Origin of the sequence: Stenotrophomonas mori, assembly GCF_023556335.1 — a bacterium.
GTDB lineage: Bacteria > Pseudomonadota > Gammaproteobacteria > Xanthomonadales > Xanthomonadaceae > Stenotrophomonas > Stenotrophomonas mori.
In genome coordinates this window covers 173,898-231,568 of sequence record NZ_JAIKTS010000003.1, presented here as the reverse complement: position 1 = coordinate 231,568, position 57,671 = coordinate 173,898, and the positions used below count along the sequence as shown (strand labels likewise).

Sequence of the window (57,671 nt, the reverse complement as noted above, 5' to 3'; positions counted from 1 at the left end):
TACCGCGCCGCCGTGGCCAGCGGGTTCGCCTGGGCGATGGCAGTGTCTGCCCTGGCCATGCTGGCGGTGGCATGGGTACTGCAGCGCAGCCGGCCACCGGCGTCCCGCTGATCCCGCGCCCACCTTCCGCGACGCGGGATGGAACGCCGCGCCGCCCCCAAGGGCTCAAGACGCCGAGGCCGCCGCGGCATCGTCCAGCGCGCTGGCACGCTGCCAGGCCGGCCGCGCCCGCAGCCGTGCCGCGTACTCCACGAACACCGGCTGCTCCGGCAGCGTCCGGAACATGAGGCCCCACAGCACCTGGCTGCCCAGGTAGACGTCGGCGGCGCTGAACCTTGCCCCCAGCAGCCAGGGCGCGGCGCCGGCGACCGTCAGTTCCAGGGTGTCCACCACCCGGTCGAAACTGCCGTACCCGACCATCCCGGCCTTCTCCGCCGGCGCCAGCAGGCCCAGCGCCCGGGCGCTGACCGCGGCCTCCACCGGGCCCGCAGCAAAGAACAGCCAGCGGAAATAGGCGCCGCGCAGCGGGTCGTCCGGCGCCGGTGCCAGTCCCGCCGCCGGAAAGGCATCGGCCAGGTAGCTGCAGATGGCCGCGGTCTCGGTGACCACTACGCCGCGGTGGACCAGCGCCGGCACCTTGCCCATGGGGTTGATCGCCCGGTAGGCGGGCGCCTTCACCCCGGCCCGCAGGTCCAGCAGCTCGGCCCGGTAGGGCACGCCGAGCTCTTCCAGCATCCAGCGAACCATGCGGCCCCGCGACTGCGGGCTGGTATAGAAAACGATTCCGTCCGTCGTTCCGGCCATGCGTGCCACCTCCAGCGTAGGTCGCACGCAGTCTAGCAATGCCGTCCGCGGCCCCGCGGTCAGTAGGCGAACTCGCGGAACACCGGGTCGACGCGGCCGTTCCAGGCGCCGTGGAACAGCGCCAGCTTGCGCTCGGCGGCGGTCTTTCCGGAATCGACGATCTCCTGCAGCACGTCCAGGAAGCGGGTCTCGTCCTGGCCGTCGGCATTGAGCGCGGCGCGCCGCCGCAGGCCCTCGCGGGAGATCTCCAGCGCGCGCCGCGCCAGGTCGCGCACGCTGCCGCCGCGGAACGGCAGGTTCATCGCCTGCTCCGGTACACCGTCGCGCAGGGCATGGCGCTCGGCCAGGCTGAAATCCTTCACCAGGTCCCAGGCAGCGTCCAGCGCGGTCTGGTCGTACAGCAGTCCCACCCAGAACGCCGGCAACGCGCAGATCCGGCTCCACGGGCCGCTGTCGGCGCCGCGCATCTCCAGGTACTTCTTCAGGCGCACTTCCGGGAAGGCGGTGGTCATGTGGTCGGACCAGTCGCGCAGCGTCGGCAGCGCGCCCGGCAACGCCTCCAGCCCTCCCTCCAGGAAGCGCCGGAACGACTGTCCGCTGAGGTCGTGGTACACGCCGTCGCGATACGAGAAGTACATCGGCACGTCGAGCAGGTAGTCCACGTAGCGCTCATAGCCGAACCCGTCCTCGAACACGAAATCGAGCATGCCGGTGCGGTCCGGGTCGGTATCGGTCCAGATCTGCGAGCGGTAGCTCAGGTAGCCGTTGGGACGGCCCTCGGTGAACGGTGAATCGGCGAACAGCGCGGTGGCGATCGGCTGCAGCGCCAGCGACACGCGGAACTTCTTCACCATGTCCGCTTCGCTGGCGAAATCCAGGTTGACCTGCACCGTGCAGGTCCGGGTCATCATGTCCAGGCCGAGCGTGCCGACCCGGGGCATGTAGCGCTTCATGATCTGGTACCGCCCCTTGGGCATCCACGGCATGTCCGCGCGCGCCCAGCGGGGCTGGAAGCCCATCCCGAGGAAGCCGAGCTGCAGCTCGCCGGCCACCTGCGCCACCTCGTTGAGGTGGGTGCCGGTCTCCACGCAGGTCTGGTGGATGCTCTCCAGCGCGGCGCCGGACAGCTCCAGCTGCCCGGCCGGCTCCAGCGACACCGAGGCGCCGTCGCGCAGCAGGGCGATGGTGTTGCCGTCCTCCCGCACCGGCTCCCAGCCGAAACGGGTCAGCCCGGCAAGCAGCGCGGCGATGCCGCGCTCGCCCTCGTAGGCCGGCGGACGCAGGTCGTCGAGGCGGAAGCCGAACTTCTCGTGCTCCGTGCCGATGCGCCACTGCGTCTTCGGCTTCTCGCCCGTGGCGATGCTCTGCAGCAGCGTATCGCGGTCGGTGATGGGGGTGTCGGCGACGTGGCTGGGACTCGACAAGGTCTGGCTCGCACGGTTCGGTTCAGGGCGGGGACATGGGGGTCGGCCCCCGGCATCACAAGAACCGGCCCGGTGCCCGCGGCGTCGGCCCTGGGTCCTGTTACCGGCATGGCCAACGGCGGTGTGCACCCGCGCCATTCCATCCAGGACCGCAGGCCTGCGCTCACGACGCACTCGCGAACCGGTTCCTGGCGCGCACTATATCGTGGCCATCATTGCCGGCATGTGGATGTGGCGGATTTCAGCATCCCATCGGTGACCGCATGCCCGGCGGCCGTAAGCGCGGCACGCATGCGACAACCCACATCGCCGCCCCCTACACTGGCGCCATGGACCGCCCCGCACATACGGAAACCCACCGCTCCGACCGCGTCGGCTGGCTGCGCGCCGCCGTGCTCGGCGCCAACGACGGCATCGTCTCGGTCGCCGGCCTGGTGGTCGGCATCGCCGCCAGCGGCGCCCCGGCCTCCACGGTGCTGGCCACCGGCGTGGCCGGCACCGTGGCCGGCGCCATGTCGATGGCCGCCGGGGAATATGTCTCCGTGCAGTCGCAGGCCGACACCGAACGCGCCGACCTGGCGCTGGAACGGCACGAGCTGGACAGCGACCCGCACACCGAGCTGGAAGAGCTGGCCGGCATCTACCGCCGCCGCGGCCTGTCGCCGGAGCTGGCGCACGAGGTGGCCATACAACTCACCGCCCACGATGCGCTGGGCGCGCACGCGCGCGATGAACTCGGCATCACCGACGAACTCCGTGCGCGGCCGCTGCAGGCGGCCCTGGCCTCGGCCGCCGCGTTCGTGGCCGGTGCCGCCCTGCCGGTACTGACCGCCCTGCTGGCGCCGCATGCCCGGGTGGCGCCGATCACCACCCTGTCGACCCTTGCCGGCCTCGCCGCCACCGGCGCCATGGCGGCCCACGTCGGTGGCGCGCCGCGCCTGCGCGGGGCCCTGCGGGTGATGTTCTGGGGCGCCCTGGCGATGGCCGCGGCCGCCGCCATCGGCACCCTGTTCGACACCCGCAGCGGCGGCTGATGGAGACCGGCCCGCAGCCCGCCGCGGCGCTGCTCGCACAGTTGGCGACGCTGGCCGACTGCCCGCGCGCCGAAGGCTACGCCTGCGTCACCGCGCGCCGCGAGCATGGCGCCTCGTCGGTGGAGATCCCGCACCCGCAGTTCGCGATCCTGCTGCAGGGCCGCAAGCGCGCAAGCGTTGCCGGGAAACGCCTGGAGCTGGCCCCCGGCGACCTGTTCCTGGTCACCCGCCGCTGCCGGATCGACGTGGTCAACCTGCCCGATCCGCACACCGGCCTCTACCTCAGCGCCATCGTGCCGCTGTGCAGCGAGGTGCTGGCCGCGGCACGCGCGCTGTGGAGCGGCCCGTTGCCCGGGCCCGGCGATACGCTGACTCGCCTGCCGCTGGCCGCGCACGGCACGCCGCTGCTGCACTGGCGCCAGGCCCTGGAGCGCGGCGACTACACCGGCGCGCGGCTGGCCCTGGCCGCCCTCACCGTGGCGTTCTGCAACCAGGGCCAGGGCGGCCTGCTGGTTCCCCCGGCGCCCAGCCTCGGCGACCGCATCCGCGACCTGGTCGCCGCGCATCCGGACCGCGCCTGGCAATCGCGCGACTTCGAAGCGCACCTCGGCCTCAGCGGCGCCACCCTGCGCCGCCGCCTGGCCGCCGAAGGCGCTCCCCTGCGCACACTGGTCGGCGACGCCCGCCTGGCCCATGCCATGCAGCTGCTCTACACCTCGCGCCTGCCCCTGAAAACCGTCGCCGCGCGCGCCGGCTACCGCTCGCTGTCCAGCTTCAACCGGCGCTTCGCCGAACGCTACGGCATGGACCCCTCGGCCATCGGCAACAGCTGAACCGTCCTGAGCGGCGCGCGGCGCATTCTGAGCGGTACGCGCGCACGCCCCGGCGCAGCATGGAACGCCCGCGGCACCGCCGCCTGTCCTGGAACCTTCCGCCATGCCCCTGCCCCCGCTCCGCCACCTCGCCGCCGCGGCCCTGCTGCTGCTCGGCTGCCCCGTCCAGGCCGCCACCGCCCATCACCCCGGCACCCAGGTCCCCGGCGTGTACCACCAGCGGATCGGCGACCTGCAGGTCACCGCGCTGTTCGACGGCACCGTCGCCCTTGGCCGGCAGGAGCTGGTCGGCATCGATCCCGGCGCCGTCGTCCGCCTGCTCGACCAGCGCTACGTCCCGGAGGACGGCAAAGGCCTGCAGACCGCGGTCAACGCCTACCTCGTGCAGCGCGGCACGCACCTGATGCTGGTGGACGCCGGGACCGCGCAGTGCTTCGGTCCCGGGCTCGGCCAGGTGCTGGGCAACCTGCGCGCGGCCGGCTACGACCCGGCGGAGGTCGACGACGTACTGCTGACCCACGCCCATCCGGACCATCTGTGCGGGGTACTCGACGCCGACGGCCGGCCGGCCTTCGCCAAGGCCACCGTCTGGCTGTCGCAGGCCGACGCCGACTATTGGCTGGATCCGGACAATGAGGCCCGCGCACCGCGGGCGCTGCGTTTCGCGTTCCCGCTGGCCCGGGCCGCGGTGGCCCCCTACCAGGCGGCCGGGCGGCTGCGGCGCTTCGCTCCCGGCACCCCGCTGCCGGCCGGCGTCACCGCGGTGGATACCCACGGGCATACCCCGGGCCATGTCTCATGGCGCATCGACGGCGGCAGCGGACAGCTGCTGGTCTGGGGCGACATCGTGCACTTCCATGCGGTGCAGTTCGCCCGGCCGGAGGCCAGCTACGAGGCCGACAGCGACCGTCCCGCCGCCATCGCCAGCCGCCGCCGGATCATGGCCGAGGCCGCCGCGCGCGGCAGCTGGGTGGCCGGCGCGCACCTGCCGTTCCCCGGCCTGGGCCATGTGCGCAGCGAAGGCGACGGCTTCGCCTGGGTGCCGGGCGAGTTCTCGCCGCTGGTCCCTTAGCCCGCTGGCCGGTCGCCGCCGTCCGGCGCCGGCGGGTTCAGGCCCAGCCAGGCACCGATCACCGACCGCGCCTGGTCCACGCCCAGACGCGATTCGCCGGAAAAGGTCTGCACGCCGACGGTGTCCCCGTAGGCGGCCACCAGTTCCTTGCGGACCTTCTGCAGCGCCAGCCCCTGCTGCCCACGGCCGAGCTTGTCGGCCTTGGTCAGCAGGGCATGCGCGGGCAGGCCGCGCTGGACCGCGTAGGACAGCATCTGCCGGTCGTAGTCCTTCAGCGGATGGCGGATGTCCATCACCACCACCAGTCCGCGCAGCGCCTGGCGGGTGCGGAAATAGGTGTCGATGAAGGCCTGCCAGTGCGCCTGCAGATCCTGCGGCACCTTCGCGTACCCGTACCCGGGCAGGTCCACCAGGTGCGCTTCCGGGGTCACCTGGAAGTACACCAGCTGCTGGGTGCGCCCGGGCGTCTTGGAGACCCGGGCCAGCGCGTTCTGGCGCGTCAGCGCGTTGAGCGCGCTGGATTTCCCGGCATTCGAGCGGCCGGCGAACGCCACTTCGGCACCCGCATCGGGCGGCAATTGCCGGGCGTTGTGGGCGGAAAGCAGGTAATGGGCGCGTTCTAGGAGCTGTGACATGGGACATAGGATCGCATGCCGCGGCGCCGCATGCGGCATCGCGCGTTGACCCTGCGAGGAAACGGCGCCGATAATCCGACCGATGCCGGCCGGGAACCCGCCCGGCCTGTCCAACACGGAGCTTCCGCATGCGCCATGCTCGTGTCTCAGCCATCACCGCCTTCGCCGTTCCGCTCATCGCCGTCGTCGCCTTCGCACAGAGCTCGGTCATCCCGGTGCCCGACAACGCCCCGGTGCAGACCGCGCCGCTGGAGATCGATCTCGGCAAGACCGTGGCCGGCGACGCCGCCGCCGGCGAGGAGAAGGCGCAGGTCTGCGCCGCCTGCCATGGCGCCGACGGCAACTCCCCGGTGGAGATGTACCCACGGCTGGCCGGACAGAGCGAAACCTATACCGCCCGGCAGCTGGCGCTGATCGCCGGCGGCCAGCGCACCGAGGGCGCGGTGGCCGCCATGCTGCCCTTCGTGCAGGACCTCACCGCGCAGGACATGCGCGACATCGGCGCGTTCTACGCCGGGCAGCGCAGCGGCGCCGGCGTGGCCGACGACATGGTGATCGAGGACGGCCCGTATGCCGGCACGAAGTTCTACGAGATCGGCCAGAAGCTGTACCTGGGCGGTGACGCCGGCCGCGACATCCCGGCCTGCTTCGCCTGCCACGGCCCCACCGGCGCCGGCAACCCGGGCCCGGCCTACCCGCACATCGGCGGGCAGTACGCCGGCTATGTCGCCCAGCGCCTGCAGCACTACCAGGCCGGGCAGACCCAGGAGACCGACCCGTCGCAGTTCCGCATAATGGCCGAGGTCGCCGCCCGCCTGACCGAGCAGGAGATCCAGGCCCTGTCCAGCTACGTCCAGGGCCTGCACGCGCGGGCCGACGACGGCGACCTGGCCAGCGCTTCCCCCCGGCCCTGATCCGCTGCGGCCGCCGCCGCGGCCCGGGCCTTGTTCGCGGCTACGCCGACCTCCGCGGTCGGCGTATCCATTTCAGCTTGGAGAATCCCCATGAAACGTTTCCCGCGACTGTTCCTCCTGCTGCTGGCGCTGTCGCCGCTGGCCGCCTGCGCCGCCGATACGAAAGCACCGGTGGAAGGGCAGGACTACGAACTGATCGCCGAGCCCGGCCCGTTCGCACCGCTGGCCGGCAAGATCGAGGTGGTGGAGGTCTTCGGCTATCCCTGCATCCACTGCGCCAACTTCGAACCGCAGCTCTCCGCCTGGGCGGCGAAGCTGCCGGCCGACGTGCGCCTCACCCTGGTGCCAGCGGCCTTCGGCGGCCACTGGGACGCCTATGCGCGCGCCTTCTACGCCGCCGAACAGGTCGGCGTGCTGGAACGCAGCCATGGCGACCTGTTCAAGGCCCTGCACCAGCGGCAGAGCCTGCCGATGCAGAACGTGTCGCCGCAGGAACTGGCCGGGTTCTATGCCGGCTACGGGGTGCAGCCGGAGCGCTACATCGAGGCGCTGCGCAGCGCCCAGGTCGATGAGAAGCTGCAGGCGGCACGCGACTTCGCCATGCGCGTGCGGGTTCCCGGCACCCCGGCGCTGGTCGTCAATGGCAAGTACCTGGTGAAGGGCAGGAACTTCGACGAGCAGCTGCGCGTCGCCGACGCACTGGTCGCGCGCGAACGCGCCGCCGGGGCGGCCCGCTGAGCGTCCGCCGGCCGCCCCGGCGGCCGGTTCAGACAACCCCGCACATAATGGCATCATGCGTCCCGCGGCCGCCCACGACGGCCTGACGACCCGACGAATTTCCGCTGGAGATCCACCGATGAAGATCCGCTTCGTACTGGCCCTGACGGCCCTGCTTCCGCTGATGGTCGCCTGCAAGGCCCAGGACGGCTCCGCCGACGCCGTCGCCCCGGCGACCGACGCGCAGCCGGCGGCCGCCGCCGAAGCCGCGCCCGCCCCCACGGCCACACCCGCCGCCGAGGGCGAGGGCGAGGGCGAGACCACCGCCCCGGCCCAGGCCGCCAGCGGCGAGGACGCCCCCTCCGCGCCGGCCCCGGTTCCGGCACAGGCGCGCCTGGTCGGCCCGGAGCCGGTCGCCGGCACCGACTACGTGGTCATCGAAGGCGGCCAGCCGATCCAGCCGGCCGTCGGCAAGATCGAAGTCGCCGAGTTCTTCGGCTACGTCTGCCCCGCCTGCGCCCGCTTCCAGCCGCTCATCGGTCCCTGGAAGGCCGGCCTGCCGTCGGACGTCAGCTTCGTCTACGTGCCGGCCATGTTCGGCAGCATGTGGGACGACTACGGCCGCGCGTTCTACGCCGCCGAGGCGCTGGGCGTGCAGGAGCAGACCCATGAAGCGCTGTATTCGGCCATCCATGTCGAGCAGTCGCTCAAGGGCGAGCGCGGCCGCGATTCGGTCGAGGACATCGCCGCGTTCTACGGCAAGTACGGGGTTGATCCGAAGGCCTTCGCCGACACCATGGGCAGCTTCTCGGTGGTGGCCAAGACCAACCGCGCCAAGCAGTTCGCCCAGCGCAGCAAGATCGGCGGCACCCCGTCGCTGGTGGTCGCCGGCAAGTACCTGGTCAAGGGCAAGGGCTTCGACGACATGCTGCGCATCGCCGACCACCTGATCGCTCGCGAACGCGCCGCCAACGCCAAATGACGCCTCCGCGGCCACGCCCGCCGGGCGTGGCCGCCGCGTCCTGACCGCCGTGAAATCCCCCCCCCACACCCTGCGGTTGCTGACGGCCAACATCCAGGCCGGCTCCAGCACGCGCCGCTACAGCGACTACCTCACCCGCAGCTGGTCGCACGCGCTGCCGGCCGGCAGCAAGCGCTCGAGCCTGGACGCCATCGCGCGGCTGGCCAGCGGCCGCGACATCGTCGGCCTCCAGGAGGCCGATCCCGGCAGCCTGCGCTCGGGCTTCACCAACCAGACCCACTACCTGGCCCAGCGCGCCGGCTTCAACTACTGGAGCCACCAGCCCAACCGGCGCATGGGCGGCGTCGCCTCCAGCGCCAACGGACTGCTCAGCAAGCTGGAACCAGTGGAGGTGCAGGACCACGCCCTGCCCGGCCGCATCGGCGGCCGTGGCGTGCTGCTGGCACGTTTCGGCGATGGCCGCGAGGGCCTGGCGGTGGCCGTGGCCCACCTGTCGCTGGGCGTCGGCTCGCGCCTGTCGCAGCTGGACTTCATCGCCGACCTGCTGTCCAGCTATCCCAACGCGGTACTGATGGGCGACTTCAACTGCATGGCCGAACGCCCGGAGATGCAGGTGCTCTACCGCAAGACCCGGCTGCAGCCCCCCGGGTGCCTGGTACCGACGTTCCCGAGCTGGCGGCCGGAGCGGGCGATCGACCACATCCTGATCAGCGACACCCTGCGGACCGTCGATACCGCGGCCGTCGCCGCCGCCCATTCCGACCACCTGGCACTGGCGATGCAGGTCGAAGTACCGCGCAACAGCCTTCGCTGAACCCGGCACGGCGTCCCGGGCCTGCCGGCGCGGCCCCGGTCTCCGCCGGCAGGCCGGACGGCGTCGCCCGCCGCTTCCAGCTCGAAATCCGGCAACCGCCGGTGGCTGCCGCCGCGGAGCGTGGCCCCGCCAGAGGCCTCACGCGGCGGCGGCGGGCGCCGGCGGAGGACGCCGCCGCGCGGTCGCCGCGCTGCCCACCGAGGCCAGCACGGTCAATGCGATCGCCAGCCACTGCAGGCCACTGAGGTATTCGCCAAGCAGCAGCAGCGCCCACAGCGCGGCCACCGCCGGCTCCATGCTGATCAGGATGCCGAAGGTCTCCTTCGGCAGGCGCTTCAACGCCATCATCTCCAGCGACATCGGGATCGCGCTGGAGACCACCGCCACCAGCAGCCCCGCCAGCAGGACCTGTGGCTGCAACAGCAGCGCGCCGGCGTGGACCACCCCGACCGGCACCACCACCAGCGCCGCCGCGGTCAGCCCCAGCGACACCGAGTGGCCGGCATGCAGGTGCCCGGCGCGCTTGCCGAACACGATGTACAGGCCCCAGCAGGCCGCCGCCCCCAGCGCGTACAGCACCCCGGCCGGGTCCAGCGCCGGCGCCCCGCCCAGCGGCAGCAGCAACAGCAGCCCGGCCACCGCACAGCCCACCCAGAGGAAATCGACCGGCCGCCGCGAGGACAGCATCGCCACCGTCAACGGCCCGGTGAATTCGATGGCCACCGCGATGCCGAACGGAATGGTCCGCAGCGCCATGTAGAACAGCAGGTTCATCAGGCCCAGGGTCAGCCCGTAGCGCAGGATCGACACGGCATCGGCGCGGCGGGTGTGCCAGCGCCAGGGGCGCCACAGCAGCAGCAGGAACAGCGCCGAAAAGCCCACCCGCAGCGCACTGGTGCCCTGGGCGCCGATCAACGGGAAAAGATGTTTGGCATAGGATGTGCCGATGGCCAGCGAAGTCACCGAGCCGAGCACCGCCAGCACCGGCACCAGCGGCGCGAATCGGGAAGTCTGCATGCGCCCAGTGTAGGGTGGCGACGGCGAGCGATGGACTCGATTGGCCTTCTTCCAGCGCAACTTTTCCTCATCATGAGCACGCCTTCCGACATCGACGCTTTCGACCGCGCCATCCTCGCCCTGCTGCAGCGGGACAACAGCCTCGCGCAGCGCGAGATCGCCGAGGCCGTGCACCTGTCCGCGCCGGCCGTGCAGCGGCGCATCCGCCGCCTCCAGGACAGCGGCGTGATCGCCCGCAACGTGGCCCTGCTCGACGCCGCGCGGGTCGGCCGTCCGCTGACCGTGATCGTCGAGGTCCGCATGGTCAGCGAACAGCGCGCGCAGGTGGCGCCGTTCAAGCGCCGCATACAGGAGGAGGCCGCGGTACAGCAGTGCTACTCGATCACCGGCGACGGCGATTTCCTGCTGGTGCTGGCCGTGGCGTCCATGGACGAGTACGAGGCCATCAGCGAACGCCTGTTCGGTGCGGACGACAACGTCGAGCGCTTCCGCACCTCGGTGGCGCTGGGCACCCTCAAGCGCGATTTCGCACTGCCGCTGTAGCCGGGCGTCCGCCGCACGCCGGTGGATCCGCAGCCCGGCATGCAGCGGCCGGCCGGGCGCGTTCAGGCGCGAGCCGGGATCGCCGTCCCGCTGTTGACGACGCCCCGGCTATGCTTTGCCGATGAAACCGACCCCCTGCCTGCTGCCCCTCGCCACGGCGCTGCTGCTGGTCTGCACCAGCGTCGGCGCCCAGTCCCTGGATGCCCGGCGCGAGGCCATGCGCCGGGCGATCGACCAGGCCGAGCGCGGCCAGTTCGACGCCACGGCCGCCGCCGCCCTGCGCGACCACCCGCTCTACGGCTGGCTCGAATACAGCGCACTGCGGCGCGGCATCGACAGCCTCGACACCGCGCGCGCGCAGGACTTCCTCAAGCGTTACCAGGGCCAGGCCGTGGCCGGTGCCTTCCGTGCGGTCTGGCTGCCGGCACTGGCGCGGCGCCAGGACTGGCCGGCGCTGCTCGCCAACTGGCAACCGGGCAACGATCCGGGGCTGCACTGCGCGCAGCTCAATGCCCGTCTCGCCACCGGCCAGGCCGATGCCGCCTGGACCGGCGAGGTGCAGGCGCTGTGGCGCAGCAGCGGCAAGTCGCTGCCCGACGCCTGCGACCCGGTCTTCGCCGCGCTGGCCGAACGCGGCGGACTGACGCCGGCGCTGCGCTGGGAGCGCATCGACGCCGCCGCCGACGCCCAGCAGCCCGGCGTCATGCGCCACGCCGCCCGCGGCCTTCCCGCCGCCGAACTGGCGCAGGCCAACGACTATGCGGCCTTCGTCGCCCAACCCGATGCCCGCGCCCTGAACTGGCCGAAGACCGCCCGCAGCCGCCGCATCGCCGCCGACGGCCTGGCCAAGCTGGCCAGGACCGACCCCGACGGCGCCGAACGGCAGCTGCCGCAGTACGTCCAGGCCCTGGCCCTGGAACCGGCGCAGCAGGCGCAGGTGCGCTACCAGATCGCCCTGTGGACGGTGGCCTCCTACCTGCCCGATTCGGCCCGGCGGCTGGCCGCGGTGCCGGAATCGGCCTACGACGAACGGCTGCACGAATGGCGCACGCGCGAAGCCCTCGCCCGCGGCGACTGGCCGGCCGCGCTCGCCGCGATCCGGCGGATGCCCGAGGCGCAGCGCGGCGATTCGCGCTGGCGCTGGTTCGAGGCACGCATGCTGGAGAAGACCGGGAACGCCGCCGATGCCGCACCGCTCTTCCGCGCCGTGGCCGGAGAACCGACCTTCCACGGCTTCCTCGCCGCCGACAAGCTGGGACAGCCCTACGCCCTGTGCCCATGGACCCCCGGCGACAGTGCGCAGGCGCGGGCCACGGTGGCCCGCGACCCGGCGCTGGTGCGTGCGCTGGAGCTCTCCAAGCTCGCGCGCCCGGCCTGGGCCGCGCGCGAATGGGCCGATGCCCTGAGCCGCTTCGACGACACCCAGCGCCGTCTGGCCGTGGAGACCGCCAGCGAACAGGGCTGGTTCGACCGCGCCGTCTTCGGCCTCAAGGGCGGCCAGGAAATGCGCCTGTACACGCTGCGCTTCCCGCTGCACCACGGCGACACGATCCGCCGTGAAGCCGCGCGCAACGCCCTGGATCCGGCATGGATCGCCGCCGAGATCCGCGCCGAGAGCATCTTCAACCCGAACGCCCGCTCGCCCGCCAACGCCATGGGCCTGATGCAGGTGCTGCCGGCCACCGGCGCCGCCGTCGCCAAGCGCATCGGCCTGGCCGGCTATGGCGGTGCCGCCAGCCTGTACGACCCGGACACCAACATCGCCCTCGGCAGTGCCTACCTGCGCCAGTTGCTGGACACCTACGACGGGCTGCCCTACGTCACCATCGCCGCCTACAACGCCGGCCCGACACCCACCGCGCGCTGGCTGTCGCAACGGCCCGGCTACGACCCGGACCTGTGGATCGAGACCATCAGCTACAAGGAGACCCGCGAGTACGTCGCCCGCGTGCTCGCCTTCAGCGTGATCTACGACTGGCGCCTCAACGGCAAGGCGGTGCCGCTGGGCGACCGCATCGCCGGCCGCGTCGGCCCGCCCTCGCGCGGCTTCGCCTGCCCGGCGCCATAGGTCCGCGCACGGCGCGCCACGTCCGGCGGTGCCCGCCTGGGCGGACCCGCCAGGGAGCGCGCAGGGTTTTGCCATCGCCGCGTTTCCACGCATCATGCCCGGCATGAAGACCTATCTCGTCGGCGGCGCGGTCCGCGATTCCCTGCTGGGGCTGGATGCCGGTGACCGCGACTGGGTGGTGGTCGGCGCCACCCAGCAGGACATGGAAGCGCGGGGGTTCAAGGCCGTGGGCCGGGATTTCCCGGTGTTCCTGCATCCCCGCACCGGCGAGGAGTACGCCCTCGCGCGCACCGAGCGCAAGAGCGGGCGCGGCTACCGCGGCTTCGTGGTCGACGCCGATCCGTCGGTGACCCTGGAGCAGGACCTGCAGCGTCGCGACTTCACCCTCAATGCCATCGCCCGCGACGAGGACAGCGGGGAACTGGTCGATCCGTGGGGCGGCGTGCGCGACCTGCAGGCGCGGGTGCTGCGCCACGTCGGACCGGCCTTCGTCGAGGACCCGCTGCGGGTGCTGCGCGCGGCCCGGTTCATGGCGCGCTTCGCGCCGCTGGGCTTCACCCTCGCCCCGGAAACCGCGGACCTGATGCGACGGATCGCCGCCAGCGGCGAGCTGGAGGCGCTGGTGCCCGAGCGCATCTGGCAGGAACTGCGCAAGGCGCTGCGCTCGCCGCGGCCTTCCGCATTCCTGCGCACCCTGCACGACACCGCTGCGCTGGCGTCGATCCTGCCGGAGGTGGAAGCGCTGTACGGCGTGCCGCAGCGCGCCGAGTTCCACCCGGAAGTGGATACCGGCGTGCACCAGGAACTGGTCAGCGACATGGCCGCGCGGCTGGCGCCGGGCGACGACCTGATCGGCTTCGCCGCGCTCACCCACGACCTGGGCAAGGCGCTCACCCCGGCGGACCAGCTGCCACGCCACCTCATGCACGAACAGCGCGGACTGAAACCGCTGGCGGCGCTGTGCGAACGCCTGAAGATACCCGCCGACCACCGCCAGCTGGCCGAGGCGGTGTGCCGCGAACACCTCAACGTGCACCGCATCGACGAGCTGCGCGATGCCACGGTGCTGGAGCTGATCCGGCGCTGCGACGGCTTCCGCCGTCCCGAACGCATCGCACAGATGGCGCTGGCCTGCGAATGCGACAAGCGCGGCCGGCTCGGTTTCGAGGACAGCGGCTACCCGCAGCGCACCACGCTGCTGCGCCTGCATGCGGCCGCGCTGGCGGTCAATGCCCGCGACCTCGCCGCCGGGGGTCTGAGCGGCCCGGCGGTGGGCGAAGCCTTGAAGAAGGCACGCATCGCCGCGGTCCAACGGGCCCGTCGGACCGTGCGGCCGGATGCGGAAGCCCCCTGATCCGGTGACGGCCGCCTGCGCATGGCGGCCCAGCCGCGGCCCTTGCCCCCCGCCCGACGGCGGGCAGCGGGACCCGCGCGGACGGCTCCTCAGATCTTCAGGTAGATCCCGCGCCTGTCCATCCAGGCCAGCGGCCACCACCACAGCGCGACGAACGCCAGGGCCATCGCCAGCGAGGCCGCCTGCGCGCCGGCCAGCGGCGTCAGCCAGCGGTCGAACCCATGCTGCCAGAGCCCGTTCCAGCTGCCGGTCGCCATCATGGCCAGCACCATCGCCGAGGAGCCGGCGTACGCCGTGATCGCATTGACCCCGAACCGGCGGCCCACGGGCGGCCACTGCCTGCAATCGACCAGGATGTGCGCCAGCCACAGCGCCGCCGACGCCCACCCGGCCGTCCACAGCACGTAGGAGGGCGTCCACAGGTTCTTGTTGAACGGCAGCCAGTGCGACCACAGTGCGCCGGCCGCCAGCAGCAGCAACGCGGCCGGCAGCAGCCGCCAGGGACGCCGGCGCAGCAGTGCACCGGCATGCAGGCCCACCAGAGTGGACGCCAGTGCCCCCAGCGTGGACAACAGCCCTTCCGGGTCGTGCCCCTGGCCGGTGGCCGGGTCATGCTGGTAGAGCAGCGGGCCCAGCAGGGCGGTGTCGACGCGGCTGGGCAGGTTGGTCAGCGGCGCCAGCGAGCCGCCGATGGCAAGCAGTGCCGCATAGCCGGCCAGCAGCGCGCCGAGGCACAGCCCCTGCGTGCGCGGCCGCAGCCAGATCGCTGCCAGGCCGCCCGCGGCGAAGCACACGCCGATCCGCTGCAGCACGCCCAGCGGCCGGTAATGCGGCAGCTCCAGCCACCACCAGGCCAGCAGGTGCAGCAGCATGCCCAGCCCGATGATGCGCAGCGCGCGCATCAGCACGCTGCGGGTCAGCGCTCCGCGGTCGGCGCCCTGTTCGACGCGCGGCACCACGCCGAGTCCGATCGAGACGCCGACGACCACCAGGAAGAACGGGAACACCAGGTCGGTGGGCGTGCAGCCGTTCCACTCCGCATGCGCCAGCGGTGCGTACACATGGCTCCACGTACCCGGGTTGTTGACCAGCAGCATGGCCGCCACGGTGAGGCCGCGCAGTGCATCGACCGAGGCGTAGCGGGCGGGTGCTTGGCTGGATTGGGAGCGGGTCATCAAGGGTGTCCCGTGGAAACACGGTGTCGGAGGCTGGCAAGCCCTGCATGGGAAAGCGGTTGACCCGCTCTTCGGTCAGTTGAAGAACACGACCGCCTTTGCCGGAACCACACGCAGAGGCTTGCTGTTGCTGTTGCTGTTGCTGTTGCTGTTGCTGTTGCTCGTGATCTTGACTTGCCGGGTGCCCTTCCGCAGCGACGGCGCCGACGGACAAGCCCCCGCAAGGGGCGACGTGCAGGGAGCCACGTCGTCGTTCGACGCGACCGGGATGCCTCGTCGAGGACTCCCGGCGGCGGCGTGGACCCACGGCACGTCGGTGCCGTGGGCACGGAGGCAGGGCCTGCCTTCTCCGGTTACCTTCGCTCTGCACGAACAAAGAGACGTAACGCGCTCACGCGAAGCGCGTTGCCGCGCCCTGGGCCGATCAACACGGGGCTTCGTACGATCAAACGCTACGAGGCGTCACCCGTATCCCACTCCGCGGCTCGAAGGCATGCATGCCCGTGCCGCGGAAACCGTGCCTTCCCGGCCCGAAGGGTGAGGAGCTCCCTCATTCCCGCTGGCCGGCGATCCAGGTGGCCTGTACCTGCAGCGCCTCGTCCAGCAGCACGAAGTCCGCCTGGTAGCCCGCCGCGATGTGGCCATACCGGTCCTCCATGCCCAGGAACTGCGCCGGATAGGTCGACGCCATGCGCGCCGCTTCGGCCAGCGGCAGCCCCAGCAGGCCGACCGTGTTGCGCACCGCGGTGGCCATGTCCAGCGCCGAGCCGGCGAGCGCCCCGGCGGCATTGCGCACCACGCCGTCCACGGCGGTGATGACTTCGCCGTACAGCGCGAACGAAGGATCGTCCGCGCCGACCATCGGCATCGCGTCGGTCACCAGCAGCACCTTGCCGCGCGGCTTGGCCGCCAGCGCCACGCGCAGGCTCGCCGGGTGCACGTGCACGCCGTCGACGATCACCCCGCACCAGCTGTGCGGATCTTCCAGCGCGGCACCGACCACGCCCGGCTCGCGCCCCTGCAGGGGCGTCATCGCGTTGTACAGGTGGGTGAAGCCGGTGATGCCCGCATCCAGCCCGGCGCGGGTCTGCCGGTAGTCGCCGGCGGTGTGCCCGGCGCAGACGATGGCACCGTTGGCGACCATCGCCCGGATGGTCTCGACCGGCACGCATTCGGGCGCCAGCGTGATCAGGGTGGTGCCGTTGTCGAGCGAGGTCGCCATCGCGACTTCGTCAGGCCCCGGTACCCGGAACTTGCCCGCATCGTGCGTGCCCTTGCGCGCCGGCGCGATGTAGGGGCCCTCCAGGTGGATGCCCAGGATCCCGGGCACCCCTTCGGCGATGGCCTGGCGCACCGCTGCGATGGCCGCCGCCATCACCGCCGCGTCGTCGCTGATCAGCGTCGGCAGCATGCCGGTGGTGCCGAAGCGCCGGTGGCCGCGCATCATCGCGCGCAGGGCGTCCACGTCCGGGGTGTTGTTGAGCAGCGCGCCGCCGCCGCCATTGACCTGCACGTCGATGAACCCCGGCAGCAGCCAGCCGCCGCCGAGGTCGTGGCGCGGCACCCCGGCCGGCAGCGAGGCCTCCGGCACCACCGCGGCCACCACGCCCTGCTCCACCAGCACCGCGTTGCCGCGGTGGAAATCGTCGTTGCCCAGCACCTGGGCATTGGTCAATGCGAATCCACTCATTTTCCGGCTTCCGTCTGTCCCGCACCGGGAAGGCGCGGGGGGGGGTGGGGCCCGCCGTCCACGCCGGGGCGTGCGGCCGGGGCGGCCGGGCGGGCAGCGGCGCGACGGCCGTCGGCCGCCTCGCCAGCGGCCCGTGCCCGCCAGGCCAGTGTCCGCCGCGCACCGGCGCGGCCGGGTGAATCAGACCGTCTCGGTCACCTTGTTCAGGTGCGGCGGAAGGTCCGGGTTGTGCCCGCGGCGCAGGGCCAGCGCATTGATCGCACGGTAGAAACTCTGCACCACCAGCAGCGGCGCGCACAGCGGATGCGGCGCGTCGACCACCGGCAGGTTGCCGCCCTCGCCCGCCAGCCACACGCGTGCGCCGCGCGCGGCGAACTCGTCGGCCAGAGCACGGGTGCCGGCGCCCGTTTCGTCCGGCTGCGCAAAGGCCAGCACCGGGAAGCCCTTGCCGACCAGCGCCATCGGGCCGTGCTTGACCTCGGCCGAGCTGTAGCCTTCGGCATGCAGTCCGCAGGTCTCCTTGAACTTGAGCGCGGCCTCCTGCGCCGCGGCCAAGCCCGGCCCGCGCCCGACCACGAACAGGTTGTGGGCGTCGGCCAGGCCATCGCTCAACGCGTGCCAGTCGCATTCCCAGGCCTTGCCCAGCGCCGCCGGCAAGGCATCCAGCGCGGCCACCAGGGCCGGATCGTCCTTCCAGTAGGCGCCCAGCTGCAGGATCGCCGACAGCGAGGCAAGGTAGCTCTTGGTCGCGGCCACGCTGCGCTCGGCGCCGGCGCCCAGCGGGATCACGGTGTCGGCCAGCTGCGCCAGCGGCGAATCCTCGACGTTGACCAGGGCCACCACGCGCGCGCCGGAGGCCTTGGCCGCTTCGGCGTTGCGCAGCAGGTCCGGGCTCTTGCCCGACTGCGAGATCACCAGGTACAGCGCCCCCTGCAGGCGCTGCCGCGCTTCATAGACCGACCCCACCGACGGCGACGCCGACGCCGTCACCACGCCGAGCTGGGTCTCGAACAGGTACTTGGCGTAGGTGGCGGCATGGTCGGAACTGCCGCGCGCGCAGGTCACCACGAACGGCGGCGGGGTGCGCCGCAGCTCGGCGGCCAGGGCCTGCACCACGCCCTGGTTGCGGGCCAGCTGGGCGGCGATCACGGAGGCGCTGGAACCGGCCTCGTTGAACATCAGGGTTTCGGTCTCGCTGGGCAACATGGAAGCTCTACTCGGAAAGTTCAGGGGAAAAGGAAGGAGGACGCAACGGCTGCTGGCGCAGCGGCGCGGTCGAGCCGCGCACCACCAGCTGCGGCACGAAGCCCTGGTTCTGCAGCTGCATGGGGTTGTCTTCGTAGGCGTCGGTGCGCAGCTGGCTGATCAGCAGCCGCGCCGCATGCCGGGCGATGTCGCCGGTGGCCTGCTTGGCCGTGGTCAGCGCCGGCCACGACTGGCGCGAGAACGGGCTGTCCTCGAAGCCGGCGATGGACAGGTCGTAGGGCACATTGAGGCCGGCCGAGTTGGCGGCGGCCAGCACCCCGGCGGCGATCTCGTCGTTGGAGCCGAAGATCGCGGTCGGCGGGTCGCGCAGCGCCAGCAGGCGGCGCGCGCCGCGGAAGCCGTCGTCGAAGGTGTAGTCGCCGGGAATCACCAGGTGCTTGTCCAGGGTGATGCCGTAATCCTTCAGCGCCGCTTCGTAGCCGGCATGGCGCTCGCCGCTGGAACGGTGCCCGGGGCCGCCCCACAGGAAGCCGATGCGCTGGTGGCCGAGCTGGATCAGGTGCTCGGTGATCTCGTAGGCGGCGTCGCGGTCGTCCACGAACACGCAGGCGCCGTCGGCCGGATCCTCGGTGGCGGCGATGATGCGCACGGTCTTGATGCCGCGCGCATTCAGTGCCGCCACCAGCTCCGGGCGCTCGGACATCGGCGCGGTCAGCACCAGCCCGGCCAGGCGCGAGCGCTGCACCCAGTCGGCCAGCTCCTCGGCCAGCATCGGCGAGGTCGAGTCGCAGGGATGGATCTGCAGGCCGAACCCGGTCTCGCGGCAGGCCGACAGCACGCCGTTCTGCACCCCGATGATGTGGTACGGGTTGGGGTTGTCGTACACCAGGCCGATGACGAAGGTGGTGCTGCTGCGCAGGTTGCGCGCGGACGGATCCGGCTCGTAGTCCAGCTCGGCGACCGCGCGCAGCACCCGCGCACGGGTGGCCTGCATCACCGAGGGCTCGTTGTTGATGACCCGTGACACCGTCTTCAACGACACCTTGGCCCGCTCGGCGACATCCTTGATGGTCGGTCTGCGCATCACTGTTTCCTGTCTTGACTGACTGCCGTCAATGATGCTCGATTCAGCCCTCATGCGCGCGTCCCGCACGTTGCCCGGCCAGGGCGAAATACAGGATGTACAGGTAGCAGGGCACCATCAGCGCCGCGAACACCAGCTGGAAGTGTTCCGGCGCCTGGTGCTTGAGCAGGGCGAACAGCTGCGGAATGATCGCGCCGCCGGCGATGCCCATCACCAGCAGCGCCGAGCCGGTCTGGGTGAAGCGCCCCAGGCCGCGGATCGCCAGCGGGAAGATCGCCGGCCACATCATCGCGTTGGCGAAGCCCAGCGCCGCCACGAAGCCGACCGAGACGTAGCCATGGCTGAAGAAGGCGCCGAGCGTGAACAGCACGCCGAGCACCGCCGACACCGCCAGGTAGCGCTCCTGCGAGATCACCCGCGGGATCAGCGCCAGGCCGACGAGGTAGCCGATCAGCATCGCGAACAGGGTGAACGAGGTGAAGAACTTGGTCTGGTCCAGCGGCAGGCCGAACGCATGGCCGTACGTGCCGATGGCATCGCCCGCCATCACCTCCACGCCCACGTAGAGGAACAGGCAGATCACGCCCAGCCACAGGTGCGGGAACTGGAAGATGCTGGTGCGCACGGCCGCGCCGGCCTCCGCCGGCACCGCGTTGGCCTGCTCGGCCTGCAGCTCCGGCAGCGGCGAGAACCACACCGCCACCGCGGCGACCAGCAGGATCACGAACATCACCAGGTAGAAGCCGCGGATGCCGCCGGCGAAGCCGGACAGCAGCGCCTCGCGGGTGGCCGGATCGGCACTGGCCACTTCCGCGGCCAGGTCGCCGACCCCGTGCAGCACCAGCGAGCCGAGCAGCAGCGGCGCCAGGATGCCGGCGATCTTGTTGCAGATGCCCATCAGCGCGATCCGGCGCGCGGCGGTCTCGATCGGGCCGAGGATGGAGATGTAGGGGTTGACCGAGGTCTGCAGCAGCGCCATGCCGCCGCCCAGCACGAACAGGCTGGCCAGCGCCCCGGGGAAGATCCGCCAGGTGGCGAACTGGCCGAACGCCGCCGCTCCCAGCGCCATCACCACCAGGCTCAGCGCCAGCCCGCGCTTCATCCCGGTGCGGCGCAGCACCCACGAGGCCGGGATCGCCAGGAAGAAGTAGGACAGGTAGAACACCATCAGCACCAGGAACGCGGCGATCTCGCTGACCTGGAAGGCCAGCTGCACGAAGGTGATCAGCGGCCCGTTGAGCCAGGTGAAGAATCCGAGGATGAAGAACAGACCGCCGACGATGGCGATCGACGACGCCATGCCGGTGCGCGGCGAGGAAGCGGGAACAGCGGACATCGGCAAGGCTCCTGCAGTACGAGAAGGGCGGTTCACGCCGCCCGTGGCTACGGTCCGTCCAGCCCGGCCCCGCCGTCCTGCGCGCCCCTCGGTGGGAGCGCAATGCGGACGTGGAGGAACATGCGCGATGCCCGGGCCGCACCGGCGTCGGTGACGGCATGTCCGCACATGCAGGGTCGTGAACGGTTCCCATCTGGAAACAACGTTGTCACATTTATGGTTTGACAGCACAAGGTTTGTCAACAGCGCGTGCAGGCCGCCACCATGCCGACGACCGCCGCGGCGAGCGCAAGAAGACGCCGCGGCGCGGCATCGGCATCGCAATCACCGGGGTTTCATCGACGCTTTCGCGGCACGCCCGCGACAGCGTTCGGCCGACAGAGCGCGCGTCCGCCGCTGCAATGCAGCATCGAAAGTTTCATCGATTCGTTGACATCGTTGTCAAAACGGCCACAGACTCGGCCCCCGAATGGCGCCTACCGGGCGCTCCCCACAACGCCATAGGGAATCCGAGTGACCGCAGCCGCTTCAACACTGCACCCCTTTCCGCAGGACAGCGGCGCGCCGCCTTTCCTCGCCGCCGACGTGGGCGGTACCCATGTCCGCATCGGCCTGATCCGCGGCGGTGCGCAGCCGGGCGTGGAGATCCTCGGCTACCGCAAGTACCGCTGCGCCGACCACCCGAGCCTGAGCGCGATCCTGGCCGACTTCGTGGGCGAGACCGGCGCGGTCGACGACTGCGTCATCGCCAGTGCCGGCTATGCCCTGGCCGACGGCACCGTGCTGTCGGCCAACCTGCCCTGGCCGCTGTCGGCCAACCGCATCCGCGAGGACCTCGGCTTCCGCGCCGTCCATCTCGTCAACGATTTCGAGGCCGTCGCCCACGCCGCCGCCCACATCGACGGCAGCCAGGTCCTGCAGCTGGCCGGACCGGCCGAAACCCAGCGCGGCCCCACCCTCGTCGTCGGACCCGGCACCGGCCTGGGCGCCGCCGTCTGGATCCCCGTCGGCACGCGCTCGGTCGTGCTCGCCACCGAAGCCGGACAGGCTTCCCTGGCCGCCGGCAACGAACTGGAGATGGCCGTCCTGCAGCACATGCTGCGCGGGCGCGGACACGTCTCCATCGAGCACGGCGCCCTGTCCGGGCCCGGCCTGCTCAACCTCTACAACGCCCTGTGCGCGGTGCGCGGCAACGCCCCCGTGCACACCACCCCCGACGCCGTCAGCGCCGCCGCCTGCGAAGGCAGCGATCCGCTGGCCGTGGACACCCTGCACCTGTTCTGCGGAATCCTCGGCTCCACCATCGGCGACATGGCCCTGCTCTACGGCATCCAGGGCGGCATCTACCTGGCCGGCGGCATCCTGCCAAAGCTCGGCCCCTTCCTGCTCGGCAGCACCTTCGTCGAACGCTTCCTCAACAAGGGGCCGATGACGCGGGCGCTGCAGCGCATTCCCGTGAAGCTGGTCGAGCACGGGCAGCTGGGCGTCATCGGCGCCGCAAGCTGGTATCTGGAAAACATGGCCACGCAAGCCCCCGCAGCATAAGCAACAGATGCACCAGCACCACCTGCAGTACCCCGGCACGCGAGTGCCATCATCCCGATGTTGAGGAGAGACAACATGCACCGCAAGACCTTGCTTTCGGCAGCGATCGTCAGCTGCCTCGCCTTCAGCGCCCATGCGCAGGAAGCCGCCCAGAGTGCCGTCGACCTGGATACCGTGACCGTGACCGGCATCCGCGGCTCGATGGAGAAGTCGCTGGATACCAAGCGCGAGGCCAACGCCCGCGTCGAAGTCGTCACCGCCGAGGACGTCGGCAAGCTGCCGGCGCACAACGTCGCCGACACCCTGCAGCGCCTGCCGGGCGTGAACATCAGCTCGTCCAGCGCCGACGAGGGCGGCTTCGACGAAGCCGACCGCGTCAGCCTGCGCGGCACCAGCAACAGCCTCACCCAGACCCTGATCAACGGCCATACCGTCGGCTCGGCCGACTGGTTCGTGCTCAGCCAGGGCAACAACGTCGGCCGCAGCGTCAGCTACACCCTGCTGCCGTCCGAACTGGTGCGCTCGGTGGAGGTCTACAAGTCCTCGCAGGCCAAGCTGCAGGACGGCGGCACCACCGGCTCGATCAACATCATCACCCGCAAGCCGCTGGAGTTCTCCAAGCCGATCACCGCCGAGGCCTCGATCGGCGCGGTGCGCTCACAGCAGGCCAAGTCGACCGACCCGCAGCTGTCCGGCCTGTTCAATTACCGCAACGACGACGGCACCTTCGGCGTGATGGTGCAGGCATTCAGCCAGAAGCGCGAGCTGCGCCGCGAAGCCCAGGAAATGCCGTCGGGCTGGAACCGCATCGCCCCCAATGATCCCGCGGCCCTCGCCGACCCGAACCTGGCCGGTGTGCTGGTACCGATCCTGGTCGGTTCGACCCTGTTCGAGCAGACCCGCGAACGCAAGGGCGGCCTGCTGGCGCTGCAGTTCAAGCCGGCCGACAACCTCACCCTGGGCATCGAGGGCTTCAGCTCCAAGCTGGACGCCGACAACTACAACCGCAACTTCATGATGGGCCCGCTGTTCAGTGGCTCGCCGTTCGCCAGCTCCGAAGTGCCCGACCACTACGTGATCAAGAACGGGGTGATGACCGAGGCCAGCTACGCCGGCAAGCCGCTGGTGAACTACGCCGTCTACGACATGATCGCCCGTGAATCCACGGCCAAGAGCAGCTACGTCACCCTGGATGCCGACTGGCAGGTCAACGACGACCTCACCGCCAAGTTCCAGGCCGGCACCACCAAGGGCGTGGGCGACACCCCGCGCCAGTTCATCGCCGAGGTGAGCCTGGCCGAGGGCAACGGCGCCGGCTGGACCTCCCACGGCAACGGCGCGCCCATGGACTGGCACGTCGGCGGCGACACCAGCGTCGCCGGCGTGACCGGCTTCGGCACCTGGGGCAACCAGCGGGTCAAGGCGATCGACGAGGAGAAGTGGTTCAGCGCCGACTTCAGCCAGTACTTCAACACCGGCATGCTCAGCAGCGTCGACTTCGGCCTGCGCTACGCCAAGCACGAACGCGAAGCGACCTCGCCCGAAGGCGCCACCCCGGGCAACATCTGGGGCGCGCTGCAGACCGCTCCGACCACCGCCTTCCCGGGCGGCTTCGCCAGCTCCATCGGCGGCAAGTTCCCGCGCGACCTCTGGTACTACTCCTTCAGCACCCTGAAGAACGCGGTCATCAACAACTCCACCTGGCTGTCCGGCGACCACGGCCCGACCGGCCGCCACAACTACGGCGCCGAGTGGAAGGTGGCCGAGAAGAACCTCGCCGCCTACCTGCAGGCCAACTTCAGCGGTGAGGCCTGGAGCGGCAACGTCGGCCTGCGCTACGTCCGGATCGACCAGGACATCGACACCTTCGTGGCGGCGACCGTCGACCCGGACGTGAGCAGCCTGTTCGGCGCCTGGAACCGCCTGCAGTACAACAACACCCGCGGCCGCCTGCTGCCCAGCGCCAACTTCAAGTTCGACCTGGACGACAACCTGGTGCTGCGCTTCGCCGCATCGCAGACCCAGACCCTGCCGGACTACTCGGCCCTGGGCGGTTCGGCCAGCGGTTCGGACGCCAGCCGCACCGGCGCCGGCGGCAACCCCGCGCTGAAGCCGACGCTGTCGACCAACTTCGACGTGAACCTCGAGTGGTACTTCATGCCGCGCGGCCTGCTGTCCATCGGCGCCTTCTCGATGAACATGAAGGACTACGTGTCCTTCGGCAGCGAGAACCGCATGCTGTTCAGCGAGCTGACCAACCAGATGGAGAACTACCTGATCGCCATGCCGGTCAATGCCGACGCCCAGGTGCGCGGCTACGAGCTAGCCTATCAGCAGCCGATCGGCGAGAACTTCGGCGTGGACGCCAACTACACCTACTCCGACGGCAGCTCGTCGCGTGCCTGGAGCGACGGCACCCACAACCTGATCGGCAACTCGAAGGACACCTACAACCTCGGCGTCTGGTTCGAGAACGACCGTTTCGGCGCGCGCGTCGGCTATACCTACCGGTCCTCGTTCCTGATCGGCCCGAAGGCCGCCGACCCGTACTACCAGGACTCCTTCGGCACCCTGTCGGCCTCGCTGAACTGGAAGGCCACCGAGTGGCTGAGCTTCAGCCTGGACGCGCTGAACCTCAACGACCCGACCTACAAGTACTACCAGAGCGCGGACATCCCGGCCGCCTTCTACAGCAACGGTCGCCAGTACTACTTGAACGCTCGCTTCAAGTTCTGATCCACTCCGGCAGGCGCCATCGCCGGAACGCATGACCGCCGGGCCTGGACGATTCCGGGCCCGGCGTTTTCATGTGCGGACGGCCGCGGGCGCGGCCACCGCACAATCCCGTTACCGTGGTGCCGGGTCCGCCCCGGCCATGCACTCCCCGCAATCCCAGGCCGCCGCCGGGCCCGCCCGGCGCCGCCGCAACAGGAGCTCCGCCCATGACGACGTCCCTCCGCCCGCGCCGACGCGCCCCCTGGCTTGGCCCCTGCCTGCTGTTCGGCCTTTCCGCCCTGCAGGCCCAGGCCGCCGGCACCGTGCCGCCGCTGGTGCCGCTGCCCGCCCACTACCAGGCCGACCCCGGCGCCGGCTTCGTGCTCGGCGACGCCGCCCGTGCCGGAGGCAGCGACGACGCCGGGCGCCGCGCCGCGGCGCGGTTCGTGGACCTGCTGCGGCAGAACGGCGGCCCCGCTGTCGCCGTGGCCGACAGCACCGGTGCCGCGCAGATCCGCTTCCGCCTCGATCCGTCGGCCACCCGGCCCGCCGAAGGCTATCGGCTCAAGGTCTCCGACACCGGCATCGACATCAGCGCCGGCGACGACGTCGGCCTGTTCTACGGCGCGGTCACCGCCGCCCAGCTGCTGACCGGCGACACCCCCGGCCAGGCCGCGGCCGCCACCATCGACGATGCCCCGCGCTTCCCGTGGCGCGGCTTCATGCTCGATTCGGCCCGGCACTTCCAGAGCATGGAGGAGATCAAGAAGCTGCTCGACGCCATGGCGCAGCACAAGCTCAACACCTTCCACTGGCACCTCACCGACGACCAGGGCTGGCGCATGGAGATCAAGCGCTACCCGGAGCTGACCGCCGTCGGCAGCTGCCGCGTACCGCTGGGCGACGCCGGCCGCGACCCCGCCAGCGGCGAGCCGCGCCGCTACTGCGGCTACTACACCCAGGAGCAGATCCGCGACGTCATCGCCTATGCCGCCGACCGCCACATCCAGGTGATCCCGGAGATCGACGTGCCCGGGCACGCCACCGCGGCGATCGCCGCCTATCCCGAGCTCGGCGTCACCGACCAGCCGCTGGTCATCGACAACCAGTGGGGCGTGTTCCAGAACCTCTTCAACACCGAGGAAAGCACCTTCCAGTTCCTGGAGAACGTGCTGGAGGAGGTGATCCAGATGTTCCCGGCCCGCTACGTGCACGTCGGCGGCGACGAAGCGGTCAAGGACCAGTGGATCGCCTCGGCCCGGGTGCAGCAGCGCATGCGCGAGCTCGGCGCCAAGGACGAAATGGAAATGCAGAGCCACATCATCAAGCGCTTGGAGACGTTCCTGGAACGGCACGACCGCCGCCTGATCGGCTGGGACGAGATCCTCGAAGGCGGGCTGCCACCGGAGGCCACGGTGATGTCCTGGCGCGGCACCGAGGGCGGGCTCAAGGCCGCCAGCGAAGGCCACGACGTGGTCATGACGCCGGTGACCCACATGTACATGGACTACCTGCAGACCGATTCGCCGGACGAACCGCCGGGCCGTCCGACCACGATCACCCTGCAGAAGGCCTATGAGTTCGAGCCGGTCCCGGACGAGCTGGCCGCGGACAAGCGCGCCCACATCCTCGGCCTGCAGGCCAACATGTTCAACGAGCACACCCGCAACGACCGCAACCTCGAGCACAACCTGTTCCCGCGCCTGGCCGCGGTCGCCGAGACCGGCTGGAGTCCGCGGGCGCAGCGCGATTTCGCCGGGTTCCTGCAGCGCCTGCCGCGCCAGCTGCAGCGCTACCAGGCCATGGGCATCGCCTATGCGCGCACCCCGTTCCAGGTGGACCTGCGCGACAAGGGCGAGCACCGTACCGGCCAGGTGCGCGTGGACCTGGTCAATCCGCTGGGCTATCCGGTGCACTACACGCTCGACGGCAGCGCGGTCGACGCCGGCTCGCCCCGCTATGTCCAGCCGCTGCAGCTGGAGGTGCCGGTACGGATCCAGGCCGCCGCCTTCTTCCAGGGCCGTCCGCTGGCCGCGCCACGCACCTTCACGCTCGATGCCGGCTCGCTGCTGGCCCGCGACGACACCCAGCTCGGGTTGTGCCCCGGCGACCCCAAGCTGCTGCTGCGACTGGAGGACGACGGTCCGGCCGACGGCGAGCGCGCCATCTTCAACGTCAACATCTTCAGCCCGTGCTGGCTGTGGTCGGACGTGGACCTGACGGGTATCGGCGGCATCGCGGTACGTGCCGGGCGCATCCCCTACAACTTCCAGCTCGCCAACGACGAGCCGAGCCGGACGTTCGCCCCGGCCCGCACCGCCCATGGCGAGCTGGAGGTGCTGGCCGACTGCAAGGGCACACCGCTGGTCTCGCTGCCGCTGCCGGCCTCCCCGGACGCGGACGGCTTCGTGCTGCTGGAGGCGCCGATCCCGGCCTCGGCGGCGCGCGCCGACCTCTGCATCCGCTTCACCGGCGACACCCGCCCGGACCTGTGGACGCTGGACTGGGTCAAGCTCACGCCGCGCGACTGAGCCACCGCCCGGGGCGCCAGTGCCGGCGCCCCGGCGCCGGCCGATACCCGCTTTCCGGCGCCCGTACCCGGTGCGCCGGACCCGGCAGGACAACGCCGCGGACAGCGGCCCCCGGGCAGGACCCGCACCGCCCGCGCGCCACGGCGCCACGGGCAGGCCGCGCCCGGCCTGCTCGTTTTCAGATGCAATCAAATTTTTCTTTTAATTCATCGGGATACGCAGTGTCCGGGCCGCTGTCGCGATGTGAAAATTTTGTGCGGCATGACTTGACATCGTTGTCATGAGGCGCCGACACTCCCGGTGCCGCAGCGCCATCCAGGGGGGGCTGCCGATTCACGGGGAGAAGGTGTGGTCGCGAGCGTCAAACCAGTCCAGCCGCAGACGGCCACATCGGCCGCGCCGCTGATCGCCGCCGATGTCGGCGGCACCCACGTCCGCGTCGGCGTGGTCCGGCCCACCGGGCAGGGTGATGCCATCGATGTCCTGGCCTACCGCCAGTACCGCGGCGCCGACCATCCCGGCCTCGGCCAGATCCTGGCCGACCTGCGTGCCGAGACCCCCGGCGTGCGCGACTGCGTCATCGCCAGCGCCGGCCATGCCCTGGCCGACGGCACCGTGCTGTCGGCCAACCTGCCCTGGCCGCTGTCGGCCAACCGCATCCGCGAGGACCTCGGCTTCCGCGCCGTCCACCTCGTCAACGATTTCGAGGCCGTCGCCCACGCCGCCGCCCACATCGACGGCAGCCAGGTCCTGCAGCTGGCCGGACCGGCCGAAACCCAGCGCGGCCCCACCCTCGTCGTCGGACCCGGCACCGGCCTGGGCGCCGCCGTCTGGATCCCCGTCGGCATGCGCTCGGTCGTGCTCGCCACCGAAGCCGGACAGGCCTCCCTGGCCGCCGGCAACGAACTGGAGATGGCCGTCCTGCAGCACATGCTGCGCGGGCGCGGACACGTCTCCATCGAGCACGGCGCCCTGTCCGGGCCCGGCCTGCTCAACCTCTACAACGCCCTGTGCGCGGTACGCGGCAACGCCCCCGTGCACACCACCCCCGACGCCGTCAGCGCCGCCGCCTGCGAGGGCAGCGATCCGCTGGCCGTGGACACCCTGCACCTGTTCTGCGGAATCCTCGGCTCCACCATCGGCGACATGGCCCTGCTCTACGGCATCCAGGGCGGCATCTACCTGGCCGGCGGCATCCTGCCAAAGCTCGGCCCCTTCCTGCTCGGCAGCACCTTCGTCGAACGCTTCCTCAACAAGGGGCCGATGACGCGGGCGCTGCAGCGCATTCCCGTGAAGCTGGTCGAGCACGGGCAGCTGGGCGTCATCGGCGCCGCAAGCTGGTACCTGCAGCACCGCGCCACCTGACCCCGCGCGGCGTCCCTGTCCGGACACGCCGCAGGCGCACCCCGCCTTCCGTTCCGTCCCGGCCCACGCACGACCGCCCTACCGCACCGCCGTTCAACCCAACAACCCAGCAATGATGAGGAGAGACATCATGAGGTACCGCAAGTCCGTACTGTCCGCCGCGATCGTCACCTGCCTGAGCTTCTCCGCTCACGCGCAGGATGCCGGCGCCGCCAGCGAAGCGACCGACCTTGACCGCGTCGTCGTCACCGGCATCCGCGCCAGCCTGCAGCAGTCGCTCGAAACCAAGCGCAATGCCGACGCGATCGTCGACGTGATCACCGCCGAGGACGTCGGCAAGTTCCCGGCCACCAACGTGGCCGAGGCCATGACCATCATCCCCGGCGTGACCATCGACCGTGCCTACGGCCAGGGCGAGAAGGTCTCGATCCTCGGTACCGACCCGGCGTTGAACCGTACCCTGCTCAACGGCCAGGCCATCGCGTCGGGCGACTGGAACATGTCCGACTTCCCGACCCGCACGTTCAACTACTCGCTGCTGGCCCCGGAACTGGTCGGCAAGATCGAGGTGTTCAAGTCGCCGGAAGCGCGCATCGACGAAGGTTCCATCGGCGGTACCGTGATCGTCTTCACCCGCAAGCCGCTGGACATGCCGGAGAAGGTCAGCGTCTCCGGGCGCGTCAGCTACGGCCGCAACGACCGCGTCAAGAAGACCGACCCCAATGCCTCGGCCGCCTTCGCCTGGAAGAACGCCGCCGACAACTTCGGCATCATCGTCTCCGCGCAGGTCTCCAACGAGAGCATCCGCCGCGACGGTGTCGAGGCCTATGGCCACATCCGCGCCGGCGAGTACATCGACGGCGGCAACAGCGGCGCCAACGGTTCGGTGACCAACCTGCCGATCGACTGGTCGGTGGCGCCGAACCCGGACGGCTCGCAGCCGACCTCGGCCCCGACCTGCACCGGCGCCTGCGCCGACACCCTGTACGCCAACCCCGACGCCGTCGGCCCGAACGCGACCAGCGCCCACTTCTTCGAGCAGGAGCGCGAGCGCAAGACCTACTCGCTGGCGCTGCAGTTCAAGCCGGTCGAACAGATGAACATCGAGCTGAACGCGCTGAAGATCGACGCCAGCTTCGACCACATGGCGCAGTCGATGTTCACCCACCAGGGCAATACCTGGAACAGCCTCAAGTCGCTCAGCGACATCACCGTCAGGGACGGCCTGATCACCAAGGCCAGCCACAAGAACGGCCTGGTGGTGTTCGACCTGCAGAACCGCCGTGCCAACGTCGAGTCCGAGACCTACGACATCAAGCTGGACTGGAACGACGAACGCTGGTTCGCCTCCACCCAGCTCGGCCGCACCAAGGCCGACGGTGGCCCGAAGCAGGTGTTCGGCGAGTTCCTGGCGCGCACCGACTACACCTGGTCGATCGAGGACGCCCCGCGCAACCCCGGCAGCGTCCACTTCACCGGCGCCAACCCGTTCGTGAACCCGGACCAGTTCCAGATGGACGGCGGCTGGGGCGCGGACCCGAGCCAGCCCACCTGGAACACCGGCTGGGGCGGCAACCTGGTCGACAAGCCGACCACCGACAAGGAGACCTACGGCCAGGTGGACTTCGGCCTGAAGCTCGATTCGCCGGTGTACCTGCTGCGCTTCGGCTACAAGCAGCGCAAGCACGAGACCACCCAGATCCAGCAGGGCATCGGTCTGGCCTCGGTCGCCGGCTACGGTGACGCCAAGGCCTCCGACTTCGCCCCGCGCGACCTGCCCAACAACTACCTCAAGGGCTTCAGCGGCTACGGCGACCTCGGCAAGCGCTTCACCATCGACGGCTGGAAGCTGGCCGACTACATCAGCAGCGGTGACTGGCTGGCGCCGTGGCAGACGATGCCGGTGGTGTCGCCGTTCAGCGCCGAAGAGTTCGCCCGCAACAACTGGTCGATCGAAGAGGACATCGGCGCCGCCTACGTGCAGGCCGACTTCAGCTTCGACCGCCTGCGCGGCAACGTCGGCGTGCGCTATGTGCGCACCGAGCTGGAATCGGGCAGCTACGAGTGCAACACCGGCCTGGCCGGCTGCACCGAGCCGAGCTGGTCGGCCGACAAGCTGGCCGCTTCCTACGACCCGGTGGTGAAGAAGAACAAGTACAACAACGTGCTTCCGAACCTGAACCTGGTCTACGACGCCACCGATTCGCTGGTGCTGCGCTTCTCGGCCGCCAAGACCATGGCGCGCCCGAACTACACCGACGTCTCCTCGTACCTGTGGCTGTCCGACACCGCGCTGACCGGCGGCGGCGGCAACCCCAACCTCAAGCCGTACCTGTCCACCAACCTGGACTTCTCGGCCGAGTGGTACTTCTCCGACAACGCCATCGTCGCCGGCTCGCTGTTCTACCGCGACGTGTCCGACTACATCCTCACCGAATCGACCCCGGAAGTTCACTGGAACCAGAACCAGAACAAGGACGACACCTACCTGGTCGACCGTCCGCGCAATGCCGGCGACGCCAAGATCAAGGGCTACTCGCTGGCCTGGCAGCAGAACTTCGGCATGGGCTTCGGCGTCATCGCCAACTACACCTATTCCGATGGCGAAGCCACCGGCGGCCGGCCGCTGCCGTTCAACTCGAAGAACCAGTTCAACATCAGCCCGTTCTTCGAGAACGAACACGTCAGCACCCGCCTGACCTACGGCTGGCGCGACAAGTACTTCACCCAGGTCAGCGGCGGCCGCGACCTGTGGACCATGAAGTACGCCTCGCTGGATGCCTCGGTCAACGTCCGGATCAACGAGAACCTCAGCGTCGGCCTGGATGCGATGAACCTGCTGGACGAGAAGTACCACTCCTACTCCGGCGTGGAACAGCTCACCCGTGGCGCCTACCTCAGCGGCCGGCGCTACATGGCCTCGCTGCGCTTCGCCTTCTGAGGCACGGCATGCGTCCGATCTGCTGATTGCGGTTTCTTTCCTCCAACGGGCCTGGATTTCCAGGCCCGTTTTTTCCGGACGGGTGCCGGCGGCGTTCCGGCCCCGGCCGTCCCGGGAGCGCCACACGATGATCCGAAACAGACCTGCCGCGCTGCGGCACGCCGCCGCCCTGGCCACGCTGCTGGCCCTGGCCGCCGGCTGCGCCCGGCAAGCGCCGGCCGTCGCCCCGCCGGTTGCCGCCAGCCCCGCGCTGATTCCCCTTCCGGTCTCGCTGACCCCCGAATCCGGCCAGTTCGTGGTGACCGCCACCACCCGCATCCATGCCCGCGCGGGGGCCGCCGACGGGGTCGCCCGCCAGTTCGCCGACCTGCTCGCCCGCACCACCGCCTTCGACCTGCCGGTGGACAGCGGCGACCCGGCCACCGCCGGCATCCACTTCATCCTGGCCGCACCACGCAAGGACACCTCGCCCGAAGCCTATGTGCTGCACGTCGGCGAGGACGGCGTGCGCATCGAGGCCGGCGACGCCCATGGCCTGTTCAACGGCGCGATGTCGCTGTGGCAGCTGATGGCCGGCCCGCGCGCCGATGCGGTCGCTCTGCCGGCGATGCGCATCGAGGACGCGCCGCGCTTCGCCTGGCGCGGGGTGATGCTCGACTCGGCCCGCCACTTCTGGAGCGTGGACCAGGTCAAGGCACTGCTCGACGTCATGGCCACGCATAAGCTCAACACCTTCCACTGGCACCTGACCGACGACCAGGGCTGGCGCATCGAGATCAAGCGCTACCCCAGGCTCACCGAGATCGGTGGCTGCCGCGTGCCGCAGGGCGAGGCCGGCCGCAGGGCCGACGGCACCCCCGACCTGTACTGCGGCCATTACACCCAGGCGCAGATCCGCGACGTGGTGGCCTATGCCGCCGCCCGCCACATCACCGTCGTCCCCGAGATCGACGTGCCCGGCCACGCCCAGGCGGCGGTCGCGGCCTATCCCGAACACGGCGTGGTCGACGGCCCCACCCAGCCATCGCACGACTGGGGCGTGAACCCGTACCTGTTCAACCCGCGCGAAGAGACCCTGCAGTTCCTGGAAGGCGTGCTGGCCGAAGTGATCGACCTGTTCCCCGGCCCCTATGTACACCTCGGCGGCGACGAGGCGGTCAAGTACCAGTGGCAGGCCTCGCCCGCGGTACAGGCGCATCTCCGTGCCCTCGGCCTCAAGGACGAGGAGGCCCTGCAGTCGTACATGCTCAAGCGGCTGGAGAGCTTCCTGGAGGAGCACGGCCGCCGGCTGGTCGGCTGGGACGAGATCATCGAGGGCGGGCTGCCGCCGCAGGCCACGGTGATGTCCTGGCGCGGCATCGACGGCGGCATCGTCGCCGCCAGCCAGGGCCACGACGTGGTGATGACCCCCGGCGACACGCTGTACCTGGACTTCCTGCAGACCGACCTGCCGGACGAGCCGCCGGGCCGGCCGAAGTTCACCCCGATGCAGAAGATCTATGCGTTCGACCCGGTGCCGGCGGCACTGCCGGCCGGACAGCGGCACCACATCCTCGGGGTGCAGGCCAACATGTGGACCGAGCACACCCGCACCTGGGAGCGGCTGCAGCACAACCTGTTCCCGCGCCTGGCGGCGCTCGCGGAGATCGCCTGGACGCCGGCCCGGCACAAGGACTACGACGGCTTCCTCGAGCGCCTGCCGGCCCAGCTGCAGCGCTACAGGGCGCTGGGCATCGCCTACGGCCAGACCGCCCTGTCGGTGGCGATGCAGCGCCATGACGACCGCGCCGGCAACCGCGTACAGGTCGAGCTGGCCAATCCGCTGGGCTATGCCGACATCCGCTACACCACCGACGGCAGCGCACCGACGGCCCGGTCACCGGCCTACACCGCGCCCTTGACGCTGCAGGTCCCCACGGACCTCAAGGCCGCGACCTTCGTCGACGGCAGGCCGCTGGCCGACAGCGCCAGCCGGTGGACGCTGGATGCGGCCTCGCTGCTCACCCGCACCGACAAGACCCTGGCCCAGTGCCCGCAGGGCGGCCGCCTGCTGCTGCGGCTGGAGGACGACACCCCCGTCGACGGACCGCGCGAGACCTTCGACGTGACCCTCTTCAACCCCTGCTGGCTGTGGGAGGACGCACAGGTGCAGGACATCGCCTCGGTCCAGGTCCGGGCCGGACGCATTCCCTACAACTTCGGGCTGCTGCGCGAAGAGGAAGCCAAGCGCGGTTTCCGGCCGGCGGTGGCCGCGCATGGCGAGTTCGAGGTCCGCGACGGCTGCGATGGACCGCTGCTGGCCAGCGTGCCGCTCCCCGCGGCCCCCGACGCCGACGGCTTCATCACCCTGCACGCCCCGCTGCGGGTGCCGGCCGGTGGCCGCGCGGACCTGTGCATGACCTTCAGCGGCGACACCCGTCCGGCGATGTGGGTACTCAAGCAGGTGGTCCTGCGCCCGTAGCACCGCGGGCCGGGGCCGCAGCGTCCATGCGCGGTGGCGCCGGGAGCCGTCCCGGCGCCCGCGGCTAGGCGCGCGGCTGCAGCCGCAGCAACAGGTCGCGCAGCGGTGTCAGCGCGGTCGCCAGCCCCGCAGCCACGCCGAGGGTGTTGGCCAGGACATCGTAGGGATCGGCGCTACGGGTCGCGGTCAGCGTCCCCTGCGCCACCTCGATGCCGATGCCCAGCGCCACCAGCGCCAGGCCGGCCGTCCACACCGGGCGGCCCGGCCGGAACAGCTGCACGGCGCTGGCCGACAGCAGCAGGTAGGCGATGAAGTGCTCGGCCTTGTCGCCGTTCTCCGGCAGCGCCGGCAACGGCGGCGGCGGCACCAGGCACGCCACGATCACCACCAGCACCGCCAGCGCCCACAACCCGCTCCAGAACGGCAGGTTGCGCAACGGCTTCAACGGCAGCCGGCGCAACGCCCGCCCCGCATCGCCTCCGTGCACGGGCCCGCGGTTCACAGGCGCCAGGTCAGGTCGCCCATCGCAAACGCCGCCGACAGGTCCACGTCACGGCTGAAACCCATCACCTGGAAGCGCTCGCCCATCTCGGTCGGCAGGGTCAGGCGCTTGAACTGGTCGCGCAGGCGCATGCGCTCCGGCTCGTCGGCGCCCTCGGCGGCGTCCTCCAGCAGGGCGGCGATGCCGTTGCCGAGCAGGAAGCCGGCCTGGTGGCTGTAGCCGGCCAGGTCGAAGCCGGCGCCGGTGCCGGCCTCGGCCAGCGCGGTGAAATCCACCGACGCGGTGATGTCCTGCAGGCCCGGCCAGCGCAGCACATCGTTGTGCACATGGTGGCGGTAGAACGCCCGCAGGGTGCCGTCGCGACGGTCGTCCTGGTAGAACTCCGACCGCGCGTAGCCATAGTCGGCGAACAGCAGCGCGCCGCGGCGCAGGCCGCCGGCCACCGCCTGGATCCAGTACGGCAGCTGCGGCAGCACTTCGGAGCGGTAACCGTCGGCGAACGGCCGTTGCAGATCGCGTTCGACATGGCGCACCGCGCCATGCAGCAGCAGGTCGGCCGGCTGCACGCCGCGCACGAAGCGCGCTTCGCCGTCCAGCTCCACGGTTTCCTCGTAGACCTCGCCGCCCTCGACCAGGAACCGCGGGGTCGGCAGCGCGTCGATCACCTCGTTGGCGAACAGCACGCCCTCCCAGGCATCCTGGAACGGGCCGTCCAGCCACTCCACCCGCGCACCCAGCTCCGGTGCCAGCGCGCCCTGCAGGCGCTCGCGCTGGCGCTCGCGCAGGTCGGCGCTGGGTTCGAGGATGGCGTAGCGCGCCGGCAGCGCCTCCAGCACCGCCAGGCGCTTGAGCACCGCCTCGGCGAACGCGCCGCTGCCCCCGCCCAGTTCCAGCATCCGCGCCTGCGGCCCCAGCGCCCGCAATGCGGGAGCCAGGGCATTGGCGGTGGCCTGCGCGAACAGCGCCCCCATCTCCGGCGCGGTGAGGAAATCGCCGCCGCTGCCGAACTTGCGGGCACCGGCGCTGTAGTAGCCCCAGCCCGGCGCGTACAGCGCCAGCTCCATGAAGCGCGAGAACGGCATCGCACCGCCCTGGGCAAGGATCTCGGCGCGCAGGTGCGCGGCCAGCTGCGCACTGTGGGCCAGCGCGTCGGAATCGGGCAGGGGCAGGTCGGAATGCATGGAGCGGCGGTTTGCGGGGACAATGCACAGGATAGCCGAGCGAGGAAAACGCAGATGACGGATCCCCAACGGGTCGCCCTGGTCACCGGAAGCGCGCGCCGCATCGGCGCGGCCATCGCCCGCCACCTGCATGCCCACGGCTACCGCCTGGCGCTGCATGCGCACCGTTCCGGCGAGGAGCTGCAGGCCCTGGCCTTCGACCTGGAAAGCGAACGTCCGGGCAGCGTGCTGGCGCTGCAGGCCGACCTTGACGACCCGCAGGCGCTGCCCGACCTGGTGGAACAGGCGGTGGCGCATTTCGGCCGCCTCGACGCCCTGGTCAACAACGCATCCAACTTCTTCCCCACTCCCCTGGGGACGGTCGAGGCCGCGCAATGGGATGCGCTGTTCGCGGTCAACGCGCGCGCACCGTTCCTGCTCGCCCAGGCCGCCGCCCCGCACCTGCACCGCCAGCGCGGCGCCATCGTCAACCTGACCGACCTGCACGCCAGCCAGCCACTGCGCGACCACCCGGCGTATTCCGCGGCCAAGGCCGCACTGGAGATGGTGACCCGTGCACTGGCGCTGGAGCTCGCCCCGCACGTGCGCGTGAACGCCGTGGCGCCCGGCGCGATCCTGTGGCCGGAACAGGGCAAGAGCGAACAGGCCAAGCAGGTCCTGATGGCCCGCACGCCGATGGCCCGCATCGGCACCCCCCACGAGATCGCCGCGGCGGTGCGCTGGCTGCTCGACGACGCCGGCTACATCACCGGCCAGACACTGCGCCTGGATGGCGGACGGACCCTGACCTGAGCAAGCTGGCGGGGTTTCATGGGACCGCGCCAGCGGGGCACGGCCCCGCTCTACAACGGATGCGGATAGCCGCCTGTGGCGCCGGGCCATGCCCGGCGGGGTTTCATGGGACGGCGCGCGCGGGGCACGGCCCCGCTCTACAACGGATGCGGACAGCCGCCTGTAGCGCCGGGCCATGCCCGGCGGGGTTTCATGGGACGGCGCGCGCGGGGCACGGCCCCGCTCTACAACGGATGCGGACAGCCGCCTGTAGCGCCGGGCCATGCCCGGCGGGTTTCATGGGACGGCGCCCGCGGGGCATTGCCCCGCTCTACAACGGATGCGGGAAGCCGCCTGTGGCGCCGGGCCATGCCCGGCGGGCTTCATGGGGCGGCGGCCCCGCTCTACAGCGACGGTCCGGGGGCGGCCAGGTCGACGGTGTCGAATGCGTCGCCGTGCTGGGGATGCGCGTCCCACAGCTGCCGCAGGCTGAGGCCGCGGACCGGGTCGATGAAGTCCGGGGCGATATCGGCCAGGGGCTTGAGCACGAAGGCATGCTTGAGTTCGGGCCGCGGAATGCGCAGGTGGCCCGGCCCTTCGACCACCAGGTCGCCGTAATACACCACGTCGATGTCCAGGGTACGGTCGCTGAAACGCGGGCCGCTGCGGTCGCGGCCATGGGCGTCCTCCACCGCGTGCAGCCAGGCGTCCAGCACCGGCAGCGGCAGGTCGGTCTCCAGCAGGACCGCGTTGTTGAGGAAGTCCGGGCCCTCGAACCCGACCGCCGGCGTGCGGTAGGCCGGGGACACCACGAGCGTCCCGAAACGTGCGCGCAGCACCTCCACCGCCGCCTGCAGATGGTGGTGCGGGCGCACGTTGCTGCCCAGGCTCAATAGCACGGTCGTCATCGGAGGTCGGCTCGTCGTGGCAGGCCGCCACGCGCGGGAATCGGGCGCACATGATAGTGCAGCGGCCGGCCGCACGGACCCCGCGGTCCGCGCCGGGCCGGCGTCAATGGCTGCCGAGCGCGTCGGCCACGGCGCGGAACACGCGCTGCATCTCCAGCGGCCGCGGCAGGACATGCACGCTGATTCCCGAGGGCGCCAGGCCGTCGGCGAAGGCCTCGTTGTCCTTTTCCTCGAGCACGATCGCCGGGCCGCCATACCCCATGGCCTGCATCTCCGAGAGCAGCTGGCCCGCCGACAGCAGGGTGATGCCGCTGTCCACCAGCACCACCTCCGGCATCCCGGCCTCCTGCAGGTGGCGCATCGCCGCCGCGCCGTCGGCCGCCAGCCGCACGCGGTAGCCCTGGCTGGCCAGGGCGTTGCCGAGCAGCGACAGGCGCGTGGCCTCGTCGTCCACGATCAGGATCGGCTGGCCGCGTCCGGCCGGGAGCACCGGCATGGCGCCATCGCGCGGCGCCGGTGCCACCGCCGCCGGCAGCGGCAGCAGCAGGTCGAAACGGGTGCCCTCGCGCAGGCGGCTGCGCACCGTGATCTGTCCGCCCAGGCTCTCGACGATGCGCTTGCACGACATCAGCCCCAGGCCGGTGCCGTTGGCCTTGGTGGTGAAGAACGGGCTGAACAGCCGCGCCACGGTCGCCTCGTCCATGCCCGTGCCCTGGTCCTGCACGCTGATCCGCAGGCGCTCGCCCCCGGTGGCCGGCTCGCGCTCGGCCAGCAGGGTCAGGCAGCCGCCCTCGGGCATGGCCTGGATCGCGTTGAGCGCGAGGTTCAGCAGCACCTGCTGCAGTTCGGTGTAGTTGCCCTCCACCGCCAGCCGGTCGTCGCGCACCTCCAGGTGCAGGTCGACATTGCCCGGCAGGCTGCTCTTGAGCAGCATGCCCACGGCCTGGAACAGCCGGTGCAGGACGATGCGTTCGCTGGGCAGGCGCGAGCCGCGCACGAAGGACAGCATGGACTCGACCATCTCGTGGCCGCGGCGCCCGCACTCGGCGATCACATCGGCCAGCCGCACCACCTTGGGGTCCTCGCTGCGGTCGCGGATCAGGTCCGGGACGATCAGCAGCGGCTGCAGGATGTTGCGCAGGTCATGGCTCAGGCCGGCGGCCAGCAGCGCCAGGCTCTCCAGCCGCTGGGCGCGCATCAGCTCGTCCTCGACCCGCAACCGTTCCATCTCGCGCCGCGCCTCGCGGATGGCGCGCGCCACCGCCGACGGCAGCCGCGCCGGCTGGTGCTTGATGATGTAGTCGTTGGCGCCTTCGTGCAGGGCCTGCACCGCGGTCTCCTCGCCCATCGTCCCGGACACGAAGATGAAGGGCACCAGCGGATGCAGTTCGCGCAGGATGCGCAGCGCCTGGTAGCCGGAGAACCCCGGCATGCTCAGGTCGGACAGCACGATGTCCGGCGTCCAGCGCGCCAGCAGCGCGCGCATCGCCTCTTCGTTGTCGACCCGCTCGAAACCGGCCTCCAGGCCGGCATCGAGCACCTGGTCGCACAGCAGTTCCGCATCCTCGGCCGAATCCTCGACCAGCAGGATGCGCAGCGGGCCCAACGGGGTTCCCTTGTTGGGCATGACGGCTTACTCCAGCTCGGGGGCCTGGTTGATGACCGCCCAGAAGGTCCCGAGCGTCTTGACCGCATTGAAGAACTGGTCGACGTCCACCGGCTTGACCACGTAGGCGTTCACGCCCAGGTCCCAGCTGCGGGCCAGGTCGCTTTCCTCGCGCGAGGACGACAGGATCACCACCGGCAGGCGCTTGAGGTCCTCCTCGGCGCGGATCCGCTGCAGCACCTCCAGGCCGTCCATGCGCGGCATCTTGATGTCCAGCAGCAGCACCGCCGGCAGCCCTTCCTCGCGGTCGGACCAGGCGCCGCGCCGCAGCAGGAAGTCCAGTGCCTCCACGCCGTCCTCGACATGCACGATGGGATTGGCCAGGCGCGCGTCGCGCAGCGCGTCGATCGCCATCTCGGCATCGGCGGGACTGTCTTCGGCAATGAGGATGGTACGGAGCGGATTCATGCGGGGTGGACCTCAGCTGTGCGCGTCGGGCGCGGAGGGGGGAAGAACGAAATGGAAGGTCGCGCCCTGGCCCAGCTGCGCTTCGGCCCAGATGCGCCCGCCGTGGCGGGTGAGCACCCGGCGTACGCTGGCCAGGCCGATGCCCGTCCCCGGGTAATCGCTGGCCTTGTGCAACCGCTGGAACACGCCGAACAGCTTGCCTGCGTACTGCATGTCGAAGCCAGCACCGTTGTCACACACTGTGAACTGCTGGCTGCCGTCGGGCAGCTGCTGCGCGGACACGTCGATCACCGCGTGCTCGCGGCCGGCGGTGTACTTGACCGCATTGCCGAGCAGGTTCAGCCACACCTGCCGCATCATGTTCTCGTCGGCGACCATCACCGGCAGCGGGCCGATGTTCCATTGCACGCTGCGTGCGTCGCTGTCCGCCTCGCTCTCGGTGCGCAGGTTGGAGTCGAGCATCGCGCGGGTGTCCGCCACCAGCGACTGCATGTCCACCGCCTGCATGCGCATGGCACCGCGCCCGAGCCGGGAGTAGACCAGCAGGTCGTCGATCAGCGCGGCCATGCGCTGGGCGGCATCGCCGATGACCTTGAGGTAATGCTGGGCCTTGTCGTCGGCGTCCTCGCCCAGGTGCCGCGCCAGCTTGTCGGAGAAGCCCGCCACGTGCCGCAGTGGCGCGCGCAGGTCGTGCGACACCGAATAGCTGAACGCCTCCAGCTCGCTGTTCACTTCCTCCATCTGCGCGACCTTGCCCTCGAGCTGGCGGTTGAGCTCCTCCACCCGCAACTGCACCGCCCGCTGCAGGGTGACGTCGCTGACCGTCATCAGCACCACCTCGTCCTCGGTATCGGGCAGCGGCATGCGCCGGGCGTTGATCAGCATGAAGCGCACCCGGCCGTCGGCGCCGCGCTGCTCGTGCTCGTAGTCCCACAGTTCGCGGCCGCGCAGCAGCACGTCGGCCAGACGCTGGCGCACCATCCCATCGGCCCAGGCCCCGTCGCCGACGGTGTGCAGCAGCCGGCCGTTGACGTCGTCGTCGGCACCGTCCTCGCTGTAGAGCTCGGTGAACGCGGCGTTGTGCAGCACGATGCGCTGCTCGCCGTCCAGCAGCACGATCGGCTCGCGCACCGTCTGCAGCACCGAGCTGGCCCGGGCGCTGGCCTGCAGCATGCTGCGCTCGGCACGGGTACGGTGGCCCATCTGCCGTTTCAGCAACCACAGCACCAGCCCCAGCAGCAACAGCTGCGCGGCCATCGTCGCCCAGGTGACCACCGTCGACAGGCGCTGCTGGCGCACCGCCGCGGCCACCCGCTGCACCAGCAGCTCGTTCTCGTCGCGCTGCAGCTCCATCGCGATCTCGCGGACCGGATAGCCGAAGGCCATCTCGTTGATCAGCTCGCGCTGGCGCGGCGATTCGGCGCTGCTGGCGATCTGCTTGGCGAGCGCCATGCGCCGCTCCAGCATCGACGACATGCGTCCGATCCGGAGCAGTTGCGCCGGGCTGTCGCTGACCAGCCGGGACAGCTCCTGCAGGGTGTCGCTGATATCGTCGGCGCGCTGCAGCCGCTGCTGCAGGGCCTCGGATTCGACCCCCTTGGAAAGGGTCAGTGCGGCCGATTCCACATCGCGGATATCGGCCTGCAGGATGTACAGCCGCGCGCTCACCGCCTGGGTGTGCGCGACCCAGTTGGCGGCATTGACGCTCTCGTGGGAGAGCCGCAGCAGCAGCAGCGACGGTACCGTGACGATCAGCAGCGCGGCCAGCCCGAGGCCGGCGAACCGCCAGCGGTCGCGCGCATCGTCGGTGAATCGAACCCTCATTCCCCTTCCCCGTTCATCGTGTGCCCCCCATGGCCGCCTCCGGCCGTCCATTGCGCCCCCGGGCCGATCGCCCCGACGCCAGCCTGCCCCATCGCCACGGTCAGGGCGCTCCCGGGACCAGCCCGACCTGCAGCGCGCCGGCATCCACCTCGACCACGCCCCTGAGGCCGCCGGCGAGCGCGGTCACCTGCTCCAGGGTGAGGGCGTTGTCGACCCGCCCGTCCAGCACCACCCGGCCGTCCAGGGTGTTCACCTCGACCTGTGCGGCCCCGCGGCGCTGCAGGGGCACCAGCGCCGCACGCAGCCGGGTGCTGATCCAGGCATCGCTGACCTCGCGCGGCGCCGCCGGCAGGGGCGGCAGGGGCGGCAGCGGAGGCGCCGGCGGCAAGGCCACCGCGCCCAGCGGCAGCGCGAGCGCCAGCAGTACGCCGCCCAGCTGCGGCCAGGGCGCTCGCCGCCCCGCCGCCCTCCGGCCCGGCATTCCGTCACGGGCCATCGTTGGCCGCCTTGACCGCATGCCCGCCGAAGCCGCTGCGCATCTGCGCCAACAGCCGGTCGGCGAACGAGTTGGACTCGCGCGAGCGCAGCCGCTCCAGCAGCGAGAGCGTGATCACCGGCGCCGACACCTCCAGCTCGATCGCTTCGTTGACCGTCCAGCGCCCTTCGCCCGAATCCTGCACATAGGGGGCGATGCCCTCCAGGCCCGGATTGCGCTGCAGCGCCTCGGCGCTGAGGTCCAGCAGCCAGGAACGGACCACGCTGCCGTGCCGCCACACCTCGGCCACCTGTGCCAGGTCCAGCTCGAATTCCTGCTTTTTCTGCATCAGTGCGAAGCCTTCCGCGTAGGCCTGCATCATGCCGTACTCGATGCCGTTGTGGACCATCTTGCAGAAATGCCCCGCCCCCACCGGGCCCACGTGCGCCCAGCCGCGGTCGGCCGCCGGCGCCAGCGCCTGCAGCGCCGGCCGCAGCCGCGCCAACGCCGCCGCCTCGCCGCCCAGCATCAGGCAATAGCCTTCCTCCAGGCCCCAGACCCCGCCGCTGGTGCCGCAGTCGACGAACGCCACCCGGGCCTGCCCGCAGCGCTGTGCGCGCCGTGCCGCGTGGCGGTACCAGGAGTTGCCGCCGTCCACGACCAGGTCGCCCGGCGCGAGCAGCGGCAGCAGCTGTTCGAGCACCGGGTCGACCGCTTCGGCCGGCACCATCAGCCACAGTACCCGCGGCGACGGCAGCGCCTGCACCAGCGCCTCCAGGCTGTCGGCGGTGGCGCCACCGGCTGCGGCCAGGCGCGCGCGGGCCTCCGCGCCCGGATCGAATCCGGTCACCTCCAGGCCGCCGCGCTGCAGACGCTGCGCCATGTTGGCGCCCATCCGCCCCAGTCCGATCATGCCCAGTTCCATACGTTGCCTCGTGGTTGGATGAAGGAGGTGGACGCGGTGCAGTCGCGCAGCTGCGCCCGCAGCCAGCGCCTGAACAGCGTCGTGTGCAGATTGTGCAGCCCCAGCTCGATGCTGTAGGGGGTGCGCGGATTGCGGTCCAGCAGGCGCGCGATGTGGTAGCCCAGCGGACGCACGCCCTTGGGGTGCACATACACATGCACCCCGGTGTAGACCGGGTCGGCGAGCACGGCGTCCATCTGCGCCAGCAACGGCCGCTGCGCCTCCGGCACCGCCGCGCGCAGCGCCGGATCGCGCGCATACAGCAAGCGCTCGAAACGCCGCCGGCCACTGCCCGGGAACTGCCGCGACAACGCCCACAGGCGCCGGTTGAGCGCATCGTAGTGTTCCAGCCCGCCGTGCCGCGCGAGGGCATCGGCCGCTTCCGCGCTCACCTCGGTGATCACGAAGTTCTCGGCCTGGTTGTTGATGTCGTCCAGATAGTGCTTGTCGAACACATGGACGATGAAACCGGGCACGCCGACGAAGGCCTGGCGGCCCAGCCGGGAGGTCCGCACCGCCTTGCCGTCGGCGAACAACTCGCCGGCGTTGCTGCCCAGCAGGATGCTCGGCGTGTCGTGCAGGGTGAGGAAGGTGCCGATCGACAGCTCGCCCGCCGTGAATTCGCGGTCGAAGCCGGCCTCGCCGTACAGTTCGCGCTGGGTCGCCAGCTGCGCCACCTGGCGCCCCACGCCGCATTCGGAACGCACCCACCCGCTGTAGAAGGCCTCGATCGCCGCGGTGTTGCCGCCGGCCGGGGCATAGCCGCGCCCGAAGCTGCGGAACCGCTGCCAGCCCTGCGCCTGCGCTCCGCGCGGGCCGAATCCGATCCAGCCCAGCTGCAGCGCGGAAAAGCGGTAGCCGGAGTTGGCCTGCAGCCGTGCGGTGGCGCGGCGGGTGGCGTCCCCCAGCACGAAGGCGTAGGCACACAGCGTGGCCGGGTGTTCCAGCAGGTCGCGGTAGACCTGGTCGCGGCGGTCGGCGTCATAGCCGCGCGGCACCCGCACCTGCAGGTCGCCGTGCTGCCAGGCCGCCTCCAGCGAGGCGCGCCGGCAAGGCGTACCGCCATGGACCGTCGGCACGCGCACGTCGGCGTCCCGCACCTGCCATCCCAGGCTCTGCAGCAACGGCAGCAGGCACCCCGCGCCGGCGGCGGCGGGTGCCATGCCCAGTACCAGCACGGCGACGGCCGGCAGCACATGGCGGCCGGTCCGGGTCATCGGCGGGCGCTCAGGCCGGTCGCGGCCGGTCCCGGGGCGGGCCCGTCGCGGCGCGGACCCGCGGGGCGCGGGGCGCGCGGCAAGGCAGGGCGCGAACGCCTGCGCATGGCATCTCCACATCCGGGACGACCCCGGAGCATAGCGCCGCCCGCGTGGAGGAAACCTGACGGCGCCGGTTCAGTCGGCCCAGCGTCCGGGGCCGGTGGACTGCGGCAGCACCTGCGCCGACAGCGGGCGGTCGTTCTCCAGCAGGTTCACGGCGTCGGCCAGGATCGAGGCGGACTCCTTCAGCAACGGATCCGGGCGCTTTTCCGCCGCCTTTTCGCGGGCCGCGTCCTTGACGATGTCGCGCTCGTTGCCGGTCAGGCCGTCGTCGCTGCCGTCGTCGGCCAGCGGGTCCAGCGGCAGCCCCAGGGCCTTGCGGATCTCCTGGCGCTGCTTGCGCTGCGTTTCCTGGCGGTCGCGTTCGGCACGGCGCTCGGCCTCGTTGAGCGAGACGTACTTCTTGGCCGCCTCGGTGCGGAACTGGTCCACGTCCTCCTGCCACCACTGGAATTCGCGGTCGTCGCGGATGCGGGTGGTGTGGCGGGCCTCCAGCCGCGGCACGATCGGCGCGAAGTTCCCGTAGCGGGTATGCGGCACCGCGGCGATGCGGGTCCACGGCAGCGCGTTGTCGTAGGTGCTCTCGCCGAACTCGCTGGCATCCACGCTGGCCGGGAACGCCAGGTCCGGCACCACCCCCTTGTGCTGGGTGGACGAGCCGCTGACGCGGAAGAACTGGGCGATGGTCAGCTTGACCTGGCCGAAGCGCTCTTTCTCGCTGGCCGGCCAGCGGTCCAGCGGCACCACGTTCTGCACGGTGCCCTTGCCGAAGGTGGTCTCGCCGATCACCAGACCGCGACCGTAGTCCTGGATGGCGCCGGCGAAGATCTCCGAGGCCGAGGCCGAGCCGCGGTTGATCAGCACCGCCAGCGGACCGTCCCAGGCCACCCCCGGGTTGCGGTCGCTGTTCACGGTGACGCGGCCGCCGGATTCGCGCACCTGCACCACCGGGCCCTGCTCGATGAACAGGCCCGTCAATTCGATCGCCTCGTCCAGCGAGCCGCCGCCGTTGTTGCGCAGGTCCAGCACCACGCCGTCGAGCTTGTCGGCCTTGAAGCCGGCCAGCAGCCGGCCGACGTCGCGAGTGGCCGAGGCATAGTCGGTGGCGTTGCGGCGGCGGCCCTCGAAGTCCTGGTAGAACGTGGGCAGCTTGACGATGCCGATGCGGCGTTCGGGCTCACCGTCGACACCGGGGATGGTCATCGTCTCGCCCTTGGCGGCCTGCTCGGCCAGCCGCACCTTCTGGCGGGTCAGGGTCACCATGCGGTGCTTGCCGTCCAGCCCTTCGGCCGCGGGGATGTACTCCAGCCGCACCTGGGTGTCCTTGGCGCCGCGGATCTTGGCCACCACATCGTCGATGCGCCAGCCGATCACGTCCTCCATCTGGCCGGAGCGGCCCTGGCCGACGCCGACGATGCGGTCGCCGGGCTGCAGCGTGCCGTCCACCGAGGCCGGGCCGCCGGCGATGATCTCGCGGATCACCACCACGTCGTCCTGGCGCTGCAGCTGCGCGCCGATGCCCTCCAGCGACAGCGACATGGCCTGGTTGAAGTTCTCCGCCGTGCGCGGCGTGAAATAGTCGGTGTGCGGATCGACCGCACGCGTGTAGGCGTTGAGGAAGATCGAGAACACGTCCTCGTTCTTCCATTCGTTGATGCCCTTGAGCAGGGTGGCGTAGCGCTTGTCCAGGGTCTTGCGGATGTCCGCGGCGGACTTGCCGGCCAGCTTCAGCCGCAGCCAGTCGTTCTTGACCGACTTGCGCCACAGTTCATCCAGCTCGGGGGCGTCCGCCCATGGCACGTCCTTGCGGTCGTAGTCGAAACGCTCCTCGACGGCGAAGTCCGGCTCCTGGCGGAGCAGCTGCCGGGCGTAGGCCACGCGCTCGGTCACGCGCTGGCGGTAGACCGCGAACACCTCGAAGGCCGGGTCCAGTTCGCCGCCACGGATCGCCGCGCCGGTGCGCTCGGCCAGGCCGGCGAACCCGTCCACGTCCTCGCGGGTGAAGAACTGCTTGCCGCTGTCCAGCGATTCCAGGTAGCGCTTGAACACGTCCTGCGAGGTCGCCGCGTCCAGCGGCCGCGGACGATAGGCGTAGCGGCTGTCGGACAGCAGCCCGTACACCAGCCGCGCGGTGGTCGCCTGGTCGGGGGTCGCGGCGGCCGGCACCGCCGGTGTCGCGCGGGCCAGCAGCGCCGCCGGCACGGTCAGCGCGAAAGCCAGCAGGAAGGCGGGAACTCGGTAGTTCATCAAGATACTCGTGGCACCAGGCGGGGGTGGGCGGCGGACAGGCCGGACAACCGGACAGTGCCGCAAGTTTCGAGGCTTGTCATCCGGGCGCCCTCAGCCTAGCCGGCGCACCGTAGCGGAACGTGAACCGCGGCGGACGCCCGCGGCCCGCGGACGGACGGACCGGGCGCGGGACGGCGCGGATCAGGCGCGGACGCCGGCACCGGCGGCCTGCTGGTCGGCATGGTAGGACGAGCGCACCATCGGGCCGGACGCCACGTGGTGGAAGCCCAGCGCGTAGCCGTAGTCCTCCAGCGCCTTGTACTCCTCCGGCGTCCAGTAGCGCAGCACCGGGTGGTGGTGCGGGGTGGGCTGCAGGTACTGGCCGATGGTGACCATTTCCACGTCGTGCGCACGCAGGTCGCGCAGCGTCGCCTGCACCTGCTCCAGGGTCTCGCCGAGGCCGAGCATGATGCCGGACTTGGTCGGTACGCCCGGGTGCTGGGCCTTGAACTTCTGCAGCAGGGTCAGCGACCACTGGTAGTCCGCGCCCGGACGCACGTTGCGGTACAGGTCCGGCACCGTCTCGATGTTGTGGTTGAACACGTCCGGCGGGTTGACCGCCAGGATCTCCAGCGCGCGCTCCATGCGGCCCTTGCCGCGGAAGTCCGGGGTCAGGATCTCGATGCGGGTACCGGGGCTGAACTCGCGGATCGCGCTGATGCAGTCGACGAAATGGCCGGCGCCGCCATCGCGCAGGTCGTCACGGTCGACGCTGGTGACCACCACGTACTTCAGGCCCATGTCCTTGACCGTCTGCGCCAGGTGCAGCGGCTCGGCCGCGTCCGGCGGCTTGGGGCGGCCGTGGGCGACGTCGCAGAACGAGCAGCGGCGGGTGCAGACCTCGCCGAGGATCATGAAGGTCGCGGTGCCGTGGCCGAAGCATTCGTGGATGTTCGGGCAGCTGGCCTCCTCGCACACCGTCACCAGGCGGTTCTCGCGCAGCTTGGCCTTGAGCTGCTGCACGGCGTTGCCGGAGGGGATGCGCACGCGGATCCAGGAGGGCTTGCGCAGCACCGGCGCATCGGCGAACTGCACCGGCGAACGGTTGATCTTGTCGCCACCGAGCTGCTTGGCGCCGGCCTGCAGCGACGCGGACGGAAGGTCGCCCTGCACGACCTGCAGGGGGATGGAGCGGCTGGTGGATTCTGTCATGGCGTTCCGGCGGCCTCTAGCGCCGCGTAGTCAGGTCGGGCAATCGGGGATCGGCGTTCAGGTCCAGGCCGAACTGCCTGGCCAGGTGGGACAGCAGCACCGGCTTGACCGCTTCGACGCCCGAAGGGCCGCCCAAGTCTAGCACCGAGGTCACCTGCATCCCGGCGTAGCCGCAGGGGTTGATGCGATGGAAGGGCTCCAGGTCCAGGCCGACATTGAAGGCCAGTCCATGGAAGCTGCAGCCACGGCGCACGCGGATGCCGAGCGCGGCGATCTTGGCGCCGCCGACATACACGCCCGGCGCGCCCTCCAGGCGTTCGGCGACGATGTTCCACTCGTCCAGCGTGTCGATGATCGCCTGCTCGATGCGGCAGACGTAGTCGCGCACGCCGATGCCGAGGCGGCGCAGGTCCAGCAGCGGGTAGACCACGATCTGCCCGGGGCCGTGGTAGGTCACCTGGCCGCCGCGGTCCACGTGCAGCACCGGGATGTCGCCCGGCGTCAGCACGTGCTCGTCCTTGCCGGCCTGGCCCAGGGTGAACACCGGGTCGTGCTCGACCACCCACAGTTCGTCGGCACCGTCCTCGCCGCGGGCGTCGGTGAAGCGCTGCATCGCCTGCCAGACCGGCGCATACGGCTGCCGGCCGAGGTCACGCACGGTCGCCGTGCGGCGCACGGCCGGCGCGGCCGTGCCCGGACGGGCCTCGCCTACAGCGTCCACTTCACTTCCGGGTGGTCGCGCAGGGCCTGGTGCGCGGCGTCGTACTGCTCGCGGCTGTCGGCCTTGAAGGCGATGCGCACGGAGACGTACTTGCCGTTGGAGGAGTGCTTCCAGCTGATGCGCTCGCTGAGCACTTCCAGGCCGGCGTCCTGCAGCCGTTGCGGCAGCTCGCGCTCCAGGCCGATGTTGGCCGCGCCCATCGCGCTCAGCTCGAAGGTGCCGGGGAACTGAAAGCCGTGTTCGGGGTTGTCGGACTTGATTTCCATGCCCGTCATTATCAGGGCGCGGCCCGGCAAACCCAAGGCCGGAAAGGACGAAAGGGCCGCTGTCGGCGGCCCTTTCGCGGAAAGCTGCGTTGTCCTGCCCGGGGGCGTGCCGGCCAGCGGCCGGCGCCTGCCCGGTCGCACCGGCCGATGCCGGTGCAATGCGCTTACTTGGACAGTTCCAGCAGGGTGGAGGACACCCAGCCCTTGTTGCCCAGTTCGTCCTCGACCTCCCACATCACGCCCTGCTTCTCGCCGGTCGGGTACAGCATCATGCCCGGGTCCAGCGAGCGCACCGCCGCGCCGCTGCCGGCGGCATTGGCCAGCAGCCGGCCCGGGCGGACCACGGTGACCGCCTGGTGGGCGTTGGACGCCGACGGGTTGTCGCTCAGGCCGCCGAGCTGGGCGACGATGTCGGTGTAGGCCTGCAGGTAGGCCATGGTGATGACCTGGCCGATCTCGGTGTTGGCGTAGCCGCCGACCCCGGCACCGCCGAAGCCGCTGCCGCCGAACAGGCCACCGCTGGCGCCGAAGCCGACATCGCTCTTGCGCGCCGACCCCTCGGAGATCGCGACCTGCTCGGAAGAGCGCACGTCGGTCACGGTCAGCACCACGTCCGCGGTCTTGTTGCGGAAGTTCAGGCCGCCGACGACCGCGCCGGCCTTGCCGCCGATCAGCCCGCCGAGCAGGCCGCCGATGGCGTTGCCGCCGGCATTGCTGTTCTGCGAGATCAGGTCCGGCACCATCACGTAGTCAGCGGCACGGATCTGGCCCTTGCCGACGTTGGAACGGCCGCGCAGGTCGCCACTGGCGGCCAGCTCGCGCTCGAACTGGCCGGCGGCCATGCCGGCGCCACGGTCGACCAGGGTGAAGCAGCGCGAACGGTTGACGAACACCTTGATCAGGCGCGACGGCGCCGGCAGCTGCTGGCCGGTCCACCAGTGGGTGGCGTCCTCGGGCTCGATGACCGAAATGGTGCCGATCGGGCGCTGGCAGACCGGGATGTCCGCCGCCGCCTGCCTGCGCTGCTCCTGGGCCCGGGTGCCGGTGTTCTTGAACGATGCCTGCGCCGGCTGCACCGACACGAGCGAAGCGATGCCCACGGTCAGGGCGGCGGCCGCCATCAGCGGCGAAAAGATGTTACGCATAGTGGTGTGTGTCCCCGTATACCTGCGCCGTTGCGCGGCGCGTTGCTTTGGCCAGAAAACCCCTCGGCGGTCGAGCTGAACTCTTGCGGGAGGCCAGTCTGGCAGGCGGCGGGGTGGTCGGGCGGGGATGCTACCCCAGCACCCTGACGCTTTCCAACACCTTCCGGCCCTCGCCGGACCAGCGGCCGCGTCGGCGGGCCCGACGGCGCAACGATGTGATCCGGCCCGACGGGCTGCCGGGCCACCGCCGGCAGGGCTAAGCTGGCCGCTTGCCCCACCTCCGGAACCCTCGGATGGCTATCCGCTCCTGGCTGCCCCTGGCACTGCTGGCGCTGCCCAGCGCCGCCGCCCATGCCGCCGCCACCTGTACCGGCAGCGCGCTGCGCGAACACCCGCCGGCGGTCAACTTCCGCGTCGACAACGACCTGTTCGGCGGCCGCCACCAGGACCAGGGCTATACCAATGGCGCCCTGCTGACCCTGGTCTCGCCCAACCTGCGGGACTACACCGACGACCCCTGCCTGCCGGCCCCGGCGCGCTGGCTCAACCGCCGCCTGGAACGCCTGCACCCGGGCCGGTTCGAGCAGCAGAACATGATCGTCAGCATCGGCCAGGGGCTGTTCACCCCCACCGACCGCAGCCGTGCCGACCTGATCGAGGACGACCGCCCCTACGCCGCCGCGCTGCTGGCCAACTTCGGCTACAACGCGCGCACCGGCAACCAGCTGCGCACCACCCAGCTGGCGCTGGGCGTGGTGGGCCCTGCCGCCCAGGGCAAGCAGGTGCAGGATGCCGTGCATCGCCTGCTCCACGATGAGAAGTTCAAGGGCTGGCAGCACCAGCTGCACAACGAACCCGTGTTCAGGCTGCTGCACGAACGCATGTGGCGCCGGCCCGCGCGCACCCCGGCCGGCTGGAGCTGGGACGCGATCGGCCACGGCGGCGCCGCGCTGGGCAACCTGACCACCCATGGCAATGCCGGCGGCGAACTGCGCGCCGGCTGGAAGCTGCCCGACGACTTCGGCAGCTCGCCGATGCGGCCGGCCGGCGAGAACACCGCCCCGACCCGTGGCGGACGCCTGCCGGGCTGGTCCGGGCACCTGTTCCTGACCGCCGACGCGCGCTGGGTGCTGCGCGACATCACCCTGGACGGCAACACCTTCCGGCGCAGCCACCGCGTGGACAAGCGCCACGTGGTCGGCGACCTCGGCTACGGCGTGGCGCTGATCCACGGCCGCTGGAAGTTCGCACTGGCCCGCTACCACCGCAGCCGCGAGTTCGAAGGACAGCGGGAACGGCCGGTGTTCGGCAGCTTCACCCTCAGCCGGACCCTCTGAGCGCCGGCCGCACGCCCGGACACGCCGGGAGTACACGCCGGCGCGGCCGGGCCCCGCGCCCGGCCATCGGCAAGCGCGGTGCGCTACTGGACGCTGTTCACCGCGACCTCGGGCACCCAGCCCTTGTTGCCCATTTCGTCCTCGACTTCCACCAGCACGCCTTCGCGCGCGCCTGTCGGGAACACCAGCATGCCGGTCCGCAGCTCGGCCACCGTCTCGGCCTGACTGTCAGCAGCGGCCAGCAGGCGGGTGATCCGGCGCACCACCAGGGTGTTCGCGTCGATGCCCTCCCGTCCAGCCGCCCTCGGCTGCTGCGCGTGCATCGCCACGGTCTCCTCGACATCGGCGGCCAGCGGCGGCTCAGCCACCGACGGCGCCCCTGCAGCGGACAATGCCGATGCGGCGGCTGCCGCGGCCGCCACTGCGGGCCTCACTCCCGGCACATCCGGCTGCGCCTCGCGCTCGAGGAGGCGCCGACCCTCCGGGCCCGCGGGGCCCGCCTGGGTATTGAGCAGAATGCTGCCCCCGCGACGCCCGCCAGGGCGCCGGGCCTGCCGGTCCATCACTTGCTCCATCAGGCTCTCGTAGGCGTCTTCATACGCCTTCTGGATCACCTGGCCGATCTCGGTATTCGTCCACCGCCCGGCATTCGCGCTTGCGCTGCCCTTGGGGCTGCCCGCGGCCGCGGCCGCCGACCAGGCGCGGTCGCTGATCCTGGCCTCGCCGGTGGTCGTGAACAACTGCGCCGACGTGCGCACGTCGACCAGCGTCAGCACCACTTCTGCCGTCTGCCTGCGGCTGCTCATGCCACCGGACAGCTTGCCCGCGACGCCCAGCGTGGCCACGTTCAGCGCTCCACCGATCAGGCCGCGCTTGGGCCGCCCGTTCGACACGCTGCCGCCTATGCTGCCGCCGCCGGCATCCTCGTTCTGCGACATGATGTCCGGAATCAGGACATAGTCGGCACCCAGCATCTGGGCATCATGGAGGTTCTGCCCCTCCGCCAGGTGCCCGGCGTTGGCCAGCGCGCGCTCCTCCTGCGCCGCCGCGAGCCCGACGCCGCGATCGAGCACTGTGAAACACTTGGATTCGTTCACCAGCACCCTGAGCATGCGCGAGGGCGCCGGCAGTCCATAGCTGGCCCAGGCCCCCAGCCCGTCATCGGGTTCGGAAATGCGCAAGGTTCCTTCCAAGGACTTACACTCTTTCTTGCCGAAGAAGGCATGGCTGGGAAGGTTCGTGGCGGCGATGGCAAACGCCACCGCAATGGCCAGCCGGGAGGCTGGCCTCTTCATTGAATACGTCATGTTTCCCCTGTTCCGGTACGCGGGCATGAGCCGCGGCCGGGACGCCCAGCCGTGGCGGGAGATGCGCGACCTCATCACACACTCTTCACGAAATTTTGTGGCGCAGCACAACGAGTGCCCTTCACCTCGCGCAAGCTTGTCCAGTGCCGCGAAACGGGAATCCGCGACAGCGCCCCCGGCCGTTCTCGCGCCCCTCGGCGCGGCCCGCTGATTCGGCCCGCGACCCCTGGCCGCAGACAGCGGAAAGCCGGCGCAGGCGCCGGCTTTCCGTGGGTCGCGGGAGGCGGGAATCCGCCGTCGGGTCAGGACTTCCACCACATCATGAAGGCGTCCCACAGCCGCCTGAAGAAACCACCCTCCTCGACCGCCTGCACCGCCACCAGCGGCGCCTCGGCGATGATCTTGCCGTCCAGCGCCACCTTGACCGTACCGATCTGCTGGCCGGCGGTGATCGGCGCCACCAGCTGCTTGGGCAGGTCCATGCTCGGCTTGAGGTCGGCGTAGCGGCCGCGCGGCACGCTGACCAGCAGCGGTTCGGCCACCCCCAGCTGTACTTCGCGGGAGGCGCCCTTCCATACGTGCTGCGCGGTCACGGCCTTGCCGGCCTCGTACAGGCGATGGGTCTCGAAGAAACGGAACCCCCAGTTCAACAGCGCCAGGCTGTCGTTGGCCCGCTGTTTTTCCGACGCGCCGCCCATCAGCACCGCGATCAGGCGCTGGTCGCCGCGCTGGGCCGAGCTCATCAGGCAGTAGCCCGCGGCCGAGGTGTGGCCGGTCTTGATGCCGTCCACACTGGGGTCGCGCCACAGCAGCTGGTTGCGGTTGGGCTGGGTGATGTTGCCTACGGTGAATTCCTTGATCTTGTTGTAGGCATAGGTCTCGGGATAGTCGCGCACGAAGGCGCGGCCGAGCAGCGCCAGATCGTAGGCGCTGGACAGGTGGCCCTCGGCGGTCAGGCCATGGGCGTTGACGAAGTGCGAGTCCTTCATGCCCAGTCTGGCGGCGTAGCTGTTCATCAGCTCGGCGAACACCTCCTGGCTGCCGGCGGCATGCTCGGCCAGGGCGATGGCGGCATCGTTGCCCGACTGCACCGCCATGCCTTTTTCCATGTCCTCCAGGCGCGCGGTCTTGTTGACCGGGAAGCCGCTGTAGCTGCCGTCGGTGCCGGCGCCGCCCTCGCGCCAGGCGCGCTCGCTCATCATCACCTGGTCGTCGGGCGAGATCTTGCCGTTGCGGCTCTCGGCGGCCAGCACGTAGGAGGTCATCACCTTGGTGATGCTGGCCGGCGGCACCGGCAGGTGGACGTTCTCGCCGGCGAGCACCTGGCCTGAGGCATAGTCCATAAGCACCCAGGCGGTGGAGGTGGACGGCGCCGGGGCCGGCGGGATCGACACCTGCGCCGGTGCCGCGGGGGCCGCCGGGGCGGGAGCCGGAGCGGGAGACTGGGCGGAGGCCAGGCCGATGGCGAAGGTGGTGGCCAGGGCGGCGGCGGCAAAACGGAATTTCATTGGAAAGCGGTTCCTGTCGTGACAAGGAAAAGTAAGGGCGGTCACTGCATGCATTGTAGGGCGAGGGCCGGCCGCCGCAGAGCGCGGGCCGCCCGGCGGCATCGCGGGAGCCTCAATCGCGGACGATCTGTGGACTGCCCAGTCCCAGACCGGCGATGCGGCCCGCGAGTTCCGCGGCCATGGCCAGGTCGTCGGCCGGTACCCGCAGGCGCCACAGGGTCCGGCCGCCGGCGACCACGTCGCTGAGGATGCCGCCGTGGATGCCCGCCGAACTCAGCCGGCCCAGGGCGCGGGTGGCGTTTTCGCGGCTGGAGAAGCTGGCGACCTGCAGCAGCACCGCCCCCAGCGTGTCGGTGGCCGGGGTCTCCGCCGGCAGCGCCTGCACGGTCACCGTGGGCGCGGCCGCGTCCGCGGCCTGCACCTGGGCGGCGGCCGGCGCGGCCGGCAAGGCCTCGACCAGGCGGTCCATCCGGCTGGGCGGGGCCGCCGCTGCCGTGGGGGCCGCTGCCGTGGGGGCCGCCGGCGACGGGTCCGGCGAGCGCCCGCGCGCGGCCCGGCGCTCGCCGCGCGACGCCAGCAGCGCGTCCTGCGCCGGGGTCAGGCCGCGCACCTCGACCCGCCCGGTGCCGCGCTGGGTGATGCCCAGGCGTACCGCCGCCGCATAGCTGAGGTCGATCACCCGGCCTTCGTGGAATGGACCGCGGTCGTTGACCCGCACCACCACCGATTCGCCGTTGTCCAGGTTGGTGACACGGGCGAAGCTGGGCAGCGGCAGGGTCTTGTGCGCGGCGGTGAACTGGTACATGTCGTAGACCTCGCGGTTGGAGGTCAGGCGGCCGTGGAACTTGGCACCGTAGTAGGACGCGGTACCGCGCTCGACATAGTTGTCGACCCGGCCCATCACCCGGTATTCCTTGCCCAGCACGACGTAGGGCGATTTGTTGCCGACCGCCGAGCGCGGCTCGTCGCGGACCAGCGGCTCGGGAATGCAGTCGACATCGGGCACATGGTCCGGGGTGCTGTCGCGCACGCCGGGGCGGTACAGCCCGCCGGCACGGTAATGCCCGCGGGTGTTCGGATCTTCCTGCGCCTGGGCATAGGGCGACCCTTCCGGGCAGTGCGGCGGGCGCCCGCCGCGGCCCTGCATGCTGCTCCCGGCCACCGCGCCGGAGCCGCTGCCGGCCGGTGCCTTGGAGCGAGACGGCGCACTGCTGCAGGCGGCCAGCCCGAGCACGACCACTGCAGGGACCAGCCACCGGGCCGTCATGCCGGCGGCAGCTCGCGGCCGGCGATCGCCTGCGACAGCTGGAAGACCGCCATCGCGTACATCTTGGACAGGTTGTAGCGGGTGATCGCGTAGTAGTTCTGGAAGCCCAGCCAGTACTGCTTGCCAGCGCTGCCTTCCAGCGTGATCGGCGTGGCCAGGGCACCGCCGGCGCGGACCGGAATCTGCGGCCGGTAGCCCAGCGCGGCCAACGCCTGCATGTCCAGGTTCGGCGTCCAGTCGACCGGGTTGAGCTCGTCGCGGCCGGCATCGAGGGTGGCCGGCACCGCCACCGTGCCGCCGCGCACCCAGCCGCCCTTCTTCACGAAGTAGTTGGCGATGGAGGCGAACACGTCGTCATGGCTGTTGAACAGGTCGCGGCGGCCGTCGCCGTTCCCGTCCACGGCATAGTCCAGGTAGCTGGACGGCATGAACTGGCCCATGCCCATGGCCCCGGCATAGCTGCCCTTGAGCGTGGTGATGTCCAGCTTCTCCAGCGCACCCAGTTCGAACAGCTTGGCCAGCTCGTCGCGGAAGAACAGCTCGCGGCGCACCTCGCGCTCGAGCTTGTCCGGATCGCCGCTGCGCGGGTACTTGAACGCCAGCGTGTACAGCGCGTCCAGCACCCGGTGGTTGCCGGTGTTGGCGCCATAGCTGGTCTCCACGCCGATGATCGCCACGATCACCTCGGCCGGCACGCCGGTGCGCTCCTGCACCCGCAGCAGCTCGGCGCGGTGCTCGGCCAGGAAGCGCTTGCCGCCGTCGATGCGCGCCTGGCTGATGAACATCGGCCGGTACTCGTTCCAGGGCTTCACCCGCTCGGCCGGCCGCGCCATCGCGGCGATGATCGGTGCGCGGATCTGCGCCTGCGCCAGCGTCGCCTCGATGTAGGCCGGGTCGATTCCGTAGCGCGCCGCGGTATCGCGCACGAAGGTGGCGCGGGCGGTCTCGAACGGCACCGGGGTCAGGTCCACCGGCGCCAGGTCGGGCTTGCGCTCCGGGACCGCTTCGGCCGGCGCAGCGGCGGCCGGCGGAGCGACCGGCGTTTCCGCCGTCTGCGGGGAGGGAACGGGGGGCTGCGGCGGGGTCGCGCAGGCGACCAGGCCGAGACTGAGGCAACTCATCAGGACGCGTCGGATCATCGCCGAAGCCTAACAGGTTACGGATGAATTTCCATCAATAACACCATGAATACCAAAGGGATTGACCCCTCGGTGCAGCGCGCGCCGGACGCGGACCGGCCGCGACGGAAACTGAATGCGCGGCACCGGAAAAATCAGACAGCGGCCGCATCCCCATCCCACGGACGCGGCCGCTGTCTGGACCGGAACCCTTCGGTCGCCGGGCGTCTCCCCACGCCCGTTCGACGGATTCCGGCCATGCCGGCCAACGCGCTGGCCGGCGGCTGCGGCGGGCGGGATTGTCGTCCGATTGCCGCAGCCGGCACTTGATCCAGATCAAATTCCGCGAACCGGCGTCCCACTTTCAACCGGCATGCACCGGCCGGTGCGCGCGCACCGCCATCACCAGGCCGAAGCCGGCCAGCAGCGACACCGCCGCGGTGCCGCCATAGCTGATCAGCGGCATCGGCACCCCCACCACCGGCAACAGCCCGGAGATCATGCCGCCGTTGACCAGCACATAGACGAAAAACGCCAGGCCCAGGCTGCCCGCCAGCAGCCGCGAATGGGTATCGCGGGCCTGCGCGGCGATCCACAGGCAGCGCCCGACCACGAACAGGTAGAGCAGCAGCAGCGCCACCACCCCGAGCCAGCCGAACTCCTCGGCCAGCACCGAGAACGCGAAATCGGTGGTCGATTCGGGCAGGAAATCCAGGGTGGCCTGGGTGCCCCGCCCCCACCCGCGCCCCTGCCAGCCGCCCGAACCGATGGCGATGCGCGACTGCAGGATGTTCCAGCCTGTGCCCAGCGCATCGGCGGCCGGGTCCAGGAAGGTCAGTACCCGGTCCTTCTGGTATTGCCGCAGCAACCCGAACCACGCCAGCGGCGCGGCCACCGCCAGGCCGCCGAGCCCGGCGCCGACCCAACCCCAGTGCAGCCCGGCCAGCAGCAGCGCGAACACCCCGCTGGCGGTGACCAGGGTCGCGGTCCCCAGGTTGGGCTGCAGCAGGATCAGCACCGCCGGCACGCCGATCAGCAGCGCCGACACCGCCACCGTGCGCGGCGACGGCGGCAACCGGCGCTGGTGCAGGTACCAGGCGATCATCAACGGCAGCCCCAGCTTGAGCAGCTCCGACGGCTGCAGGTAGAACAGCCCCAGGTTGAGCCAGCGCCGGCCGTACTTGCCGGTGCCGACCACGTAGACCGCCAGCAGCGGCAGCATCGACGCCGCGTACAGCCACGGCGTCCACGCGCGCAGGCGCGGCAGCGCCACCCGCGACAGC

47 protein-coding genes (2 of these 47 cut by a window edge) are annotated in these 57,671 nt (G+C 70.9%); 19 read left to right on the top strand and 28 right to left on the bottom strand.

Translation table 11 applies throughout. The annotated features are described in order from the left end of the window. A protein-coding gene (locus K5L01_RS10520) for an MFS transporter (protein WP_250064346.1) crosses the window boundary here: on the top strand, window positions 1-111 show its 3' end. 1,368 nt of this gene lie to the left of the window's left edge; only the last 111 of its 1,479 coding nucleotides appear in the window; its start codon lies beyond the left edge, outside the window; the stop codon is at window positions 109-111. 54 nt (window positions 112-165) lie between these two features. Here the strand turns inward: K5L01_RS10520 and K5L01_RS10515 are convergent, their stop codons facing one another. Beyond that, entirely contained in the window at window positions 166-804 is a 639-nt protein-coding gene (locus tag K5L01_RS10515) for a glutathione S-transferase family protein (protein ID WP_250064345.1), read from the bottom strand. Between the two features lie 59 nt (window positions 805-863). Beyond that, a complete protein-coding gene (locus K5L01_RS10510) occupies window positions 864-2,228 on the bottom strand; it encodes a glutamate--cysteine ligase (RefSeq protein WP_250064344.1) in 1,365 nt (454 codons plus the stop codon). A gap of 329 nt (window positions 2,229-2,557) precedes the next feature. Between K5L01_RS10510 and K5L01_RS10505 the strand changes: the two genes are divergently transcribed. The 3 genes from K5L01_RS10505 (at window position 2,558) to K5L01_RS10495 (ending at window position 5,167) form a co-directional block, all read left to right on the top strand. Further along, window positions 2,558-3,262, top strand: coding sequence for a VIT1/CCC1 transporter family protein (locus K5L01_RS10505; protein WP_250064343.1), 705 nt, complete (start codon window positions 2,558-2,560; stop codon window positions 3,260-3,262). After that, entirely contained in the window at window positions 3,262-4,095 is an 834-nt protein-coding gene (locus tag K5L01_RS10500) for a helix-turn-helix domain-containing protein (RefSeq protein ID WP_250064342.1), read from the top strand. The genes K5L01_RS10505 and K5L01_RS10500 overlap by 1 nt, the downstream gene beginning before the upstream one ends. A gap of 103 nt (window positions 4,096-4,198) precedes the next feature. Next, window positions 4,199-5,167, top strand: coding sequence for an MBL fold metallo-hydrolase (locus K5L01_RS10495; protein WP_250064341.1), 969 nt, complete (start codon window positions 4,199-4,201; stop codon window positions 5,165-5,167). Here K5L01_RS10495 and yihA read toward each other — a convergent pair. Further along, window positions 5,164-5,802 (bottom strand): ribosome biogenesis GTP-binding protein YihA/YsxC, encoded by a 639-nt coding sequence (gene yihA / locus K5L01_RS10490; RefSeq protein ID WP_250064340.1) that lies wholly within the window; start codon window positions 5,800-5,802, stop codon window positions 5,164-5,166. The genes K5L01_RS10495 and yihA overlap by 4 nt on opposite strands. Before the next feature lie 128 nt (window positions 5,803-5,930). Between yihA and K5L01_RS10485 the strand changes: the two genes are divergently transcribed. From K5L01_RS10485 to K5L01_RS10470, 4 genes are all read left to right on the top strand, one after another. Then, on the top strand, window positions 5,931-6,716 hold the full coding sequence (locus tag K5L01_RS10485; RefSeq protein WP_250064339.1) for a c-type cytochrome: 786 nt from the start codon (window positions 5,931-5,933) through the stop codon (window positions 6,714-6,716). 90 nt (window positions 6,717-6,806) lie between these two features. Continuing rightward, complete coding sequence (locus tag K5L01_RS10480; RefSeq protein ID WP_250064338.1) at window positions 6,807-7,454, top strand: thiol:disulfide interchange protein DsbA/DsbL; 648 nt, start codon at window positions 6,807-6,809, stop codon at window positions 7,452-7,454. Window positions 7,455-7,572: 118 nt separating this feature from the next. Beyond that, on the top strand, window positions 7,573-8,415 hold the full coding sequence (locus tag K5L01_RS10475) for a thiol:disulfide interchange protein DsbA/DsbL (RefSeq protein ID WP_250064337.1): 843 nt from the start codon (window positions 7,573-7,575) through the stop codon (window positions 8,413-8,415). 76 nt (window positions 8,416-8,491) lie between these two features. Continuing rightward, window positions 8,492-9,229, top strand: coding sequence for an endonuclease/exonuclease/phosphatase family protein (locus tag K5L01_RS10470; RefSeq protein WP_250064607.1), 738 nt, complete (start codon window positions 8,492-8,494; stop codon window positions 9,227-9,229). A gap of 138 nt (window positions 9,230-9,367) precedes the next feature. Here K5L01_RS10470 and K5L01_RS10465 read toward each other — a convergent pair whose 3' ends face one another. Beyond that, window positions 9,368-10,246 (bottom strand): EamA family transporter, encoded by an 879-nt coding sequence (locus K5L01_RS10465; RefSeq protein WP_250064336.1) that lies wholly within the window; start codon window positions 10,244-10,246, stop codon window positions 9,368-9,370. A 72-nt stretch (window positions 10,247-10,318) separates the two neighbouring features. Here K5L01_RS10465 and K5L01_RS10460 point away from each other — a divergent pair, with 72 nt between their 5' ends. The 3 genes from K5L01_RS10460 to K5L01_RS10450 all read left to right on the top strand — a co-directional run bounded on the left by K5L01_RS10460 (window position 10,319) and on the right by K5L01_RS10450 (window position 14,211). Then, window positions 10,319-10,789 (top strand): Lrp/AsnC family transcriptional regulator, encoded by a 471-nt coding sequence (locus K5L01_RS10460; RefSeq protein ID WP_250064335.1) that lies wholly within the window; start codon window positions 10,319-10,321, stop codon window positions 10,787-10,789. Window positions 10,790-10,910: 121 nt separating this feature from the next. After that, window positions 10,911-12,857: a transglycosylase SLT domain-containing protein gene (locus K5L01_RS10455; RefSeq protein WP_250064334.1), complete on the top strand. Its 1,947-nt coding sequence runs from the start codon at window positions 10,911-10,913 to the stop codon at window positions 12,855-12,857. Window positions 12,858-12,960: 103 nt separating this feature from the next. After that, window positions 12,961-14,211, top strand: a complete 1,251-nt coding sequence (locus K5L01_RS10450) for a multifunctional CCA addition/repair protein (protein WP_250064333.1) — start codon at window positions 12,961-12,963, stop codon at window positions 14,209-14,211. An 89-nt stretch (window positions 14,212-14,300) separates the two neighbouring features. On the opposite strand, the gene K5L01_RS10445 is transcribed toward K5L01_RS10450, so the two are convergent. The 5 genes from K5L01_RS10445 to K5L01_RS10425 form a co-directional block, all read right to left on the bottom strand. After that, window positions 14,301-15,386, bottom strand: a complete 1,086-nt coding sequence (locus K5L01_RS10445; protein WP_250064332.1) for an acyltransferase family protein — start codon at window positions 15,384-15,386, stop codon at window positions 14,301-14,303. 550 nt (window positions 15,387-15,936) lie between these two features. After that, window positions 15,937-17,076, bottom strand: a complete 1,140-nt coding sequence (gene nagA, locus K5L01_RS10440; RefSeq protein WP_250064331.1) for an N-acetylglucosamine-6-phosphate deacetylase — start codon at window positions 17,074-17,076, stop codon at window positions 15,937-15,939. A gap of 180 nt (window positions 17,077-17,256) precedes the next feature. Then, window positions 17,257-18,282, bottom strand: a complete 1,026-nt coding sequence (locus K5L01_RS10435; protein ID WP_250064330.1) for an SIS domain-containing protein — start codon at window positions 18,280-18,282, stop codon at window positions 17,257-17,259. A gap of 7 nt (window positions 18,283-18,289) precedes the next feature. Beyond that, the gene (locus K5L01_RS10430; RefSeq protein ID WP_250064329.1) at window positions 18,290-19,366 is read right to left on the bottom strand and encodes a LacI family DNA-binding transcriptional regulator; all 1,077 of its coding nucleotides are present in this window, start codon (window positions 19,364-19,366) and stop codon (window positions 18,290-18,292) included. A 43-nt stretch (window positions 19,367-19,409) separates the two neighbouring features. Next, window positions 19,410-20,702 (bottom strand): sugar MFS transporter, encoded by a 1,293-nt coding sequence (locus tag K5L01_RS10425; RefSeq protein WP_250064328.1) that lies wholly within the window; start codon window positions 20,700-20,702, stop codon window positions 19,410-19,412. Window positions 20,703-21,215: 513 nt separating this feature from the next. On the opposite strand from K5L01_RS10425, the gene K5L01_RS10420 reads away from it, so the two are divergent. The 6 genes from K5L01_RS10420 (at window position 21,216) to K5L01_RS10395 (ending at window position 34,260) form a co-directional block, all read left to right on the top strand. Beyond that, entirely contained in the window at window positions 21,216-22,247 is a 1,032-nt protein-coding gene (locus K5L01_RS10420) for a glucokinase family protein (RefSeq protein WP_250064327.1), read from the top strand. Window positions 22,248-22,322: 75 nt separating this feature from the next. Further along, window positions 22,323-24,983, top strand: a complete 2,661-nt coding sequence (locus K5L01_RS10415; RefSeq protein ID WP_250064326.1) for a TonB-dependent receptor — start codon at window positions 22,323-22,325, stop codon at window positions 24,981-24,983. Window positions 24,984-25,189: 206 nt separating this feature from the next. Beyond that, entirely contained in the window at window positions 25,190-27,493 is a 2,304-nt protein-coding gene (locus tag K5L01_RS10410; protein WP_250064325.1) for a family 20 glycosylhydrolase, read from the top strand. A gap of 348 nt (window positions 27,494-27,841) precedes the next feature. Beyond that, window positions 27,842-28,858: a glucokinase family protein gene (locus K5L01_RS10405; RefSeq protein WP_250064324.1), complete on the top strand. Its 1,017-nt coding sequence runs from the start codon at window positions 27,842-27,844 to the stop codon at window positions 28,856-28,858. A gap of 130 nt (window positions 28,859-28,988) precedes the next feature. After that, complete coding sequence (locus tag K5L01_RS10400) at window positions 28,989-31,799, top strand: TonB-dependent receptor (protein ID WP_250064323.1); 2,811 nt, start codon at window positions 28,989-28,991, stop codon at window positions 31,797-31,799. A 127-nt stretch (window positions 31,800-31,926) separates the two neighbouring features. Continuing rightward, window positions 31,927-34,260, top strand: coding sequence for a family 20 glycosylhydrolase (locus tag K5L01_RS10395; RefSeq protein WP_250064322.1), 2,334 nt, complete (start codon window positions 31,927-31,929; stop codon window positions 34,258-34,260). Window positions 34,261-34,324: 64 nt separating this feature from the next. Here the strand turns inward: K5L01_RS10395 and K5L01_RS10390 are convergent, their stop codons facing one another. Both K5L01_RS10390 and K5L01_RS10385 read right to left on the bottom strand, forming a co-directional pair. After that, window positions 34,325-34,747, bottom strand: a complete 423-nt coding sequence (locus K5L01_RS10390; protein WP_425603880.1) for a VanZ family protein — start codon at window positions 34,745-34,747, stop codon at window positions 34,325-34,327. Between the two features lie 11 nt (window positions 34,748-34,758). Then, window positions 34,759-35,943 carry a class I SAM-dependent methyltransferase gene (locus K5L01_RS10385; RefSeq protein ID WP_250064321.1) on the bottom strand — a complete coding sequence of 395 codons (1,185 nt, stop codon included), beginning with the start codon at window positions 35,941-35,943 and terminating at the stop codon, window positions 34,759-34,761. A gap of 54 nt (window positions 35,944-35,997) precedes the next feature. Between K5L01_RS10385 and K5L01_RS10380 the strand changes: the two genes are divergently transcribed. Continuing rightward, window positions 35,998-36,735: a pteridine reductase gene (locus K5L01_RS10380; RefSeq protein ID WP_250064320.1), complete on the top strand. Its 738-nt coding sequence runs from the start codon at window positions 35,998-36,000 to the stop codon at window positions 36,733-36,735. 383 nt (window positions 36,736-37,118) lie between these two features. Here the strand turns inward: K5L01_RS10380 and folK are convergent, their stop codons facing one another. The 12 genes from folK to K5L01_RS10320 form a co-directional block, all read right to left on the bottom strand. Continuing rightward, window positions 37,119-37,622 carry a 2-amino-4-hydroxy-6-hydroxymethyldihydropteridine diphosphokinase gene (gene folK, locus K5L01_RS10375; protein WP_250064319.1) on the bottom strand — a complete coding sequence of 168 codons (504 nt, stop codon included), beginning with the start codon at window positions 37,620-37,622 and terminating at the stop codon, window positions 37,119-37,121. Window positions 37,623-37,725: 103 nt separating this feature from the next. Then, entirely contained in the window at window positions 37,726-39,249 is a 1,524-nt protein-coding gene (locus K5L01_RS10370) for a hybrid sensor histidine kinase/response regulator (protein WP_250064318.1), read from the bottom strand. A 6-nt stretch (window positions 39,250-39,255) separates the two neighbouring features. Then, window positions 39,256-39,696 (bottom strand): response regulator, encoded by a 441-nt coding sequence (locus K5L01_RS10365; RefSeq protein ID WP_250064317.1) that lies wholly within the window; start codon window positions 39,694-39,696, stop codon window positions 39,256-39,258. A gap of 12 nt (window positions 39,697-39,708) precedes the next feature. Continuing rightward, complete coding sequence (locus tag K5L01_RS10360) at window positions 39,709-41,520, bottom strand: sensor histidine kinase (RefSeq protein ID WP_250064316.1); 1,812 nt, start codon at window positions 41,518-41,520, stop codon at window positions 39,709-39,711. A gap of 100 nt (window positions 41,521-41,620) precedes the next feature. Then, on the bottom strand, window positions 41,621-42,016 hold the full coding sequence (locus K5L01_RS10355) for a BON domain-containing protein (protein ID WP_250064315.1): 396 nt from the start codon (window positions 42,014-42,016) through the stop codon (window positions 41,621-41,623). Then, window positions 42,006-42,920, bottom strand: coding sequence for a phosphogluconate dehydrogenase (NAD(+)-dependent, decarboxylating) (gene gnd / locus K5L01_RS10350; protein ID WP_250064314.1), 915 nt, complete (start codon window positions 42,918-42,920; stop codon window positions 42,006-42,008). The genes K5L01_RS10355 and gnd overlap by 11 nt, the downstream gene beginning before the upstream one ends. Next, window positions 42,905-44,176 carry a hypothetical protein gene (locus K5L01_RS10345; RefSeq protein ID WP_425603879.1) on the bottom strand — a complete coding sequence of 424 codons (1,272 nt, stop codon included), beginning with the start codon at window positions 44,174-44,176 and terminating at the stop codon, window positions 42,905-42,907. Before K5L01_RS10345 ends, gnd begins: the two co-directional genes overlap by 16 nt. A 177-nt stretch (window positions 44,177-44,353) precedes the next feature. Continuing rightward, window positions 44,354-46,525, bottom strand: coding sequence for a carboxy terminal-processing peptidase (locus K5L01_RS10340; protein WP_250064313.1), 2,172 nt, complete (start codon window positions 46,523-46,525; stop codon window positions 44,354-44,356). 183 nt (window positions 46,526-46,708) lie between these two features. Continuing rightward, on the bottom strand, window positions 46,709-47,719 hold the full coding sequence (gene lipA, locus K5L01_RS10335) for a lipoyl synthase (protein WP_250064312.1): 1,011 nt from the start codon (window positions 47,717-47,719) through the stop codon (window positions 46,709-46,711). Between the two features lie 16 nt (window positions 47,720-47,735). After that, complete coding sequence (gene lipB / locus K5L01_RS10330; protein ID WP_250064311.1) at window positions 47,736-48,440, bottom strand: lipoyl(octanoyl) transferase LipB; 705 nt, start codon at window positions 48,438-48,440, stop codon at window positions 47,736-47,738. Then, window positions 48,428-48,706, bottom strand: a complete 279-nt coding sequence (locus tag K5L01_RS10325; RefSeq protein ID WP_250064310.1) for a DUF493 family protein — start codon at window positions 48,704-48,706, stop codon at window positions 48,428-48,430. The genes lipB and K5L01_RS10325 overlap by 13 nt, the downstream gene beginning before the upstream one ends. A 164-nt stretch (window positions 48,707-48,870) precedes the next feature. Beyond that, window positions 48,871-49,851: a CsgG/HfaB family protein gene (locus tag K5L01_RS10320; protein ID WP_250064309.1), complete on the bottom strand. Its 981-nt coding sequence runs from the start codon at window positions 49,849-49,851 to the stop codon at window positions 48,871-48,873. A gap of 293 nt (window positions 49,852-50,144) precedes the next feature. On the opposite strand from K5L01_RS10320, the gene K5L01_RS10315 reads away from it, so the two are divergent. Continuing rightward, a complete protein-coding gene (locus tag K5L01_RS10315) occupies window positions 50,145-51,188 on the top strand; it encodes a lipid A deacylase LpxR family protein (protein WP_250064308.1) in 1,044 nt (347 codons plus the stop codon). Between the two features lie 83 nt (window positions 51,189-51,271). On the opposite strand, the gene K5L01_RS10310 is transcribed toward K5L01_RS10315, so the two are convergent. The 5 genes from K5L01_RS10310 to rodA all read right to left on the bottom strand — a co-directional run. After that, complete coding sequence (locus tag K5L01_RS10310) at window positions 51,272-52,495, bottom strand: CsgG/HfaB family protein (protein WP_250064307.1); 1,224 nt, start codon at window positions 52,493-52,495, stop codon at window positions 51,272-51,274. A gap of 302 nt (window positions 52,496-52,797) precedes the next feature. After that, window positions 52,798-54,003: a D-alanyl-D-alanine carboxypeptidase family protein gene (locus K5L01_RS10305; RefSeq protein ID WP_250064306.1), complete on the bottom strand. Its 1,206-nt coding sequence runs from the start codon at window positions 54,001-54,003 to the stop codon at window positions 52,798-52,800. A 112-nt stretch (window positions 54,004-54,115) separates the two neighbouring features. Beyond that, window positions 54,116-55,270, bottom strand: a complete 1,155-nt coding sequence (locus K5L01_RS10300; RefSeq protein ID WP_250064305.1) for a septal ring lytic transglycosylase RlpA family protein — start codon at window positions 55,268-55,270, stop codon at window positions 54,116-54,118. Next, window positions 55,267-56,409: a lytic murein transglycosylase B gene (gene mltB, locus K5L01_RS10295; RefSeq protein ID WP_250064304.1), complete on the bottom strand. Its 1,143-nt coding sequence runs from the start codon at window positions 56,407-56,409 to the stop codon at window positions 55,267-55,269. Before mltB ends, K5L01_RS10300 begins: the two co-directional genes overlap by 4 nt. 343 nt (window positions 56,410-56,752) lie before the next feature. Beyond that, window positions 56,753-57,671, bottom strand: partial view of a rod shape-determining protein RodA gene (gene rodA / locus K5L01_RS10290; RefSeq protein WP_250064303.1) — the 3' portion only. Its footprint extends 179 nt past the window's final position; 919 of the gene's 1,098 nt are visible here — the last part of the coding sequence; its start codon lies off the right edge, out of view; its stop codon occupies window positions 56,753-56,755.

Coding starts and splice junctions, on each gene's coding strand:
- K5L01_RS10430 (WP_250064329.1), bottom strand. CDS start 19,366: ATGCGCAGACCGACCATCAAGGATGTCGCCGAGCGGGCCAAGGTGTCG.
- K5L01_RS10380 (WP_250064320.1), top strand. CDS start 35,998: ATGACGGATCCCCAACGGGTCGCCCTGGTCACCGGAAGCGCGCGCCGC.
- yihA (WP_250064340.1), bottom strand. CDS start 5,802: ATGTCACAGCTCCTAGAACGCGCCCATTACCTGCTTTCCGCCCACAAC.
- folK (WP_250064319.1), bottom strand. CDS start 37,622: ATGACGACCGTGCTATTGAGCCTGGGCAGCAACGTGCGCCCGCACCAC.
- K5L01_RS10465 (WP_250064336.1), bottom strand. CDS start 10,246: ATGCAGACTTCCCGATTCGCGCCGCTGGTGCCGGTGCTGGCGGTGCTC.
- K5L01_RS10310 (WP_250064307.1), bottom strand. CDS start 52,495: ATGACGTATTCAATGAAGAGGCCAGCCTCCCGGCTGGCCATTGCGGTG.
- K5L01_RS10410 (WP_250064325.1), top strand. CDS start 25,190: ATGACGACGTCCCTCCGCCCGCGCCGACGCGCCCCCTGGCTTGGCCCC.
- K5L01_RS10415 (WP_250064326.1), top strand. CDS start 22,323: ATGCACCGCAAGACCTTGCTTTCGGCAGCGATCGTCAGCTGCCTCGCC.
- K5L01_RS10340 (WP_250064313.1), bottom strand. CDS start 46,525: ATGAACTACCGAGTTCCCGCCTTCCTGCTGGCTTTCGCGCTGACCGTG.
- K5L01_RS10355 (WP_250064315.1), bottom strand. CDS start 42,016: ATGGCCCGTGACGGAATGCCGGGCCGGAGGGCGGCGGGGCGGCGAGCG.
- K5L01_RS10320 (WP_250064309.1), bottom strand. CDS start 49,851: ATGCGTAACATCTTTTCGCCGCTGATGGCGGCCGCCGCCCTGACCGTG.
- K5L01_RS10365 (WP_250064317.1), bottom strand. CDS start 39,696: ATGAATCCGCTCCGTACCATCCTCATTGCCGAAGACAGTCCCGCCGAT.
- K5L01_RS10400 (WP_250064323.1), top strand. CDS start 28,989: ATGAGGTACCGCAAGTCCGTACTGTCCGCCGCGATCGTCACCTGCCTG.
- K5L01_RS10325 (WP_250064310.1), bottom strand. CDS start 48,706: ATGGAAATCAAGTCCGACAACCCCGAACACGGCTTTCAGTTCCCCGGC.
- K5L01_RS10480 (WP_250064338.1), top strand. CDS start 6,807: ATGAAACGTTTCCCGCGACTGTTCCTCCTGCTGCTGGCGCTGTCGCCG.
- K5L01_RS10505 (WP_250064343.1), top strand. CDS start 2,558: ATGGACCGCCCCGCACATACGGAAACCCACCGCTCCGACCGCGTCGGC.
- K5L01_RS10475 (WP_250064337.1), top strand. CDS start 7,573: ATGAAGATCCGCTTCGTACTGGCCCTGACGGCCCTGCTTCCGCTGATG.
- K5L01_RS10515 (WP_250064345.1), bottom strand. CDS start 804: ATGGCCGGAACGACGGACGGAATCGTTTTCTATACCAGCCCGCAGTCG.
- K5L01_RS10495 (WP_250064341.1), top strand. CDS start 4,199: ATGCCCCTGCCCCCGCTCCGCCACCTCGCCGCCGCGGCCCTGCTGCTG.
- K5L01_RS10395 (WP_250064322.1), top strand. CDS start 31,927: ATGATCCGAAACAGACCTGCCGCGCTGCGGCACGCCGCCGCCCTGGCC.
- K5L01_RS10460 (WP_250064335.1), top strand. CDS start 10,319: ATGAGCACGCCTTCCGACATCGACGCTTTCGACCGCGCCATCCTCGCC.
- mltB (WP_250064304.1), bottom strand. CDS start 56,409: ATGATCCGACGCGTCCTGATGAGTTGCCTCAGTCTCGGCCTGGTCGCC.
- K5L01_RS10425 (WP_250064328.1), bottom strand. CDS start 20,702: ATGTCCGCTGTTCCCGCTTCCTCGCCGCGCACCGGCATGGCGTCGTCG.
- K5L01_RS10445 (WP_250064332.1), bottom strand. CDS start 15,386: ATGACCCGCTCCCAATCCAGCCAAGCACCCGCCCGCTACGCCTCGGTC.
- K5L01_RS10305 (WP_250064306.1), bottom strand. CDS start 54,003: ATGAAATTCCGTTTTGCCGCCGCCGCCCTGGCCACCACCTTCGCCATC.
- K5L01_RS10360 (WP_250064316.1), bottom strand. CDS start 41,520: ATGAGGGTTCGATTCACCGACGATGCGCGCGACCGCTGGCGGTTCGCC.
- K5L01_RS10315 (WP_250064308.1), top strand. CDS start 50,145: ATGGCTATCCGCTCCTGGCTGCCCCTGGCACTGCTGGCGCTGCCCAGC.
- nagA (WP_250064331.1), bottom strand. CDS start 17,076: ATGAGTGGATTCGCATTGACCAATGCCCAGGTGCTGGGCAACGACGAT.
- K5L01_RS10500 (WP_250064342.1), top strand. CDS start 3,262: ATGGAGACCGGCCCGCAGCCCGCCGCGGCGCTGCTCGCACAGTTGGCG.
- K5L01_RS10435 (WP_250064330.1), bottom strand. CDS start 18,282: ATGTTGCCCAGCGAGACCGAAACCCTGATGTTCAACGAGGCCGGTTCC.
- K5L01_RS10385 (WP_250064321.1), bottom strand. CDS start 35,943: ATGCATTCCGACCTGCCCCTGCCCGATTCCGACGCGCTGGCCCACAGT.
- K5L01_RS10450 (WP_250064333.1), top strand. CDS start 12,961: ATGAAGACCTATCTCGTCGGCGGCGCGGTCCGCGATTCCCTGCTGGGG.
- gnd (WP_250064314.1), bottom strand. CDS start 42,920: ATGGAACTGGGCATGATCGGACTGGGGCGGATGGGCGCCAACATGGCG.
- lipA (WP_250064312.1), bottom strand. CDS start 47,719: ATGACAGAATCCACCAGCCGCTCCATCCCCCTGCAGGTCGTGCAGGGC.
- K5L01_RS10485 (WP_250064339.1), top strand. CDS start 5,931: ATGCGCCATGCTCGTGTCTCAGCCATCACCGCCTTCGCCGTTCCGCTC.
- K5L01_RS10345 (WP_425603879.1), bottom strand. CDS start 44,176: ATGACCCGGACCGGCCGCCATGTGCTGCCGGCCGTCGCCGTGCTGGTA.
- K5L01_RS10455 (WP_250064334.1), top strand. CDS start 10,911: ATGAAACCGACCCCCTGCCTGCTGCCCCTCGCCACGGCGCTGCTGCTG.
- K5L01_RS10370 (WP_250064318.1), bottom strand. CDS start 39,249: ATGCCCAACAAGGGAACCCCGTTGGGCCCGCTGCGCATCCTGCTGGTC.
- K5L01_RS10300 (WP_250064305.1), bottom strand. CDS start 55,270: ATGACGGCCCGGTGGCTGGTCCCTGCAGTGGTCGTGCTCGGGCTGGCC.